The 57,671-nt window shown below is 43.1% G+C and carries 52 protein-coding genes, 1 pseudogene and 1 other annotated feature (1 of these 54 only partly in view); of the genes and pseudogenes, 47 read left to right on the forward strand and 6 right to left on the reverse strand.

Features of this window, described 5'->3' with window-relative positions:
• Positions 1-37 precede the first annotated feature (37 nt).
• The 42 genes from IEW82_RS09705 (at position 38) to IEW82_RS09910 (ending at position 46,258) form a co-directional block, all read left to right on the forward strand.
• A complete protein-coding gene (locus IEW82_RS09705) occupies positions 38-250 on the forward strand; it encodes a biotin/lipoyl-containing protein (RefSeq protein WP_188692986.1) in 213 nt (70 codons plus the stop codon).
• A gap of 263 nt (positions 251-513) precedes the next feature.
• Positions 514-897: a DUF3397 domain-containing protein gene (locus IEW82_RS09710; RefSeq protein ID WP_188692989.1), complete on the forward strand. Its 384-nt coding sequence runs from the start codon at positions 514-516 to the stop codon at positions 895-897.
• A gap of 254 nt (positions 898-1,151) precedes the next feature.
• Positions 1,152-2,777, forward strand: a complete 1,626-nt coding sequence (gene bshC / locus IEW82_RS09715; RefSeq protein ID WP_188692993.1) for a bacillithiol biosynthesis cysteine-adding enzyme BshC — start codon at positions 1,152-1,154, stop codon at positions 2,775-2,777.
• A 139-nt stretch (positions 2,778-2,916) separates the two neighbouring features.
• Positions 2,917-3,348 carry a division/cell wall cluster transcriptional repressor MraZ gene (gene mraZ / locus IEW82_RS09720; RefSeq protein ID WP_188692996.1) on the forward strand — a complete coding sequence of 144 codons (432 nt, stop codon included), beginning with the start codon at positions 2,917-2,919 and terminating at the stop codon, positions 3,346-3,348.
• A gap of 20 nt (positions 3,349-3,368) precedes the next feature.
• Entirely contained in the window at positions 3,369-4,316 is a 948-nt protein-coding gene (gene rsmH / locus IEW82_RS09725) for a 16S rRNA (cytosine(1402)-N(4))-methyltransferase RsmH (RefSeq protein ID WP_188692999.1), read from the forward strand.
• 2 nt (positions 4,317-4,318) lie between these two features.
• Positions 4,319-4,684: a cell division protein FtsL gene (ftsL, locus tag IEW82_RS09730; protein ID WP_188693002.1), complete on the forward strand. Its 366-nt coding sequence runs from the start codon at positions 4,319-4,321 to the stop codon at positions 4,682-4,684.
• A 13-nt stretch (positions 4,685-4,697) separates the two neighbouring features.
• Positions 4,698-6,833: a peptidoglycan D,D-transpeptidase FtsI family protein gene (locus IEW82_RS09735; protein WP_188693005.1), complete on the forward strand. Its 2,136-nt coding sequence runs from the start codon at positions 4,698-4,700 to the stop codon at positions 6,831-6,833.
• A 578-nt stretch (positions 6,834-7,411) separates the two neighbouring features.
• Entirely contained in the window at positions 7,412-9,349 is a 1,938-nt protein-coding gene (locus IEW82_RS09740) for a stage V sporulation protein D (RefSeq protein ID WP_188693009.1), read from the forward strand.
• A 120-nt stretch (positions 9,350-9,469) separates the two neighbouring features.
• A complete protein-coding gene (locus IEW82_RS09745; RefSeq protein WP_188693012.1) occupies positions 9,470-10,945 on the forward strand; it encodes a UDP-N-acetylmuramoyl-L-alanyl-D-glutamate--2,6-diaminopimelate ligase in 1,476 nt (491 codons plus the stop codon).
• A complete protein-coding gene (locus IEW82_RS09750; RefSeq protein WP_188693015.1) occupies positions 10,935-12,317 on the forward strand; it encodes a UDP-N-acetylmuramoyl-tripeptide--D-alanyl-D-alanine ligase in 1,383 nt (460 codons plus the stop codon). The genes IEW82_RS09745 and IEW82_RS09750 overlap by 11 nt, the downstream gene beginning before the upstream one ends.
• Positions 12,314-13,288, forward strand: coding sequence for a phospho-N-acetylmuramoyl-pentapeptide-transferase (mraY, locus tag IEW82_RS09755; RefSeq protein WP_188693018.1), 975 nt, complete (start codon positions 12,314-12,316; stop codon positions 13,286-13,288). The genes IEW82_RS09750 and mraY overlap by 4 nt, the downstream gene beginning before the upstream one ends.
• A 1-nt stretch (position 13,289) precedes the next feature.
• On the forward strand, positions 13,290-14,642 hold the full coding sequence (gene murD / locus IEW82_RS09760; RefSeq protein ID WP_188693020.1) for a UDP-N-acetylmuramoyl-L-alanine--D-glutamate ligase: 1,353 nt from the start codon (positions 13,290-13,292) through the stop codon (positions 14,640-14,642).
• 68 nt (positions 14,643-14,710) lie between these two features.
• Positions 14,711-15,811, forward strand: coding sequence for a stage V sporulation protein E (gene spoVE / locus IEW82_RS09765; RefSeq protein WP_188693023.1), 1,101 nt, complete (start codon positions 14,711-14,713; stop codon positions 15,809-15,811).
• Between the two features lie 385 nt (positions 15,812-16,196).
• Complete coding sequence (gene murG / locus IEW82_RS09770; protein WP_188693026.1) at positions 16,197-17,285, forward strand: undecaprenyldiphospho-muramoylpentapeptide beta-N-acetylglucosaminyltransferase; 1,089 nt, start codon at positions 16,197-16,199, stop codon at positions 17,283-17,285.
• 328 nt (positions 17,286-17,613) lie between these two features.
• Positions 17,614-18,396 carry a cell division protein FtsQ/DivIB gene (locus IEW82_RS09775; protein ID WP_188693029.1) on the forward strand — a complete coding sequence of 261 codons (783 nt, stop codon included), beginning with the start codon at positions 17,614-17,616 and terminating at the stop codon, positions 18,394-18,396.
• A gap of 449 nt (positions 18,397-18,845) precedes the next feature.
• Positions 18,846-20,126, forward strand: a complete 1,281-nt coding sequence (ftsA, locus tag IEW82_RS09780) for a cell division protein FtsA (RefSeq protein ID WP_188693032.1) — start codon at positions 18,846-18,848, stop codon at positions 20,124-20,126.
• Between the two features lie 36 nt (positions 20,127-20,162).
• Positions 20,163-21,290, forward strand: coding sequence for a cell division protein FtsZ (gene ftsZ, locus IEW82_RS09785; protein WP_188693035.1), 1,128 nt, complete (start codon positions 20,163-20,165; stop codon positions 21,288-21,290).
• Positions 21,291-21,884: 594 nt separating this feature from the next.
• Entirely contained in the window at positions 21,885-22,802 is a 918-nt protein-coding gene (gene spoIIGA / locus IEW82_RS09790; protein WP_188693037.1) for a sigma-E processing peptidase SpoIIGA, read from the forward strand.
• 21 nt (positions 22,803-22,823) lie between these two features.
• Positions 22,824-23,543, forward strand: coding sequence for an RNA polymerase sporulation sigma factor SigE (sigE, locus tag IEW82_RS09795; protein WP_188693040.1), 720 nt, complete (start codon positions 22,824-22,826; stop codon positions 23,541-23,543).
• A 142-nt stretch (positions 23,544-23,685) separates the two neighbouring features.
• Positions 23,686-24,465: an RNA polymerase sporulation sigma factor SigG gene (sigG, locus tag IEW82_RS09800; RefSeq protein WP_188693043.1), complete on the forward strand. Its 780-nt coding sequence runs from the start codon at positions 23,686-23,688 to the stop codon at positions 24,463-24,465.
• A gap of 376 nt (positions 24,466-24,841) precedes the next feature.
• Entirely contained in the window at positions 24,842-25,111 is a 270-nt protein-coding gene (locus IEW82_RS09805) for a YlmC/YmxH family sporulation protein (protein WP_188693356.1), read from the forward strand.
• 99 nt (positions 25,112-25,210) lie between these two features.
• Positions 25,211-26,047 (forward strand): peptidoglycan editing factor PgeF, encoded by an 837-nt coding sequence (gene pgeF, locus IEW82_RS09810; protein ID WP_188693045.1) that lies wholly within the window; start codon positions 25,211-25,213, stop codon positions 26,045-26,047.
• The gene (locus IEW82_RS09815) at positions 26,044-26,724 is read left to right on the forward strand and encodes a YggS family pyridoxal phosphate-dependent enzyme (protein ID WP_188693048.1); all 681 of its coding nucleotides are present in this window, start codon (positions 26,044-26,046) and stop codon (positions 26,722-26,724) included. The genes pgeF and IEW82_RS09815 overlap by 4 nt, the downstream gene beginning before the upstream one ends.
• A gap of 13 nt (positions 26,725-26,737) precedes the next feature.
• Positions 26,738-27,184, forward strand: coding sequence for a cell division protein SepF (locus tag IEW82_RS09820; protein ID WP_188693051.1), 447 nt, complete (start codon positions 26,738-26,740; stop codon positions 27,182-27,184).
• A 14-nt stretch (positions 27,185-27,198) separates the two neighbouring features.
• Positions 27,199-27,459: a YggT family protein gene (locus IEW82_RS09825; RefSeq protein ID WP_188693055.1), complete on the forward strand. Its 261-nt coding sequence runs from the start codon at positions 27,199-27,201 to the stop codon at positions 27,457-27,459.
• Between the two features lie 11 nt (positions 27,460-27,470).
• The gene (locus IEW82_RS09830) at positions 27,471-28,238 is read left to right on the forward strand and encodes a YlmH family RNA-binding protein (RefSeq protein ID WP_188693058.1); all 768 of its coding nucleotides are present in this window, start codon (positions 27,471-27,473) and stop codon (positions 28,236-28,238) included.
• 131 nt (positions 28,239-28,369) lie between these two features.
• The gene (locus IEW82_RS09835) at positions 28,370-28,873 is read left to right on the forward strand and encodes a DivIVA domain-containing protein (RefSeq protein ID WP_188693061.1); all 504 of its coding nucleotides are present in this window, start codon (positions 28,370-28,372) and stop codon (positions 28,871-28,873) included.
• Between the two features lie 57 nt (positions 28,874-28,930).
• Positions 28,931-29,154, forward strand: a binding site (T-box leader).
• Between the two features lie 120 nt (positions 29,155-29,274).
• Positions 29,275-32,034: an isoleucine--tRNA ligase gene (gene ileS, locus IEW82_RS09840; RefSeq protein WP_188693063.1), complete on the forward strand. Its 2,760-nt coding sequence runs from the start codon at positions 29,275-29,277 to the stop codon at positions 32,032-32,034.
• A gap of 73 nt (positions 32,035-32,107) precedes the next feature.
• Entirely contained in the window at positions 32,108-32,266 is a 159-nt protein-coding gene (locus IEW82_RS09845; protein WP_188693066.1) for a hypothetical protein, read from the forward strand.
• A gap of 525 nt (positions 32,267-32,791) precedes the next feature.
• Positions 32,792-33,481, forward strand: a complete 690-nt coding sequence (locus IEW82_RS09850; RefSeq protein ID WP_188693069.1) for a TraR/DksA C4-type zinc finger protein — start codon at positions 32,792-32,794, stop codon at positions 33,479-33,481.
• A 118-nt stretch (positions 33,482-33,599) separates the two neighbouring features.
• Positions 33,600-34,070, forward strand: coding sequence for a signal peptidase II (gene lspA, locus IEW82_RS09855; protein WP_188693071.1), 471 nt, complete (start codon positions 33,600-33,602; stop codon positions 34,068-34,070).
• Positions 34,057-34,971 carry an RluA family pseudouridine synthase gene (locus tag IEW82_RS09860; protein ID WP_188693075.1) on the forward strand — a complete coding sequence of 305 codons (915 nt, stop codon included), beginning with the start codon at positions 34,057-34,059 and terminating at the stop codon, positions 34,969-34,971. The genes lspA and IEW82_RS09860 overlap by 14 nt, the downstream gene beginning before the upstream one ends.
• Positions 34,972-35,158: 187 nt before the next feature.
• The gene (pyrR, locus tag IEW82_RS09865) at positions 35,159-35,701 is read left to right on the forward strand and encodes a bifunctional pyr operon transcriptional regulator/uracil phosphoribosyltransferase PyrR (protein WP_188693079.1); all 543 of its coding nucleotides are present in this window, start codon (positions 35,159-35,161) and stop codon (positions 35,699-35,701) included.
• 341 nt (positions 35,702-36,042) lie between these two features.
• Entirely contained in the window at positions 36,043-36,963 is a 921-nt protein-coding gene (locus IEW82_RS09870; RefSeq protein WP_188693082.1) for an aspartate carbamoyltransferase catalytic subunit, read from the forward strand.
• 37 nt (positions 36,964-37,000) lie between these two features.
• A complete protein-coding gene (gene pyrC, locus IEW82_RS09875; protein ID WP_188693087.1) occupies positions 37,001-38,287 on the forward strand; it encodes a dihydroorotase in 1,287 nt (428 codons plus the stop codon).
• A complete protein-coding gene (locus IEW82_RS09880; protein ID WP_188693090.1) occupies positions 38,284-39,375 on the forward strand; it encodes a carbamoyl phosphate synthase small subunit in 1,092 nt (363 codons plus the stop codon). Before pyrC ends, IEW82_RS09880 begins: the two co-directional genes overlap by 4 nt.
• Positions 39,368-42,577, forward strand: a complete 3,210-nt coding sequence (gene carB / locus IEW82_RS09885; RefSeq protein WP_188693094.1) for a carbamoyl-phosphate synthase large subunit — start codon at positions 39,368-39,370, stop codon at positions 42,575-42,577. The genes IEW82_RS09880 and carB overlap by 8 nt, the downstream gene beginning before the upstream one ends.
• A complete protein-coding gene (locus IEW82_RS09890; protein ID WP_188693097.1) occupies positions 42,574-43,362 on the forward strand; it encodes a dihydroorotate dehydrogenase electron transfer subunit in 789 nt (262 codons plus the stop codon). The genes carB and IEW82_RS09890 overlap by 4 nt, the downstream gene beginning before the upstream one ends.
• Complete coding sequence (locus IEW82_RS09895; RefSeq protein ID WP_188693100.1) at positions 43,359-44,303, forward strand: dihydroorotate dehydrogenase; 945 nt, start codon at positions 43,359-43,361, stop codon at positions 44,301-44,303. Before IEW82_RS09890 ends, IEW82_RS09895 begins: the two co-directional genes overlap by 4 nt.
• Positions 44,288-45,010 carry an orotidine-5'-phosphate decarboxylase gene (gene pyrF, locus IEW82_RS09900; RefSeq protein ID WP_188693104.1) on the forward strand — a complete coding sequence of 241 codons (723 nt, stop codon included), beginning with the start codon at positions 44,288-44,290 and terminating at the stop codon, positions 45,008-45,010. The genes IEW82_RS09895 and pyrF overlap by 16 nt, the downstream gene beginning before the upstream one ends.
• Complete coding sequence (pyrE, locus tag IEW82_RS09905) at positions 44,997-45,665, forward strand: orotate phosphoribosyltransferase (RefSeq protein ID WP_188693107.1); 669 nt, start codon at positions 44,997-44,999, stop codon at positions 45,663-45,665. Before pyrF ends, pyrE begins: the two co-directional genes overlap by 14 nt.
• Positions 45,666-45,958: 293 nt before the next feature.
• Positions 45,959-46,258, forward strand: coding sequence for a TIGR04104 family putative zinc finger protein (locus IEW82_RS09910; RefSeq protein ID WP_188693111.1), 300 nt, complete (start codon positions 45,959-45,961; stop codon positions 46,256-46,258).
• Positions 46,259-47,217: 959 nt separating this feature from the next.
• Here IEW82_RS09910 and IEW82_RS09915 read toward each other — a convergent pair.
• From IEW82_RS09915 to IEW82_RS09935, 5 genes are all read right to left on the reverse strand, one after another.
• Positions 47,218-47,916 carry a WbqC family protein gene (locus IEW82_RS09915; protein WP_188693114.1) on the reverse strand — a complete coding sequence of 233 codons (699 nt, stop codon included), beginning with the start codon at positions 47,914-47,916 and terminating at the stop codon, positions 47,218-47,220.
• Positions 47,913-48,377 (reverse strand): GNAT family N-acetyltransferase, encoded by a 465-nt coding sequence (locus tag IEW82_RS09920; RefSeq protein ID WP_188693116.1) that lies wholly within the window; start codon positions 48,375-48,377, stop codon positions 47,913-47,915. The genes IEW82_RS09915 and IEW82_RS09920 overlap by 4 nt, the downstream gene beginning before the upstream one ends.
• Before the next feature lie 48 nt (positions 48,378-48,425).
• Complete coding sequence (locus IEW82_RS09925) at positions 48,426-49,784, reverse strand: glycosyltransferase (protein ID WP_188693119.1); 1,359 nt, start codon at positions 49,782-49,784, stop codon at positions 48,426-48,428.
• Positions 49,781-50,554 carry a polysaccharide deacetylase family protein gene (locus IEW82_RS09930; RefSeq protein ID WP_188693121.1) on the reverse strand — a complete coding sequence of 258 codons (774 nt, stop codon included), beginning with the start codon at positions 50,552-50,554 and terminating at the stop codon, positions 49,781-49,783. Before IEW82_RS09930 ends, IEW82_RS09925 begins: the two co-directional genes overlap by 4 nt.
• Before the next feature lie 129 nt (positions 50,555-50,683).
• Positions 50,684-51,832 (reverse strand): NAD-dependent epimerase/dehydratase family protein, encoded by a 1,149-nt coding sequence (locus tag IEW82_RS09935; RefSeq protein ID WP_188693124.1) that lies wholly within the window; start codon positions 51,830-51,832, stop codon positions 50,684-50,686.
• A gap of 168 nt (positions 51,833-52,000) precedes the next feature.
• Here IEW82_RS09935 and IEW82_RS09940 point away from each other — a divergent pair, with 168 nt between their 5' ends.
• The gene (locus IEW82_RS09940) at positions 52,001-52,921 is read left to right on the forward strand and encodes an NAD-dependent epimerase/dehydratase family protein (protein WP_188693127.1); all 921 of its coding nucleotides are present in this window, start codon (positions 52,001-52,003) and stop codon (positions 52,919-52,921) included.
• Here the strand turns inward: IEW82_RS09940 and IEW82_RS09945 are convergent.
• Positions 52,909-53,906 (reverse strand): annotated as a pseudogene (locus IEW82_RS09945) (Gfo/Idh/MocA family protein). The gene IEW82_RS09940 and the pseudogene IEW82_RS09945 overlap by 13 nt on opposite strands.
• 47 nt (positions 53,907-53,953) lie before the next feature.
• On the opposite strand from IEW82_RS09945, the gene IEW82_RS09955 reads away from it, so the two are divergent.
• From IEW82_RS09955 to IEW82_RS09970, 4 genes are all read left to right on the forward strand, one after another.
• Positions 53,954-55,060, forward strand: a complete 1,107-nt coding sequence (locus IEW82_RS09955; RefSeq protein ID WP_188693136.1) for a DegT/DnrJ/EryC1/StrS family aminotransferase — start codon at positions 53,954-53,956, stop codon at positions 55,058-55,060.
• Between the two features lie 51 nt (positions 55,061-55,111).
• Positions 55,112-55,837 carry an N-acetyltransferase gene (locus IEW82_RS20210; protein WP_188693139.1) on the forward strand — a complete coding sequence of 242 codons (726 nt, stop codon included), beginning with the start codon at positions 55,112-55,114 and terminating at the stop codon, positions 55,835-55,837.
• A 74-nt stretch (positions 55,838-55,911) separates the two neighbouring features.
• Positions 55,912-57,525: a glycosyltransferase family protein gene (locus IEW82_RS09965; protein WP_188693142.1), complete on the forward strand. Its 1,614-nt coding sequence runs from the start codon at positions 55,912-55,914 to the stop codon at positions 57,523-57,525.
• Positions 57,526-57,546: 21 nt separating this feature from the next.
• On the forward strand, positions 57,547-57,671 hold the beginning of the coding sequence (locus IEW82_RS09970) for a glycosyltransferase (RefSeq protein ID WP_188693145.1). Its footprint extends 805 nt past the window's final position; 125 of the gene's 930 nt are visible here — the first part of the coding sequence; its start codon is at positions 57,547-57,549; its stop codon lies beyond the right edge, outside the window.

Consider the following 57,671-nt stretch of genomic DNA (forward strand, 5'->3'; position numbering starts at 1 on the left):
AATAGATGTTTTTAAAATCACAGAGGGGATTAGAGCGATGAAAAAAATTACAGTGACCACAGCTGGGAAACTTGTAAAAGTCTTAGTTATAGAAGGACAAGCGATCAAAAAGGGGGACCCGGTCGCGGGTTTAGTTTCTAAGGAAGGAGAGATTTCTATTACAAGTGAGGTTGATGGGATTGTCAATGCGATAGCAGTGAGCAATGGTGATTTTATAAATGCAGGTGAAGTGGTGATGTTTGTTCGTTAATTTTAAACTTAATAGTGAGTGAATGGTTGATGTAGCAAGGACTGTTTGAGCCTGCTGTATACATGGTTCGTTCTTTTGTTTAACAACTGAGGAAGTTCTCTTATCATACAGGTAGAGCAGCGAATGCTCCCATCGACATAGGATAAAAAGCTTACGATATCATTTTCATGTCTATTTGTTGTGGAAAGAGATTGATTGCATGCTAGGAATTGGTTAAACTTTAAATAGTTAAAAAGGCAATGGCAGGAGAGGGGAAGAGAAACTTGACTCTATTTATCTATTTATTTGCCTTTATCATTACGGCTCCCATCGCTGCTTTGATCGCTTTATATTGGCTATTTAAAGGTGTGCTTGGAAATGCCAAAAGAGCCTTGCATTGGTCGGTTGATATCACCACTTTTATTCTTATGCTTTCTGTAGATGCGGTGATGCATGAGATATGGCATCAGCATTTTTTTGGTACACTCTTTTTTGCGTTTTTGTTCATTTCAATTCTGTTTATATTAGTTTCGGTGCTTTTGCGAGAAGAAGTTGTTATGACAAAGCTGATCAAAGGGATTTGGCGCTTTAATTTTCTCCTATTCTTAAGCGGCTATTTTGTGCTTATCGTCTATGGATTAATTGTCAATATAAAATATCAAGTCTAATGAAGCGTGTTTTTTGTGCTTTGCGCCAACTTTAGTTAAAATAACATAAGCTAAGTTTTTTATGGACAAGAAAAAGTTACATATAAGCGAAGGCGATGGAGCGAAAAGGGTTTATAGAAGATCACAACACGTGTTTTTCGACCTAAGATTAACAGGGTAAAAAAGTTGACGGACTATAAGCATTACTTTTTTCCTGGATGAATAATTTTGCTATACTCAAAAAGCATAGACGGTCTAGAGAGGAAGGCGTTTGCATGGAAATTGAAAAGATACATCTCACCGAACCGTCCAACCTGACGGAGGATTACATAAGCGGAAAAGCCTCGATTCAATCCTTTTTTGATTATGATATCAGTGATCCTGAATGTTATAAGAAACGATTGAATTATTTAAATGAAATGAGCTATGATCGTGAAGGGTTAACAGATTATTTGCACCATTTTAATCAACCGTTTCAGCCACATGATAAAGTGCTTAACAACATTGAAAGATTAAAGGATCCGCGTGCGGTTGTGGTGGTCGGCGGCCAACAAGCAGGCTTATTAACAGGACCAGTGTATACCATACATAAATGTTTATCCATTATCCAATTGGCACAGGAACAAGAACAGGCGTTGGGTGTCCCTGTTATTCCTGTGTTTTGGATTGCTGGAGAAGATCATGATTATGATGAGGTTAATCATGTGTTTACTTATCAAAATGAAACGATAAAAAAGCATTCCTACCGCATACCTGGTGCGGGCCTGACTTCTGTTTCGGCACTCGATATGGATCATGATCAGCTAAATAACTGGTTAGAGCGGGTTTTTCAAGCCTATGGAGAAACAGCTTATACGAAGGACTTGCTGGAACAAGTGAAGCTAGCAGCCAACAATTCACGCACATTGGTCGATTTTTTTGCACGGCTCATTCATCAGCTATTCGGAAAGCATGGCCTTGTATTGTTAGACTCTGGGGACGATCGACTCAGACAATTAGAAGCAAGGCACTTTACAGCAATCATTGATCACAATCGGGAAATTGCTGCTGGGGTGGTGAACCAGCTAGAAAAGCTAGCGGCGAATGGCTACCATGTTCAGCTCGATCAATCACTAGACAGCATGAACTTGTTCATTAACAATAAAGACGAGCGTGTTCTTCTCTATCAGATGGATGGAGAGACCTATGGGAATGAAGCAAAAGCTGTGATGATCACGAAAGATGAGCTTTATGCGACGGTGGAGCATAAACCAGAAAGGCTAAGCAATAATGTTGTGACCCGTCCGCTAATGCAAGAAATGGTTCTCCCTACGCTGGCGTTTATTGGAGGACCAGGAGAAATCGCCTATTGGTCGGCATTGTCTCCGGCGTTTCACGAGCTCGGCCTAGAAATGCCTCCTGTTCTTTTGCGCCATCGACTGATTATGGCGGACCGCAAAACCACACGCTGGTTGGAGCAAAAGGGCTTAGATGTCGCCGTCGCACTCTCTGAGGACTTTTATAGAAAAAAAGCCGCTTGGCTTGAGGCGCAGCATGAGTGGGATGTTGAGGCGACCTTTAATACGGTTAAAGCAAACATATTAAAAGCATACGCCCCGGTTTCAGAGCTTGCTGGTGCGGTTGATCCCCATTTAGAAGGTCTTTCGCAGAAAAATCGTGACTTGATAACCAAGCAATTAGACTATATGAAGCGAGCAATAGAACGAAATATTGAACAAAAACATGCCGTGGAACTCAGCAAATTTGAACGTGTGAAGGCGAGTTTATTACCTAATGGCAGTCCTCAGGAACGCGTATGGAGTGCTTATTATTTTATGAATTATTGGGGGTTTGATGTCGTCGATCGGTTATTAGAGGCTCCTTTCCAATTTGACGGAAGGCCTTATATTGTCTATCTCTAATGAAAAAAATAAATAAATTTATGAAAAAATCCTGCTGATATAGCAGGATTTTTTTTAGTTTCAACGAATATTTTTAATAGATAGTGGTGAAAAGTGGGGAGATGTGGTAAAGTAGGGGTAGAAAGCGGGGACTGGAACCATGTTCATGGGTGAATACCAACATTCAATCGATGAAAAAGGTAGATTAATTGTTCCATCCAAGTTCAGAGATGATCTTGGCACGACCTTCGTTTTAACGAGAGGTTTGGATCAATGTGTGTTTGGTTACCCTATGGACGAATGGAAGCAGCTTGAACAAAAATTGAAGGCATTGCCATTTACTAAAAAGGATGCGCGTGCTTTTACCCGTTTTTTCTTTTCTGGTGCTGCTGAATCCCAACTCGATAAACAAGGTCGAGTCAATATATCACAACCACTAAGAAAATACGCCAACCTTGAAAAAGAGTGTGTGGTTATTGGCGTTTCCAATCGCATTGAAATTTGGAATAAGGCGATTTGGGAAAGCTACTATGAAGAATCAGAAGCGTCATTTGGAGAAATCTCTGAAAGCCTGCTTGATTTTGATTTATAAGATTGGAAGGATCTACATCCATGTTTGATCATATTACTGTGTTAAAAAAAGAAGCGGTTGATGGACTTCATATCAAACCTGGCGGCACTTATGTCGATTGCACATTAGGTGGCGGAGGTCATAGCGAAGCTATTTTATCGCAATTAACCACTGGACACCTTTTCGCGTTTGAACAAGATCCCTATGCACGCATGGAAACCGAGCAACGTTTATCCACTTATCATGACAAACTCACTATCATACCAGAAAATTTCCGTCATTTAAAAAAGGAATTGCAGGCAAGAGGTGTGAGTAGTGTAGATGGAGTGCTTTATGATCTAGGCGTATCATCGCCACAGTTCGATCAAGCTGAAAGAGGGTTTAGCTATCAGCATGAGGGACCGCTAGATATGCGCATGAATCCTGAACAGGACCTATCTGCAAAAACCCTCGTTAACGAGTGGCCTTATGAGCAGCTTGTATCCATATTTTTTAAATACGGTGAAGAAAAGTTTTCCAAGCCAATTGCAAGAAGGATTGAAAAAGCAAGGCAAGAAAAAGTCATAGAAACGACAGGTCAGCTTGTTGAACTGATTAAAGAAGCGATTCCGGCACCCGCGCGGCGAAAAGGTGGACATCCTGCCAAACGTGTCTTTCAAGCTTTGCGCATCGCTGTGAATGATGAATTACGGGTGTTTGAGGATTCGTTAGAACAAGCCATTGATATGGTGACTATAGGAGGAAGGATTTCAGTCATTACCTTTCACTCTTTAGAGGATCGGTTATGTAAGCAAACCTTTTTAATACATAGTCGTCTCCCGGATCTTCCACCAGGGTTGCCTGTTATCCCTGAAGATAAACAGCCGTTACTCAGATTAGTCAACAAGAAACCACTCATACCTTCAGAAGAAGAAATAGCAAATAATCGTCGCTCACGTTCTGCCAAGCTTAGGATTGCAGAAAAATTGAGAATGAAAGAGGAGGATTAGGGATGGCACAACCTGCACATCAATTTACTCAAAGAGAACAAGTTAGAAGGCAAAAACATGTGACGTCTGATTCACGCGCCATCGCGCTGCCTCGTAGGCGGATTACAAAAGGTGAAAAAGTGCTGTGGACAGCTGCTGTCATCGCAATATTCGTGTTTGCGATCGTTATCATCTCAAGACAAGCCCAAATCTACACGGCCTCTGTCTCAGCGACACACATGCAAAATACGATTGATACTGTTCAAAAAAACAATGATGAACTGAATGAACAAGTGCAAAAGCTTAAGCAACCTGATCGTATTCTAGAATTTGCCAAAAAACATGGACTGAACTTAAATATAAATAATGTTAAAATGGTTAATAAATAGGTAGGTGTCATCCATGTTTCCAAGAAAAAATAAATCCATTAATCGGTGGGCAGCAATCGTCGCTTTATTTTTCTTGCTGCTCTTTTTTGTGATCACAGGTCGATTTGTTTATTTGGCGCAAGCAAAAGAAGTCGATGGGCAGAACTTGATTCATGTCGCAAAAAATCAGTGGACAGAAGTTAAAGCCGTTGATTCGCAGCGCGGAGAAATCCTTGATCATAACGGTGATGTTCTTGCTCAAGATATCCCAGCGTATACAGTGACAGCTGTACTAAGCCACAAAGCAGATTCCTATGTAAAAGATAAAGCAAAGACAGCTGAGGAGCTGGCACCGATTATTAATATGTCTGCAAGTAAAATTGAATCGCTTTTAAATAGGGATGCTTATTGGGTAGAGCTCGGACCTGGCGGGCGTAAAATCAGCTATGCCAAAAAGCAACAGATTGAAAAGCTTAAGCTCCCAGGGATCATCTTTCAGACGGAATCCAAGCGCAACTATCCGAATGGTCAATTTGCTCCTTATGTTGTCGGCTTTACGACGTTAGACGACAAGCTTGGAAAACAAAAAGGAGTATTAGGTATTGAGCAATCCTTGAATGATGAGCTGACCGAACAGGATGGTAGTCTATCATTCTATCGAGACCATCAAGGCGTCAAGCTTCCCGATAGTGATAAATTGATTAAAAAGCCTAAGAATGGTGATAATGTTTATTTAACCCTTGACAATAAGATCCAAACCGTCCTTGAAGGGGCGATGAATGATGTTAATAAGAAATACAAGCCGCATAGCATGTTAGCGGTGGTTGCTGATCCAAAAACGGGTGCGATTTTAGCTATGTCCAATCGCCCTAGCTTCGATCCTAACAAGCGCAATATCACCAATTATACAAATGACGTCATTTCTGATCCTTATGAACCGGGTTCGGTCATGAAAACCTTCACATTAGCCGCAGCAATTAATGAAGGGGTATGGAACAGCAAGGCTACTTATCAGTCAGGGCAATATAAGATTAAGGGGTCAGAGCCTGTTCACGACTGGGATCAGGATTGGGGCCGTATTTCATTTGAACAAGGCTTTGTCCGTTCATCGAACGTTGCCTTTTCGATTGTTGAAGACAAATTATTAGGGCCTAAGCGTTTTTATAACTACTTACAACGCTTCGGCTTTACGAAAAAAACGGGAATTGATTTGCCTAATGAAAGCAATAGTAGGGTGAATTTTAAATGGCATCCCGATCAGGTGCAGGCGAGTTTTGGCCAAGGCTCAGCTTTTACCGCTATTCAAATCGTTCAAGCTGCAACTGCCATTGCTAATGATGGCAAAATGATGCAGCCCTATATTGTTCAGAAGGTCGTTAATCCTGATACAGGTAAAGTTGTCCAGGAGCATCAACCTAAACAGGTGGGCACGCCGATTACCAAGGAAACGTCAGAAAAAGTGCGCAGCCTCATGCGTAAGGTCGTGACGGATAAGGAGAATGGAACCGGGAAAGGCTATGCGATCAAAAATTATGATGTGATTGGTAAAACTGGGACGGCGCAAATCTCTGGAGGGCCTAATGGGTATTTAACAGGAAAAGATAACTATATTTTTTCATTTCTAGGCATGGCGCCAGAAAAGGATCCGAAGCTCATTGTCTACGTGGCGGTGGATCGTCCTCATTTAGCTGCTACAGAAACAGGCTCTGAGCCGGGTGAGCAGATTTTCAAACCTGTTATGGAAAATGCCCTTCAGTATATGAAGGTCCAACCTACGGGTAAAAAAATCGATGAAAACGCCGTGGCAGCCCAGGCGGTCACTGTTGATAATTGGGTGGGCAAGTCTATCAATCAAGCAAAAACAGCTCTTGAAAAGCAAGGACTGGATGTCGTCACAACCGCTTCACAGGGAACGGTTCAAAAGCAATCGATCGCCTCGGGAACCAAGGTATTTAAAGGGAGTAAAATCATTTTGGTCGGTGAAGGAACACCAGTCATGCCTGATTTAACAGGTTGGTCATTGACCGATGTCTTACGGTTTATCAAGGTTTTAGGTATTGAGCCTAAGCTAACAGGTGATGGCTATGTTGTAAGCCAAGAACCGAAAAAAGGAACGGCAATTAAAGATAAAAAATCCATCAACATTCAATTACAGCTGATAGATAAATAGGTGAGAGGCACTCCATTGCGATGGGGTGCTTTTCTTTAAATAATAAGGAAGTAAAACATTTTAGGTGCAAACGGAGTGGATAGTGCGCGCTTTCCGCTCCAGGCAGCTCGCTTTCTGCGGGGGAGTGGTAAGCCTCCTCGCGCTGCACGCTGCGGGGTCTTACCGATCTCCCACTTCCCGCAGGAGTCTCGCGCCTTGCGTTCCAATCCGCTTAATCATGTACTGAAGCCTCTTTCATATTGGATGATGCTCTATACTAAGGACAAGGACCGGGTATGCTTTTCGCCCGGTTTTTCTCATACACCAGAATGTATAACTTTGCTGGCGCTCTCAAAGGAAGAGAGTATAAGTCGGGCTTCGACTTTCGCCACCAGAGGCTTGCGGGCACCCTAAGTATGTGATTTGCAAAAATCATGTCAGGAGTATCCGCGAAGCGGTGCAACCAAGTTTTCTTAGGAACACATGGCATATCGCCACAGACGCGTAGGGAGACTCCAATATTAACGGCTGTTCTAACTTGTCCTGCTGCTGCATATTTTGATACAAGCCTATGTTTTTTAAAGTGGGAGGGGCAGGATGTGCGTGTATCTAATGTCACCGTACGCAAGCGTTTATTATTTATATTGTTTATAGGTCTCTTCATTTTTGGTGTTTTTGTTGTTCGTTTAGGTTATGTCCAGCTATTTTTGAATGATTGGTTGAAAAATAAAGCGATGGATTCATGGAGCAGGGAAATTCGGTATGAGGCAGAACGAGGAGATATACTAGATCGCAATGGTGTTAAGCTGGCTACAAATATCAGCCGACCGACTGTATTGGTTGTCCCCAAACAAGTGCGAAATCCCGCGAAAACAGCGGAGGAATTAGCAAAGGTTTTGGATGCAGATAAGGAAAAGGTTTATCGGGCGATTACCAAAAGGTCAAGTTCCTCATATATAAAGCCTGAAGGTATAAAGATCAGTAACAAGAAAGCAGCTGAAGTAAAGAAGCTCAAGCTGCCAGGTGTCTTCATTTCTGAGGACTTCAAACGACATTATCCTTTTGGAAGCTATCTATCGCATGTACTTGGATTTGCTGGGATTGATAATCAAGGCCTTATAGGGCTTGAATCGTATTACGATGATATGCTCAAAGGGAAACCTGGACACGTGGATTTTTATTCTGATGCACAAGGGAATCGCATGTCATCGCTTAGAGATGAATATGTGCCCCCTAAAGATGGATTGAATTTAGAGCTTACCATCGATTCTAAGGTACAATCCATTATAGAGCGCGAGCTGGATAATGCGAACCAGAAATATCATCCAGACAGTGCGTTAGCCATTGCTATGAATCCGAATACGGGTGAAATCCTTGGGATGTCCTCACGTCCGGATTTCAATCCTGAAGATTATAAAACGGTTTCTTCTGAAGTTTACAATCATAATTTGCCGATATGGCGGACTTATGAGCCAGGTTCAACCTTTAAGGTGATCACGCTCGCAGCTGCTTTAAATGAGAAGCTGGTGAATTTACACACAGATACATTCAATGATCCAGGGTACATCGATGTGAATGGAACAGATTTACATTGCTGGAAGCGCGGGGGACACGGTCATGAAACATTTATGGAGGTCGTGGAAAATTCCTGCAACCCGGGTTTTGTTAAATTAGGAGAAATGCTCGGTAAAGATCGCTTGTTTAAATACGTCGATAACTTTGGATTTGGTGCGAAAACAGGCATTGATCTGCAGGGGGAGGCAAAAGGCATTTTATTTGACCCTGATAAAATTGGCCCACTTGAAGCAGCGACAACAGCCTTTGGTCAAGGGGTGGCCGTGACGCCCATTCAACAGGTTGCGGCTGTATCTGCTGCGGTGAACGGTGGCTATCTCTACACCCCTTATATTGCAAAGGAATGGATTGATCCGGATACAGGGGAAGTGGTGAGTAAAAATACGCCTCAACTCAAGAAACGTGTCATTTCTAAGCAAACGTCAAAAGAAGTTAGAAATGCTCTGGAAAGTGTGGTTGCCAAGGGAACAGGACGCAATGCCTATGTTAACGGCTGGAGAATTGGTGGAAAAACAGGAACAGCCCAGAAGATCGCCAAAGGTGGAGGTTATCTTGAAAATAACTATATCCTCTCTTTTATGGGGTTTGCCCCTGCGGATGATCCACAAATCGTTGTGTATGTCGCGATTGATAACCCGAAAAATACCATCCAATTTGGTGGACAGGTAGCCGCCCCGATCGCTGGGAAAATCATCAGTGACAGCTTGCAGGCAATGGGTGTCCAAAAAAGAACCAATGGCTTAGAAAAAGAGTATCGTTGGGGTGACCAAAAAAATGTTGAGGTACCGAACCTTATAGGGGAAAACAAAGAAGATATCCTTTCAAGCTATTATGACTTAAAGATTGATGCGGATGGAGACGGCAATGTTGTTACTGCCCAAGCCCCCAAAGCAGGGACAAAACTTCCCGAAGGTTCAACAATTCGCATATATCTAGGTGACAAATCCGGTAATGGAGATTAAAATAATCATTGAGTGCAAAATTAGCCAAGTGCATGAACGCTTGGCTAATTTATTGAGTTTGAAAGGACTCCGACTCCAAGTTAGAATTGAGAGGGTTGTTTTACAGAGGATGTGTATACAATGAAATTAAAACAGTTATTAACTGCGCTCGAATCCTATAGACTGGAGAATGCAGGCGATCCAGATATCGTTTCAGTCGAAATGGATTCAAGACAAATTCAATCAGGGAGTCTTTTTGTCTGTGTTCCCGGTGAACGCTTCGATGGGCATGATTTTGTTAGCGAAGTGATTTCACAAGGCGCACAAGCAATTGTCGCCGAACGTCCAGTTTCTGCTGAGATCCCAGTGATTTATGTAAGTGAGGCCAGGCGGGCGCTTTCCCAGCTAGCTGATATGTTTTATAACCAGCCTACCCATCACCTTGATTTGATCGGTGTTACGGGAACAAATGGAAAAACGACGATCACACATTTGGTTAAACAAATCCAAGAACATGCTGGAATGAAAACAGGACTTATTGGTACGATGGGAATTAAATATGGTGAAAAAAACATTTCTGTGAACAATACAACACCGGAGTCTCCGGTTCTACAAAAGGCATTCCGAGATATGGTTGATGATAATGTGCAATCCGCAGTCATGGAAGTATCCTCTCATGCTCTTGTTCAGGGAAGAGTAAGAGGTCTTGATTTTAATATCGCCATTTTTACTAATCTGACACAAGATCATTTAGATTACCATGGCACCATGAAGGATTATCTGCATGCCAAATCACTTCTATTTTCACAGTTGGGTAATATTTATGATACGACGAGAAAAAAAGCAGCTGTGATCAATAATGACGATTCGGCAGCGGCAGTGCTTAAAGAAGCGACAGCTGCCTCATTGATCACGTATGCCATCGATGCCTCAGCTGATGTAAGAGCAGAAAATATTGTGATTTCAGCTAAAGGGACGACATTTGACCTCATTACGCCAGAAGGCCGTTTTCAGGTCGTGATGAAGCTTGTTGGTAAATTCAGTGTATACAACGTGCTGGCTGCCGCTTGTGCCTGCTGGCTGAATGGAGTGACTTGGGAAACCATTATTGAAGCCATCGCCAACATAGAAGGTGTTTCTGGACGCTTCGAGACAGTCAATGCCGGGCAATCCTTTAGTGTCATCGTTGACTATTCTCATACTCCGGATAGTTTAGAGAATGCGCTACTTACCATTAAAGAGTTTGCGAAGGGGCGCATCCTTACTGTTGTAGGGTGTGGGGGTGACCGCGATCGCACGAAGCGCCCACTCATGGCTGATATCGCTGTGAGACATAGTGATCAGGCCATTTTCACGTCTGATAATCCTAGAACAGAAGATCCTGAACGCATACTGAAGGATATGGAGGCAGGCGTGGAAAAAGGTAGCTATACGACAATTGTTGGCCGCCGCGACGCCATAAAGCACGCCGTAGCTCTTGCTGAAGAAAATGATATTATCCTCATAGCGGGAAAGGGTCATGAGACCTATCAAATCATTGGCACAGAGGTATTGGATTTTGATGACCGATTGGAAGCACGACAAGCGATAAAGGAGCGTTTAAAGAATGGGAATTAACAGAAGTCTAATTGAACAAATCAGCTACGCTTCTCAAAATAGTGAAGCCATTGCCGCTTCACATCGCTTGACTGTGACAACCGATAGTCGACGTGGGGAACAGAATAGCCTCTTTGTTCCATTAGTGGGGGAGCGCTTTGATGGACACGATCATCTGCTTTCCGCCATCGATAATGGTGCTGTAGCAACGTTGTGGCAACGGGATAAGGCGCTTTCTAAGGAAGTCCCTGCTGATTTTCCGATTTTTTACGTTGAAGACACACTGCAGGCTCTGCAGGAATTAGCACATCTTTATCGGAAAGCTATTGATCCCACAGTCATTGCGATCACAGGAAGCAATGGGAAGACAACAACCAAAGATATGGTTGCTTCCACATTGGAGGCCACTTTTAAACTGCATAAAACAGAAGGCAACTTGAATAATCATATTGGTGTGCCATTAACATTACTCGCGATGCCAGAGGATTGTGAGGTCTGTGTGTTGGAAATGGGCATGAACCATTTCGGTGAAATTGCATTACTAAGTCGAATTGCCGAACCCGATATCGGACTGATCACCAATATAGGCGAGTCACATATCGAGTTTTTAGGGAGTAGAGAGGGGATTGCGAAAGCAAAGAGCGAGATCATTGAAGGGATGTCGCCTGATGGCTTGCTCATTGTTGACGGAGATGAACCCCTATTAGACGCTTTACGACATGAGCGGGTCAATGCTGTTTTGTGCGGCTATGGTGAAGCGAATGATTTTGTGATTTCTGATGCTAAAGGAAATCAAGAGGGAAGTGCATTTAAAGTAAATGGTAAAAGCTACACCATTCCACTTTTAGGCGCTCATAATGTAAAAAATGCGGCATATGCGATAGCTGTTGCCAATCATCTCAAGCTGAGTGGTGAACGGATATTTGCGAGACTTAAGGCGCTGAAACATACAGCGATGCGCCTCGAATGTGTCGCTGGAAAAGCAGGCACGCTCATCATTAATGATGCATATAATGCCAGTCCGACCTCGATGAAAGCAGCCATAGAAACGATAAAGGCCTTGAGTGATTTTCCAAATAAGGTCATTGTTCTTGGTGATATGTATGAGCTAGGCCCAGATGAAGAAGCGCTGCATCGTGAAGTGGCATCGGTGATTAGCGCACCTATTACACATGTTGTCACCCTCGGTGAGCGGGCTCAATGGATTTTCGAGGCGTGCCAACAGGAGCAGCATCCATCCATAACGCTTAAGCACTTTTCGAGCAAGGACAAAGTACTGGCTTATTTACAAACATTTTTATCTGAAGATACGGTGATGCTGTTTAAAGCGTCGCGGTTGGCTGGACTTGAGGCGCTAGTAGAACGTCTTAAAAACGAGGAGGACCAAAGATGACAACCATACTTTTAACCACATTAATAATCGCCTTCCTTGTTGCCATAATATTTGCTCCTATCTTCATTCCTTTATTGAGAATGCTGAAATTTGGGCAATACATACGTGATGAAGGCCCAAAGGAACACCAAAAAAAGGCAGGGACTCCGACAATGGGCGGTGTCATCATTATCCTCGCGATTATTGTCGCCTCTATTTATTCCGGAGTAAAAAACGGATTTATGACAAATCACCTTTGGCTGCTCTTATTTGTTACCATCGCCTTCAGCGCCATTGGGTTTTTGGATGATTTTATTAAAGTTGTCATGAAGCGTAATCTCGGCTTAACATCAAAGCAAAAATTATTGGGACAGCTGATTGTCGCTATTATTTTTTATATCGTGCTTGTACAAACGCATGTTTCTACAGTGGTTACGGTCCCAGGAACAGATTGGTCCATCAATTTTTATTGGGCTTACTTTATCCTGTCTCTGGTGATGCTGCTAGGGACTTCTAACGGTACAAATCTCACAGATGGTCTTGATGGCTTGCTATCTGGTACGGCAGCGATTGCTTTTGCAGCCTATGCGATTATTGCTTACAATGATTCGATACATGATGTGGCCATTTTTTCGACGGCGGTTTGTGGTGCATTGCTCGGCTTTTTAGTGTTCAATGCGCATCCGGCGAAGGTGTTCATGGGAGATACTGGTTCATTAGCGCTTGGGGGTGCCCTTGCTGGCGTGGCTATGCTGACCAAATCAGAAATTTTATTGGTGATCATTGGCGGTATCTTTGTGATTGAGACGCTTTCAGTCATTATCCAAGTTGCTTATTTTAAAGCAACAGGTGGGAAACGAATATTTAAAATGAGTCCATTGCACAATCACTACGTGCTTTCAGGGTGGAATGAGTGGCGTATTGTCTCTACATTTTGGTTTGTAGGCATATTATTAAGTGTGATTGGCATTTATTTGAAGGTGTGGCTATAAAATGAGACAACTATCAGAGTATCAACAGAAGGAAATTCTCGTCCTTGGTATGGCTAAAAGTGGTTTTGTGGCCGCCAAGCTTTTACATCGTTTAGGAGCAAAGGTTACTGTCAATGATCGCTCATCTCTCAGCGGCAATCCCCATGTCTTGGAGCTCAGTGCGCTCGGGATAGACATTGTTGATAACGGGCATCCTTTAGAGCTTGTAACGGAGGCGACGTATCTGGTCGTCAAAAATCCGGGAATACCGTATACGAATCCGTTGCTTCAAAAAGCTGAACGCTTGGGCGTTCCCGTCATTACTGAAGTGGAGCTGGCGGCAAAAATTTCTGAAGCACCGTTTGTGGCGATTACAGGATCCAATGGCAAAACAACGACGACTACGCTTATTGGTGAAATGCTAAAGGGGAGTCCTCAGCAACCCCTTGTTGCTGGGAATATCGGCACGGTCCTAAGCGAGGTCGCTCAAGAGGCTACTCATGATCATGTCATTGTTGCAGAACTGTCCAGTTTTCAATTGATGGGTGTACAAACCTTCCATCCTAGGGTAGCGGTTTTTCTTAACTTATTTGATGCTCACCTAGATTATCACGGGACGTTCGAAGCGTATGGACAAGCTAAAGCGAAAATAACACAACAGCAAACGGTGACAGATTGGCTTGTGACCAATGCGGATGATGCAAGGGTTCAAGGATTTACTGCTGAATCCAAAGCACAGCGTCTCTATTTTTCTGTGAATAAAAAAGTAGACGGCGCTTATCTGGAGCACGAAGCACTTTGCTTTAATGGTGACGTTATTATCGCTCAAGAGGAGCTGGCGATGCCAAAGGGAGAGCATAATATCGCCAATGCTTTGGCCGCTATTGCTGTAGCGAAGCTCATGGACGTTCCAAACGCTTTTATTAAAGACGTGTTACAATCCTTTACTGGTGTACCACATCGCTTGCAATATGTGGGGACGATTCATGATAGAGCTTTTTACAATGACTCCAAAGCAACGAATATTCTTGCGACTTCTAAGGCGTTGAGCGCCTTTCAAAAGCCGGTGATATTACTCGCTGGTGGATTAGATCGGGGCAATGATTTTGACGCCTTAAAGCCTTTCTTAAAAGCGGTCAAGGCCGTATTTGCATTTGGAGAAACAAAGCAAAAGATTCAGGCAACGGCAAAAGAAGCAGGTGTGAAAACGGTGGAATTGGTCGATACTGTTGTGGAAGCAGTACAAGCTGCTTACAACCTGTCTGATGCTGGAGATGTCATTTTGTTGTCCCCTGCTTGTGCAAGCTGGGATCAGTTTAAAAGTTTTGAAGAGCGGGGAGACATGTTTGTTAAAACGGTGCATACGCTAAAGTAGACAGGTTATTTTCCTATAAAGATGCTTTATGAGAAGGGAAAGCATCTGATGTGAATGAGGTGGAGAACATGCCACAAAAAAAAGCGGCACCTGATTTCTTTCTTATTGTTGTTACCTTGTCTCTTTTAACGATTGGCTTGATTATGGTTTATAGCGCCAGTGCAGTCTGGGCTTCCTATCGCTTTGATGATGCCTTTTATTTCGCCAAAAGGCAGCTCATCTTTGCCATCATAGGGATCATTGCAATGTTTTTTGTCATGAACATCAATTATTGGACGTGGCGGTCATGGTCTAAAATAGCTCTGCTTGTATGCTTTATCCTGTTGATCCTTGTTCTCATTCCTGGGGTTGGGAAGGTGAGAGGTGGAGCAAGCAGTTGGCTCGGACCGAGTGCATTTTCCATTCAGCCATCAGAATTCATGAAAATTGCTTTGATCATTTTCTTGGCCAAGTTCCTTTCAGAAAACCAGAAGTACGTGACGACGATCAAAAAAGGGCTTGTCCCTTCTTTAGCCTTAGTCTTTTTAGCCTTTGGTCTGATCATGCTGCAGCCGGATCTTGGTTCAGGGACTGTACTAGTTGCGACATGCTTAACCATGCTATTTGTGGCTGGAGCGCGGATTAAACATTTTGTCTTTTTAGGCTCAATCGGCGCTCTTGGTTTTGTTGGACTGATCATTTCAGCACCCTATCGCATACAGAGAATCACATCGTTTATGGACCCGTGGAAGGATGCTCTTGGGAGTGGCTTTCAAATCATCCAATCGCTGTATGCGATCGGCCCTGGGGGGTTATTAGGATTCGGACTGGGACAAAGCAGGCAAAAGTTTCAGTATTTGCCAGAGCCACAAACGGATTTTATCTTTTCGATTATTTCAGAGGAGCTTGGTTTTATCGGCGCGACCTTCGTGCTTTTGCTCTTTTGCTTATTGCTTTGGAGAGGGATTAGAATCGCCTTGAGTGCGCCTGATCTCTATGGCAGCTTGCTATCTGTAGGTATTATCGGCATGATTGCGATTCAAGTGATGATTAATATCGCTGTTGTTACAGGATTAATGCCAGTTACTGGTATCACATTGCCATTTTTGAGCTATGGAGGTTCCTCGCTGACCCTGATGCTTGTAGCTGTTGGCATATTATTGAATATCAGCCGTTATGCACGCTTATAAAAAAGGGGATAGTAGTAGCAAGATGTTAGAGATTCGATACATTGCTAAAATTGGGTGTTCCTTTAGACTCCAAAAAGTCAGGGCACCCGATGTGCGTCGAAGGGTGTGCGAGTCCAAAGCGAATGGGTACTATCCGTTCCGATAACACGTGAAAATTTCATGCGTTTTTATCATTAAAAAACTCGTCATCGGCGAGTTTTTTTCTACTTTAGGCTATGTCTGATCTATATTTTAGAACGTGCACAAAAGGATAGACATCAACGAATATTTAACAGACCATGCCACACAAAATCAGCTGTTGTGATATGATATAAAAATCTAATACAATATAAAAGAGATGTTTTTGCTTAGAAAACGTCGAAGTCATTTAAAAGGGTGAAAAGGAATGAGAGTTTTAGTGAGTGGCGGTGGTACAGGCGGTCATATTTATCCTGCCATTGCCTTGATTCATGAAATACAACGTCAAGAGCCGGATGCGGCATTTATGTACATAGGGACGACCAACGGATTGGAAAAGGATATTGTTGAACGAGAGCATATCCCTTTCCATGCACTGAATATAACTGGATTTAAAAGAAAGCTTTCTTTTGACAACGTCATGACAGTGGCGCGGTTTTTAAAAGGCGTGAGTAAAAGCAAGAGTCTCATTCATAAATTTGCACCAGATGTCGTCATCGGTACGGGTGGATATGTGTGTGGTCCTGTGGTCTATGCAGCTTCCAAATTACAAGTGCCAACCATTATCCATGAGCAAAATAGTGTGCCAGGACTTACCAACAAATTTTTAAGTCGTTATGTTGATCGTGTAGCTCTATCGATGGAAGAGGCTGAGAGCTTCTTTAAGAATGGGCAATTAGTATTAACGGGCAATCCAAGGGCGTCAGAAATGCTTAATGGTGACGGTGAGGCAGGCTTGCTGTCCGTCGATTTACAACCTGATAAAAAGACGGTATTAATTTTTGGGGGCAGTCGTGGAGCGAGACCGATCAATGAAGCTACTCTTGAGCTTTTGCCACAATTAGCGGAAAGGGATTATCAAGTTCTATACGTCACAGGACAAGTGCATTTTGAGCAGGTCATGGCAGAGGTCAATAAAATGGGGAAACCGTCTAATTTGTCGGTGCAGCCCTTCCTCCATAACATGAAGGATGTTTTAGCAGGTGTAGACCTTGTTGTTTCAAGAGCAGGGGCAACCACGCTCGCTGAAGTCACGGCTATTGGCTTACCAACCATATTGATTCCAAGCCCATATGTGACAAATAATCATCAAGAAAAAAATGCGCGTGCCTTAGAGAAACATGGAGCAGCCATTGTGATGACTGAAAGTGAATTGAATGCAGCGACATTGCTTAAACAAATCGATGGGATTATGTCGGATACAAGTAAAAGAGTGATTATGAAGGAACGGGCATTAGATTTAGGGATACCTGATGCAGCTCATCGATTATATAAGCTTATTTTAGAGCTGAGGTAGAGCCTTTTGATAAAAGAGTAACAGGTTTGGCGCGATGTGCAGGGCATAAAGTAGGAGAGGCGAAGTGTATGCATCTCTTACAATAACAATGAATGCTCAGCTTTAGCGCGACAATGTGAAAATCCTTTAAAAAGGCATCTATTCAAAGTAGGTTTATGCTATAATAACTTTTAACGATGAAGCGGCATTTCTGTGAATGTCGCTTCTCGTCTCCAGTAGATAACCACACTTGAGCTCTACTTCCATTTTGTCTCTTCACAGGTTACAATCATCTACTGTACATAATACATTTGTGACATAGTTTATAAAGAAGTGTTGGGTGAAGCATATGCCAGAAAAAAAGGTCATTCAACTTGAAGACCGTATTCCAAAGCTTAAGGCACAAAGAAAGCAAAAAGCGAATCGTCGTATGATCTTTTATCTTACAATATTATTTATATTAATCTTAGCGGTTGTCTATTTTGAATCCCCACTAAGCAATGTGCATACCTTATCGATAAAAGGGAACGATTATGTGTCGAAACAACAAATCGCCCGGCAAAGTGGGGTGACTAAGCATAGTAAGATTTGGGATATTGATGAACAGAAGATTGAACGCTCTTTGAAGAAACTGCCGATGATAAAACATGCTGATGTTCAGAGTCATTTTCCAGGGACAGTAACGATTGCCATTACGGAATATACTAAAGTCGCCTATTTGCAGAAAGATGATCGCTATTATCCGGTGCTATCAAGTGGTAAGATCATGAATGATGTGTCAGGAAAAGCACTGCCAAGTTCAGCGCCTATTATAAAAGGTGTCGAACAAGGGAAGCCATTAAAAGCAGTGACCAAGCAAATCATGGCGTTGAATCCTGCGATCAAGCACGGTATTTCTGAAATTGTTAGTGCGCCTTCCAAATATTATGATGATGAATTGCATCTTTATATGAATGATGGCAATGAAGTGATTGTGACAACGAGTCGTTTAGCCAGCAAGCTCAATCATTTCTACCCAAGCGTGACTTCAACACTTAAGGATAATGAGCGAGGAATTTTAGACCTTACCGTTGGTCAAGTATTTACACCTTATGAGAAGTCAAAAAAGAGCTCCGATAAAAGTTCAGAATAGCATGCTGTGAGATTTTGATCGTGACTTATTTTTTAGTTTCAAATTCAGCACAGGTTCCCTAGGGGAAAAGAGTACACATGGAGGTATTTGCAAATGGCCAAGCCTTCTATAGCACTAAGCGGCTATAGAGTAGATCAGAATAAGCTGAACAAATTTGCATACTTAAAAAGTGCTTCGAGAAGATGTGAGGATACAAAAAGGGATAAGTCGTTACGAAAAATCTAATATGTAACAATAATTTTATCATTATAAAAAAGGATAAATGTGTCTATATGTTGAATACCATTCTTATGGTAGAATAATATTTCAGAGGATATCACGAATATCATATTTTTTTTCTATTAGTTAGCGACATATACTTGTCAACATGGTACACTTGTAATTATAAAAGTTAAATCAATAATAAATGAGATACTGATAGATGGAGTAGATTAAGGAGGTGCCGGAGATTGAACAACAATGACATATATGTAAGCTTAGACATCGGTACATCCACGGTCAAAGTTTTGATTGGCGAAATGACAGGGGACTCATTAAATGTCATTGGCATCGGTAAAGCGGACTCTAATGGACTAAAAAAAGGGTCAATTGTTGATATAGATGAAACGGTGCGCTCAATTCGAAACGCGGTGGAGCAGGCCGAAAGAATGGTAGGATCAAAAGTACAGAGCGTCATCGTAGGCGTGACAGGAAATCACATCCAATTACATCCTTGTCACGGTGTGGTTGCTGTCTCAAGTGATAACCGAGAAATCGGTGATGATGATATCACGCGGGTGATGGAGGCTGCGCAGGTCATGCCTATTGCGCCTGAACGAGAAATCATCGATGTCATTCATCATGAGTTTATCGTAGATGGACTAGAAGGGATTAATGACCCAAGAGGCATGGTTGGCGTTCGTCTGGAAATGAAGGGTATTGTGATTACTGGCTCTAAAACCATTTTACATAATCTTGAGCGCTGTGTTGAAAAGGCGGGCTTAGAGATTGCCGATATTTGTTTAACACCTTTGGCACTAGGCTCTGTTGCGCTTACAAGTGATGAAAAAAATCTTGGTGTGGCACTTGTTGATATTGGTGGTGGCACAACGAAGGTGGCCGTTTTTGACCAAGGGATTTTAATCGATACGTTCGTCCTTCCCATAGGTGGGAATCATATTACGAAGGACATTTCCATTGGTCTTCGGACGACAACGGATCATGCCGAATCTATTAAATTAAAATATGGACATGCTTTTATCGACCATGCATCCAATGAAGAAGGCTTTCTCGTACAGAAGATGAATGGTTCAGGAGATGAAACGATCAGTCAGCAGGATCTTGCTTACATAATAGAGCCACGTATCGCTGAAATTTTAGAGCTGATCAATGAGGAGATCCGCCGAAATGGATTTTTAGAGCTACCAGGCGGTTATATCTTAACCGGTGGCGTTGCGGCAATGGAAGGCATATTAGATCTTGCACAGCATGAGCTTAACAATAATGTCAGGGTCGCAATCCCGGATTATATTGGTGTGAGAGAACCCCAATATACCACATGTGTGGGGTTGATCAAATTTGCCTATCGCAATGTCAGAATTCAAGGCAGAGACTTTGGAGTAGCAATTGCCCCCGAGATGTCTAATGGACAAGGACACCAAAAGAAGAATAAAGTCAAAGCAGAAAAAAATCCTAACCGTGGCGGTGTCACAAAAAAAGTAAAGCAATTGTTTGATTCATTCTTTGATTGATCGACTTGGGCAATTAATAAATGGGAGGCACATAGAATGTTAGACTATATGGAGATGGAACAGCTGGCACAAATAAAAGTCATCGGCGTTGGAGGCGGCGGTTCAAACGCGGTTAATCGCATGATTGAGAGCGGCATTCAAGGCGTTGAATTCATTTGTGTGAATACAGATGGACAAGCATTAAAACTTTCAAAAGCTGAAATAAAATTACAGCTCGGTGAAAAGTTAACAAGAGGGCTAGGCGCAGGAGCGAATCCTGATATTGGTAAAAAGGCTGCAGAAGAAAGCAGAGAACAAATTGAAGAAGTGCTCAAAGGGGCCGATATGGTCTTTGTCACTGCTGGAATGGGTGGCGGAACTGGAACGGGTGCTGCACCAGTGATTGCAGAAATCGCCAAGGACTTAGGGGCACTTACTGTAGGAGTCGTCACTCGCCCGTTTACATTTGAAGGGCGAAAACGCTCGACACAAGCGGCTGGTGGTATCAATCACCTCAAAGAAAAAGTAGATACATTAATTGTGATTCCCAATGACCGTCTTTTGGAAATTGTTGATCGCAATACGCCAATGCTTGAAGCATTTCGTGAGGCAGATAACGTTTTGCGCCAAGGCGTCCAGGGCATTTCCGATTTAATTGCGATGCCAGGGCTCATTAATTTGGACTTTGCTGATGTTAAAACGATTATGACAGATGGTGGTACAGCGCTAATGGCTATTGGTGTGGCTACAGGAGAAAATCGTGCAGCTGAAGCGGCTAAAAAGGCAATTTCAAGTCCATTGTTAGAAAAATCGATTGATGGAGCCAAAGGGGTATTAATGAATATTACAGGCGGCTCTAACCTTAGTCTTTATGAGGTGAATGAAGCAGCAGATATCGTCGCATCCGCGGCGGATCAAGAGGTGAATATGATCTTTGGTTCAGTTATCAGTGAGGAACTCGAAGATGAAATCATTGTGACTGTCATTGCGACTGGATTTGAGGAAGGGGAAAGCCGTAATCCGTCCATCCGTCGAGGAGAACGAATGAACCCAATGCCATCACAAAACAAACCGATGCATCGCGAAGAGCCAGAAGCTCCGCGTCCTTCACATCCATCTGTGGAAGAGGAGGAAGATACTCTCGATATTCCAACCTTTTTAAGAAATAGAAACCGTCGCCGTTAATTCGGTGGCGGTTTTTCCTATCAAGCGATACGAGTAGACACAGGGACAGCGGAGTTTTAGTCATAAAACCCTTAAAGAGCGTTGTCTAAGGGCCTTACATTCTTCAAGAAACTTCAAGCTAAGTAGTCACATCCATCAAGGAACCTCGGCTAAAACCGTTATATCCTGTGCATCGAACGCCGAAACTCGTAGATCTCTGCCACCCAAAAAGTAAAGCACATTTTTTAGGGACCCCGCTGATGTGCCGAAGGATGTTCCCATGGAAAGCGTGCGAAATCTACGCAATAGTATTCGGACTCCCCCTTTCTATGATGAAATGGATGTATTGGCTAAGCTTTTCCGCATTCCTCTTAATAGCACAGTATTTCATAATCTTTTGCTTACTTTAAGTAAGCACTATTATTTCAGTTGATTCTTCTCGATGATTTATTCCACTTCCCCTCTTCATTTTCTCTTATTTCTATTCGACAAAATAAAGTATAGATAGGCAGTGAAATACAAAATAACAAGTTTTGCACACCATTAACTGACAGACATTCTATAAAAAAGCCCGTATACTTTGGATAAACAACCTTCCGACAGGTGGGGTCTTCTATGACCATCTATTTGGATGTCGTCTGGCTTCTGAATGTATTGATTGATTTTATGATTTTAAAATTGACTGCGGGGGTGCTGAAAAGACCAATCCGCCGTTGGCGGTTAATAGTGGGGACGCTTTTTGCCTCTCTAATCATCTTATTGCTTTTTACACCACTTTCACCTATTTTTTATAATCCAATAGGGAAATTGTTTTATTCGCTCTTAATCGTCTATATTGTGTTTGGGTTTCGCAGGTTTTCACTGTTTTTCCAAAGCTTTTTTATGTTTTATTTTATCACCTTTATGATGGGTGGTAGTCTATTTGCTATTCACTATTTTCTTCAGTCAAGTCCATCATATGATCACATGTTATCTTTCAGTACAATGGAGTATGGCGATCCAATCAGCTGGTTGTTTGTCGTCGTGGCTTTTCCTTGTATTTGGTTGTTTTCAAAAAAACGGCTCGACCAAGTGGTGGTACGAAAATGGAGAACGGATCAAGAAATGGCGGTTGATATCTACTTTGGAAAGGTGATCATCCATGCAAGGGGAATGGTTGATACAGGAAATCAGCTCAATCATCCATTCAATGATGCTCCTGTCATGTTTATCAATCATGAGGTTGCGCATGGACAATTGCCTGAAACCTTTTTTCACGAAGATCCTGTTCAGGTTTTCAATGCAACCACTATTGATCGTGAATGGCTGACGCGCCTAAGCCTTGTTCCATATAGAGGCGTGAGTGGGGAAGAAAAAATGGTGCTAGCAATCAAGCCTGATCAAGTCATTTTGAAATCAGACGATGGTATCTTGATGTGCAAGAAAGTGTTTGTGGCCTTAACTGAGCATCGCTTATCTGAGGATGATGCTTTTAATTGTATTGTGCACCCGGAGATGATTCAAAAAGGAACGCGTCAACTACCAGCTTCATAAGCGTAAAGGTGGGGGAGATAAATGAAAAGATTGCGGATGAAATTGCTGTCAAAATGGTATGCCTTTCTTCAAAAGCTAGGCATTAAACCGAAGGAAATTTATTACATAGGCGGAAGCGAGGCTCTTCCACCACCCTTATCAAAAGATGAAGAGCAGGAGCTTCTTGGTAAGCTTGTGAAAGGCGATCAAGAGGCGCGCTCTACTTTGATTGAAAGAAATCTCAGACTTGTCGTTTATATTGCACGTAAATTTGAAAATACCAAAATCAATATAGAGGACCTCATTAGCATTGGAACAATTGGATTGATCAAGGCGGTCAATACCTTTAATCCTGAAAAAAAGATCAAGCTGGCAACCTACGCTTCGCGGTGTATCGAAAATGAAATCCTGATGTACCTTCGTCGAAACAATAAGCGCAAAACAGAAGTATCATTTGATGAACCACTTAATGTCGATTGGGATGGCAATGAGCTTTTACTATCAGACGTTCTTGGAACCGATAATGATATTATTACGAGAGATATGGAAAAGAAAATCGATCGCTCATTGCTAAAAAAAGCGATTTTGCTTCTGAATGATCGCGAAAAGGAAATCATGGAATTGCGTTTTGGTTTGGGAGGGGGCAAAGAGAAGACTCAGAAGGATGTCGCCGATCAGCTGGGCATTTCACAATCCTATATTTCTCGTCTGGAAAAGAGAATTATTAAACGCCTGCAGAAAGAGTTTAATAAAATGGTGTGAGCCTAAGTAGGGTGCTTAGCATTAACAGTTTTTGAGGAATAACGACTATTTGGAATAAAATAACAGGCATACCTCAATGCATATTTTTCCCTTTCAAGGAGATACTTTACGTTGTACAAAGCTCCGGCAAGGAGGGAATCATATGGCACGAAATAAAGTAGAGATTTGTGGTGTGGATACCGCAACGTTGCCTGTTCTCAAAAACGAAGAAATGCGCAAACTATTTGTGCAAATGCAGAATGGTGATCTATCGGCAAGGGAAGAACTCGTCAATGGAAACCTCAGGCTTGTTTTAAGTGTCATTCAAAGATTTAACAACCGTGGTGAATACGTCGATGATTTGTTCCAGGTCGGATGTATTGGACTTATGAAATCCATTGATAATTTCGATCTTAGCCAGAATGTAAAATTTTCAACGTATGCTGTACCAATGATTATTGGGGAAATCAGGCGTTATTTACGGGATAATAATCCCATTCGCGTCTCACGTTCACTTCGAGATATTGCTTACAAGGCTTTACAGGTCAAAGAAAAGCTGATTTCTAAGCACTCTCGTGAACCCACAGCAGAAGAAATCGCAAAGCAATTAGATGTCCCCATGGAAGATGTCGTCTTTGCGCTTGATGCCATCCAAGATCCAGTGTCATTGTTTGAACCCATATACAACGATGGCGGTGACCCCATCTATGTTATGGATCAAATTGGTGATGAGAAGAATAAGGATATTCAATGGATTGAAGAGATTGCTCTCCGTGAAGCGATGACGCAATTAAATGATAGAGAAAAAAATATTCTCTCCATGCGCTTTTTTCAAGGCAAAACACAAATGGAAGTTGCCGAAGAAATCGGAATCTCACAAGCTCAAGTTTCACGACTTGAAAAGGCGGCAATTAAGGAGATGAACAAGAATATTCAAAGCTAAAGGTTAAAAAAGAATAGATAGAATAGTCGAAGGTGTCCGAAAAAAGCATGGCTTTTAGGGACACCTTTTATGCTGTGACTTAGAAAGAAAGTTTGTCGTACTAAAGCCAGAGCTCCAAATGCTTATGAGTGCGTCCTTCAACCAATCTTTATGCTTCTTTTTTATTCTGTTTCCCCATATAGTAAAATACAAGCCTTTTATTATACTGTGAGAAAGTATACCTTTTTCTAATGCGGTTGGAAAAGTAGAGCAAAACTTGGGCTTTCCTCATCTGAGACTCTGGCATAGCATGAATGCCTGATATGGAGAAATCACATCAGGAGTGCTAAGCGCAACGGTGTAAGTCTGGTTTTGCTCATGTATGGGAGGTTGGATGATGGCGAGAATATCTGAATTTCAAGTGAAGGAAGTTGTGAATGTTGAAAATGGTAAGCTGCTTGGACATATCGGTGATCTTGATGTGAATATGACAACAGGAAAGATTGAACATATTGTCATTCCTGGCGCTGGTAAAATGCTCGGCCTTTTCGGTAGAGAAAATGATGTGGTTATTCCATGGAGAAACATTGTTAGAGTGGGGGATGATGTCATTCTTGTCAGATTTGGTGATGGCTTCACTGGAAATGAAGGAAATAGCGAATCTTGATGATTTAACCCTTCCGATGAGTGATTGTGATATGATAAGATGTGAGAAAGCTCTTGAATATCACTGAGAGTGTGTCGATTAATAAGGAGTGAGCGTATATTGGCAACCGAACCTTTCATACAACAATCAATAGAAGCACTTGAACTCGCTCCCATTCCTTTTTCTAATGGGCAGATTAGATTAGGCTTTACCTCAAGAAATGGTGGGTATAGCCCTGACCCTTACGCTTCTTTTAATATGGGGTATCATGTGGGAGATGCGGCAGAAGCCGTTACAAATAATCGTCTAAAATTAGGAGAATGTTTACATATATCTACGGATCAATGGGTGACTCCAGAGCAAGTGCATGGCAACACCGTTTTAAGAGTGACTAAGGAACAAGGGGGACAAGGGGCTCTGGACCTTGAATCAGCGATTTCTTCATGTGATGGCCTCTATACGACCGATCGTGATCTGCTTTTGACTGCCTGCTTTGCGGACTGTGTTCCAGTGTTTTTCTACTCCAAGAAGACCCCTGTGGTCGGGATTGCTCATGCGGGCTGGAAAGGGACAGCTGGAGAAATCGTTGGCCAAATGGTCAAGGCCTGGCAGCGTGATTTTGTGCTAGATCCAAAGGAAATGATGGCAGTTATCGGTCCTTCTATTGGGAAGTGCTGTTACGAGGTTGACGCGCGCGTGATCGAGGCTATTCATGCTCTTTCAGCAATAGATACGTCCAGTGCTATTGAGGACAAAACCGCCGGGAAGTATATGCTGGATTTAAAGCTTGTCAACAAGCTCATTTTACAAAAGTATGGGCTTTTAGAGGAAAATATCAGCCTGTCCCACTATTGTACAGGCTGTCGAACAGATTTGTTTTATTCTCATCGCATGGAAAACGGAAGGACTGGTCGCATGTTAGGCTATATCGCTTTGTTAAGTGGGGATGTCCAATGACTGTCGCCGACCAATTAACAACCATTCAAGCAACGATCGAAAAATCCTGTGAAAAAGTAGACCGTGATCCTTCTGAAGTCAAGGTCATCGCTGTAACAAAATATGTGACACCCGAAAGGGCCTTGGAAGCTGTCCAAGCAGGCGTTCATCACTTGGCCGAAAATCGCATGGAAGGAATTGAGCAGAAGCAAAGCGTCATCACTTCTGAAAACATTGCTTGGCATTTCATTGGTACCTTACAGTCTAGAAAAGCTAAGCATGTGGTGAATCGCATACAGTATCTCCATTCCTTAGATCGCCTCTCATTAGCTGAACAAATTGAAAAGTATAGAGAGAACGTGTTAGATTGTTTTATTCAGGTAAATATTTCTGGTGAAGAGAGTAAGCATGGGCTGAGTGAATCTGAACTATTGCCATTTATCGATGCTCTTAAGGCCTATCAAAAAATTCGCGTGATCGGTCTGATGACAATGGCCCCACATACCGATAATGAAATGCTCATACGAAAGGTTTTTCAGCGATTAAAACAGTGGCAGCTTCGCATACGAGATCTTGGGTATTCCCATGCGCCGTGTCAGGAGCTTTCTATGGGCATGTCCAACGACTATGCTCTTGCGATTGAAGAAGGCGCAACTTTTGTTCGTATTGGAACGGCCCTGGTAGGTAATGACAAGTAAAGGAGCAGGGGTAATGGGTTTTAAAGATTCTTTTAAGCAATTTTTTAATCTTGATGAAGATTTGGAAGAACAGATGGCAAAAATGGAAGCGAGCGAAGAGCAAGAGCGTTCAGCGAGAAGCCGGCTCAGCCGGCGCAATCATCGGAGCTTAGAGGAGCAAGAAACAGCCGGTGTTCAAGAACAGTTGGAGCATCCTGCTGAGGTTGCTCACGTCAATCCTTATAACTTTGATGATGTCCAAATGATTATTGATGAAGCCAAACACCATAAAATTGTCATCTTTAATTTGAGCAAGGTTACAAGGGTAGAAGCAAAGCGCATGCTCGACTTTATAAGTGGAGCGGTCTATGCCCTTGATGCTCAGATTGCGAAGGTACACAACCATACATTTGTTTTTGCGCTTGATACACTTGATATTGAGCCTGTCTTATCTGATTATAATGTAAACCAAACATCGTGAAATGAGGTGAGTAAGTGGGCTATGTTTTCAGTTTCTTATCAACACTTTTGCAACTTTACAGCTTTGCGTTAATCATTTATATTTTGATGTCATGGGTACCTAATATTCGCGAGTCCGCCTTTGGAAGGTTTTTAGGAAGAATTTGCGAACCCTATTTGCAGCCGTTCAGGCGTATTATTCCCCCGATCGGTATGATGGATGTATCGCCCATTGTGGCTTTCCTTGTCCTTAACTTTGCTCGAATGGGGCTCCAGCAGCTTTATTGGTATCTATAAGGAGAGAGAAGATGGCATTGTATGATCATTTTCGCCCGGAAGAAAAGACATTTATTGATCTTATTCTTGAATGGAAGGCGTATGTTAATGAACGCTATATAGTAAAGCGAACGGATTTTCTCGATCCAAGGCAGCTGGATATCATCAAGGCCGTCATTGGAAATCATCAGGATATGACGTTGAAATTTTCCGGTGGTTATGAGGGAGCGGAGCGGGTGAGAGCGTTACTTATTCCTCCCTATGTTGAAGAAAATCTCTTCGACATCAGTTTATTTGAGCTCCATTATCCAGTGAAATTTGCAACGATTGATCATAGACAGCTCTTAGGTGCCTTGATGGGCCTTGGTATAAAAAGAGAAAAGTTTGGTGATCTATTATTTTCACAGGAGAGAATTCAATTTATCACCGCCAGTGAGATCGCCGATTTTGTTCGTCTTAACTTGACCGAAGTGGGGAGGCATCATGTTCAGTGTGAAGCTGTCCCTTTTTCGGACATTCTGCCAGTCGAAGCCCATTGGGAACATCATGAGGGTTCAGTAGCTTCCTTGCGCTTAGATGTGGTCTGTGCTGAGATTTATCGTTTGTCACGCAGCAGGATCTCTGAACTTATTGAAGGAGGTCTCGTGAAGGTAAACTGGAGGACTGTTGAAAAAACCTCCTTTGAACTGAATGCGGGGGACTATCTTTCACTGCGCGGCTTTGGACGGAGTCGGTTATTGACCATAGAAGGGCTGACCAAGCGAGGCAATCGCTGGATTACATATGGCATTTTAAAATAATGAAATGGATCTTTGAAAAGGACTTGTAAGCAGGGCGTTGAACCTGTAAAATTAATTTATAGAATTTGCAGGAAATACGTCACTGATTGTCGAATTGCATTGTAATATATAAGAAGTTGGAGGTGGCGTTAATGCCGTTAACACCATTAGATATCCACAATAAAGAATTTTCACGAGGTTTTCGCGGATATGATGAAGATGAAGTGAATGATTTTTTGGATCAAGTGATTAAGGATTATGAAACCCTTATACATGATAAAAAAGTATTAGAAGAGAAGGTCCACAAATTAGAGGAGCGCTTAGGACATTTTTCTAATATTGAAGAGACGCTTAATAAATCGATTTTAGTCGCTCAGGAAACTGCTGAAGACGTCAAACAAAATGCGACAAAAGAAGCTAAGTTGATTGTTAAAGAAGCCGAAAAAAATGCCGATCGCATTATCAATGAGTCTTTAAGTAAATCGAGAAAAATCGCTCTTGATATTGAGGAATTAAAAAAACAAGCCAGCGTCTATCGTACGCGTTTCAGAATGCTCATTGAAGCTCAGCTTGAATTATTAAAAAATGATGAGTGGGATAAGTTATCTGAAACGATGGAAGACGGTGAGTTAGAGGCCGCTTCTTCAGGTGAATGAGCATAGACTTGACGTTGTTCACCCTTTTTTCATATACTTAATATTATCATGCATAAATGACTGACGTTGATAGGGAGAGTAACTATTTGGCTGTATTGCTCAGCGAGTTGGGAAAGGTGAGAGCCCAATGAATGGCCCGTAGTGAAGATCACCCTGGAGTTTCATCCCGAATGTTTAAGTAGGCGATGACGTTTTCTTCGCGTTAAGGAGAGTAAAGTCGGCAAAATGTGTAGACGTGATTTTGTCGAGAAGGGTGGTACCGCGGGCCTCTCGTCCCTTTTTGGATGAGGGCTTTTTTTATTTTTCCGACGTCAAGATGTATAACTTTGCGGAGAACCTTTAAGTTCAGGGCGATCAGCGAGTCATGAAATTTACAGTGGATTGAAGTGGAGGAAGAAATAATGGATTATAAAGACACGTTACTAATGCCGAAAACGGCGTTTCCGATGCGCGGAAACTTGCCAAATAAAGAGCCTGATATGCAGAAAGAATGGGAAGATGAGCACCTTTATGAAAAACAGCTTGACCGCACAAAGGATCGTCCGCTTTTTGTACTTCATGACGGCCCTCCATATGCGAACGGGGACATTCATATTGGACATGCTGAAAATAAAATCCTTAAGGATATGATCGTCCGCTTTAAGTCAATGTCAGGCTATCAAGCGCCCTATGTGCCTGGTTGGGATACACATGGATTGCCTATCGAACAAGCGCTGACAAAAAAAGGCGTAAAGAGAAAAAGCTTGTCCATCGCTGAATTCCGAAAGCTTTGTGAAGAATATGCTTTAGAACAAATCGATCGTCAAAGAACACAATTTAAACGCTTAGGTGTCCGCGGGGATTGGGATCATCCTTACGTCACGTTGCATAAGGACTATGAAGCTGAGCAAATTAAGGTTTTTGGTGAGATGGCTAAAAAAGGCTACATTTACAAGGATAAGAAAACCGTTTATTGGTCCCCATCCTCTGAATCAGCACTAGCTGAAGCGGAGATTGAATACCAAGACAAGCGCTCGCCGTCCATTTATGTTGCTTTTAATGTGAAAGATGGAAAAGGCGTGTTAGCAGGGGACGAAGCGTTTGTTATTTGGACCACAACCCCATGGACGATTCCGGCCAATATGGCGATCGCTGTTAACCCTGCTTTTGAATACAGTGTGGTTGATGTCAATCAGAAGCGATATATTGTGGCCTCTGAATTGCTTGAAGGGCTCAAGAGCACTTTGAATTGGGAAGGTGCACAAGTGCTCAAAACCGTAAAAGGTAGGGATTTGGAGTTTGTCGTCGCTTCACATCCGTTCTATGATCGCGACTCTTTAGTTATCCTAGGCGATCATGTTACACTGGAGGCCGGTACGGGATGTGTCCATACGGCACCAGGTCATGGTGAAGACGACTATTATGTAGGAAAAAAATACAATTTAGAGGTGCTCTGTCCAGTGGATGAAAAAGGTGTCTTAACCGCTGAAGCACCTGGATTTGAAGGCCTGTTCTATGATGCGGCTAATAAACCAATCACAGAAAAGCTTGAAGAAGTAGGAGCATTGCTTAAGCTTGACTTCTTTACCCATTCCTATCCACACGATTGGCGCACGAAAAAACCGATTATCTTTAGAGCGACAGAACAGTGGTTTGCTTCGATTAAGGATTTTAGATCGGATATTTTGGAGGCCATTAAACACGTTAAATGGGTGCCAAACTGGGGAGAAACGCGTCTTCATAATATGGTACGTGATCGCGAAGACTGGTGTATTTCCCGTCAGCGCGTCTGGGGTGTACCGATCCCTGTTTTTTACGGTGAAGACGGTGAGCCCATTATTACAGATGAAACCATTCAGCATATTTCTGATTTGTTTAGAGAACACGGCTCCAATATCTGGTTTGAACGTGAGGCCCAGGATCTGCTTCCAGATGGCTTTACATCAGAGCATAGTCCTAACGGCATTTTTACAAAAGAAACAGATATCATGGATGTATGGTTTGATTCAGGCTCCTCTCATCAAGCAGTTCTTGAACAACGAGAAGACTTACGCCGTCCAGCTGATTTATATCTTGAAGGCTCTGATCAATATCGTGGCTGGTTCAATTCTTCTTTATCCACAAGTGTGGCCGTAACGGGGAAGGCTCCTTATAAAGGTGTACTCAGCCATGGCTTTGTACTTGACGGTAAAGGACATAAAATGAGTAAGTCACTGGGCAATGTCATTGATCCAACCAAGGTGATGAAACAGCTTGGTGCCGATATCATTAGACTGTGGGTATCTTCAGTGGATTATACTGCTGATGCGCGGGTATCTCAGGATATTCTTAAACAAGTGGCTGAGGTTTATCGAAAAATCCGCAATACCCTCAGATTTTTACTTGGCAATTTACATGGATTTGATCCTGCCAAGCATTTTGTTAAGCCTGAGGCGCGCAGCGAATTAGATCGTTATATGACTGTTAAGCTTAATCGCTTGATTTCGAAAGTAATGCAAGCTTATAACGATTATCAATTTTTGAGTGTCTATAATGCGATTCATAATTATTGCACAATCGAGCTGAGTGCTTTTTATATGGATATCGCCAAAGATACGCTATATGTTGACCCTGAAAACAGTCATAGCCGTCGCTCCATTCAATCTGTTCTCTATCAACACGTTACGGCGCTAACCAAAATGCTTACACCGATTATTCCCCACACCACTGAAGAAGTGTGGCAATACATCCCAGGTGAAAAAGCGGAGTATGTGCAATTAACAGACATGCCAGAAGAAGAAGTGATTCAGAATGGTGAAGTCTTAGTTGAGAAATGGGACCAGCTTATGGCTGTCAGAGATGATGTGCTGAAGGCTTTAGAGACAGCAAGAAATGAAAAAATCATTGGTAAATCCCTTGAGGCGGCGATTGTTCTCTACCCAACAAAAGCCAATCGAGAAAAGCTTGAAAGTGTTGAACAGCTCAACAAATTCTTTATTGTTTCTCAAGCCAGTATTGCGGGTGAGATAAATGAAGCGCCTGCTGATGCGCAGACTTATCGAGAAACTGCGGTAATCGTCAAGGCAGCAGAAGGTGAAAAATGTGAACGCTGCTGGGTGGTGTCAACAGATGTAGGCACGGATAGTGACCATCCCACTCTTTGTGCATCCTGTGCAGAAACTGTAAAAAACCATTATGCTTAAATCGCTTATCAAGCTGTCCCTATTGGGACGGCTTTTTTTAAGAAAAGAAAGTATAAAATTTCTGGTCATGAGGATGGTGCACGATTCCACTCCAGGTGCTCGCTTTCCTCATGCCCACACGATGTGGGTAGGCTCGGCGTTGTCACAGGACGTGACGTTTTTAGCCGATCGTCCTGAGTGGCCTCAGCTCATTTTGGAATGGATGACTGGTGTTCCAAGTATTTATGAATAAAAACCTCTGTTCCTGCGTCTACAAGTATGGCTTCGAAGTCAGCTTTCTCGGAACAACTCGAAGTGTATTCGTGAAGTAACGCTGGCCCCGTTCTCGAAGGAGCCAGAGCGCCTTCCATTCCGATCAACTGGGTTGCTGACGTTGCCTTTTGGGATTAAGATCTTATTCCGTGTTTTAATAAGGACCGGGCATGCTCTTCGCCCGGTTTTTCTTATGCGAAGAAAAAACATACATGAAAGCTATTGTACTCTACAATTGGGTATTTGGTCAGGAAACAGTGATTGGCTTAAGTTTCGAGTCCGAAGTGGATCAAAGAGAGTACCGAAACAAAAAATGCCTTTTAAAACAACACCCTTCAACGCGCATTTAAATTGCGACTTCCCAAGTGTTTTGGCAAAAGTGGAAAAGGGGATATGAATTAACAAATGTTATGGCGGCTAATAATAAGGGCCCGCGCAAACACTATAAAGGAAAATCATCATTTATTATTCTTAGCAGAGAGGGAATTCATACAGGAGGAGAACGATGGTTAAATATAATGGCATAAAAAAACAGCTGTTAAAGCGAAAAGAAGCCTTGGAGAGAGAATTAGACGTTACCAATGAATTTGGCATCGAAGTGCCATTTGCTTCGGATCGTTCATCTGGAGAGCTGTCCCAATATGACAATCACCCTGCAGACTCAGGAACAGAACTGTTTGAACGCGAAAAGGACCTTGTTTTACAAAAAATGAAGCATGAAGAGCTGAATGATATTATTGTCGCTTTAGCTAAAATAGAAAAAGGTACGTATGGTATTGATGAAAAAACAGGCGAAAAGATTCCTTATAAAAGACTCAAAGCGCTGCCCACGGCTTCAACAACTGTAAAAAATTCACCAAATCAAAGCATGAATGATGATCGTCCTGTTGAAGAAGCAGTGATAAGAAATATGGAAAAAGAGTATTATACAGGTGATGAAGAAACAGAATTCAATGAACAAAATGCCTATGATCTCGTCGCCGCCTACAATCAAATCGATATGACTTATGACGATTCATCGAACATGGATAGCTATGATGGCATGGGGTATGTAGAAATGGTTGAAGCGATCGGTGCTACAGATATTTACGGGTATCGAGGAGAGGACCAAGTGCAATTTTTGCGTAACACTCAATATGACCAATGGATGAATCAAGAACAGTATACAGATGATGAAGAGAAGGAATGGGATTAAAGGTGAAGAAGTGACTGCTTCTTCCCTCTTTCCTTTTCGATAAAATTCAATCTCCTTCTCGCCAAGCCTATTCGGCATATGCTAAAATAGCAAAGAGTACGGGATTGGAGGAATAAATGTGTACTATTACTTACTCGCAGCAATCATGCTTTTTCTCGATCAATGTAGCAAATATGCGATATCGCATAATATGACTGTTGGTGAACAAGTAACATTAATACCAAATGTGTTATATATTACATCATCAAGAAATACAGGAGCAGCTTGGAATATTTTAGAAGGGAAAATGTGGTTTTTCTATATCATATCGATCGTAGTTCTTGCCGCTGTCGTTTATTATATGCAGAAGGTAGGGCGACATCGTCCACTGCTCGGCGTCTCTCTTGGGTTTATCCTTGGTGGGACACTTGGCAATTTTCTTGATCGGATATTCCGTGGAGAAGTTGTCGATTTTATTCATGTATACATAGGCTCTTACAGCTATCCTGTTTTCAATATTGCCGACTCATCCTTAGTCGTCGGGGTAATTCTTATTTTGATATTTACATTATTAGATGGGAAAAAGGAAAAAAAACATGGAAGAAACTAATCAATGGGTTATTGCTGATAAATTTGTGGGACAACGGATTGATAAGTATCTCAATGAGCAATATCCTGAGTTCTCACGGACACAAATTCAAGAGATGATCAAAAATCAAGAGATTCTTGTCAACGGATCATCTGTCAAACAAAATTATAAGTTAAGTAAAGAAGATACACTACAGGTCACAATTAAGGAGCCGGAGCCATTGGATGTGAAGCCGGAGCCCATGGCACTTGATATCATTTATGAGGACGAGGATGTTATCGTGGTGAATAAGCCGAGAGGAATGGTTGTCCATCCCGCACCCGGCCATGAATCAGGGACCCTTGTGAATGGGCTAGTGGCGCATTGCCATGACTTGTCAGGTATAAACGGAGTCTTAAGACCAGGAATTGTTCACCGCATCGACAAGGATACCTCGGGATTGATTATGGTTGCCAAAAATGATGGGGCTCATCGTTCGCTTGTTGAACAATTAAAGGCAAAAACAACCCACCGCGTTTATAAAGCGATCGTTCATGGTGTTATTCCACATCACAATGGGACCATTGATGCACCAATCGGTCGTGATGAAAAAGATCGTAAGAAGATGGCGGTGAATACGAGAAATGGCAAATCGGCTGTTACCCACTTTACAGTAAACACCCATTTTCATGCTTTTACGTATGTGGATTGCCGTTTGGAGACGGGGAGGACGCACCAAATTCGGGTGCATATGGCCTATATTGGTCATCCAGTTGCAGGAGATCCAAAATATGGTCCAAGAAAGACGTTGAATATTGCGGGTCAGGCCTTGCATGCTTCTGAGTTAGGTTTTACTCATCCTCGAACGGGAGAGCCTCTTCACTTTGAGGCACCACTTCCTGAAGATATGCGAGAGCTTTTGGATGAATTACATCGCGAATAACGGTTGACAACATGGTTTTACTTTGACATAATAATGAAGACAAATGAAGATCCTTTAAAACAGTCCTGTGAGGCTGGAAAGGGTAACGGTAAAAGTATCTATAGTTTCTATGGATGTCTTTAGGAAACCTCTCCACCGCTGACGGTAGAGAGGTTTTTTTGCACCTGCCCTGAAGGAGTGACACTGCATGGACAAAATTATATTAGATGAGCAGGCCATTCGTCGTACGCTGACTCGGCTTTCTCATGAAGTGATTGAGAAGAACAAAGGCATTGACAACATCATTCTAGTTGGCATTAAAACACGTGGGATCTATTTGGCTCAGCGTATGGCCGACAAAATCTATGCTATCGAAGGAAAGAAGGTTGCTGTCGGTGAGGTGGACATCACATTATATCGTGATGATCTTAAAGAAAAAAGCAGCGACGGTCAGCCAGAGCTTCATGGTTCGAACATTCCGGTAGATGTCAAAGAGCGCAAGGTCATCCTTGTTGATGATGTGTTATACACAGGGAGAACCGCGAGGGCCGCAATTGACGCGATTATGGATATAGGGCGTCCTGCGGTGATTCAGTTATCGGTGCTCATTGACCGAGGGCATAGAGAGTTGCCAATTCGACCCGATTTTGTAGGAAAAAATGTTCCAACTTCCAATGAGGAAATTGTTGCAGTGAAGCTGCAGGAAACCGATGGAGTGGATGAAGTTAGTTTGAGAAAAAGACACGCTTAAAAATAAAATAGTAAAGCCCTTTTAAAGGCAGTCCTGTGAGGCTGACAAGGGAGTTGTATGGCAAGGCGTAAAGAAACGATGCGAGAGCTTTCATTTATCCGCATGGGGTGTTTATCTGTACGTCGCGCCTGCTTATCCAACCCTTCCGTTGTCAGCGGAGGGGTTATTTTATGTGAAAAATCCTTCCACTTGCCTTTAAGGTCAAATATTTAGGCTTTAATTTTTTAATGTGTCCTGTGATTGAAAACATCACATCAGGCGTGGAACGTAGATTTTGGCGCCTTTCTTAATCGTGTCCATCGCATGATCTCGAATAAAAATGGTTTGGGAGGAGAAATGAAGTGACCCATTTATTAGCCTTGTCGGAGCTATCCGTTCAACAAATTGAGGGACTTTTAGAACGTGCGCAAGCCATACAAGATCACGGCGTTGCACCTCGTATTACCGAGCCAGCTTTTGTTGCCAATCTCTTTTTTGAGCCAAGTACAAGGACGCGCTTTAGTTTTGAAGTTGCAGAAAAGCGCTTGGGCTTTAATGTGTTAAATGTGGAAGAAGCGACATCCAGTGTGCAAAAAGGTGAGACCCTTTACGACACACTCAGGCTTCTTGAGGAAATCGGGGTAAGAGCAGCGGTGATTCGCCATTTTGAAGCAGGCTTTTATAAAGACCTGAGGGATCGATTGACTTTGTCCATCATCAATGCTGGAGATGGGGATGGCCACCACCCCTCACAGACACTGCTGGACCTTCTTACCATGCGTCAAGAATTTCAGCAATTTCAAGGTCTGACTGTAGCGATGATTGGGGATCTCAGGCACAGCCGAGTGGCCCGCTCAAATGCTGAGGTGTTGCATCGATTAGGAGTAAAAGTGATTTTGACAGGTCCGAAGGCCTGGCAAGATCCCAGCTTTCCAGGCTCATATGTCAGCATTGATGAAGCGGTGGAAACCGCAGACGTTGTGAACTTATTGCGGATTCAAAAAGAACGTCATAGAGAAATGGATGGTTTTACGCCGGAGGCTTACCATCAAGCGTACGGCTTAACTTTAAAACGTGCGCAAGCCATGAAACCAGAGGCCATCATCATGCATCCAGCCCCCTTTAATCGCGATGTGGAAATTGCAAGTGAACTCGTGGAAAGTAAGCAATCCCGCATCTTTAAACAAATGCACAATGGCGTATTTATGAGGATGGCGATTATGGAATGGGCTTGTCAAGGACGGCCGAATGCGAATAATCAGCGAATCGAGCTTACGGTTTAAAAATTAAGCCATGTTCAAACAGGAGAGGAGTCCAATCATGGGTCTATTAATTAAAAACGGCAGACTTTATCATCAAGGTGCGTTCAGCGCTCAGGATCTATTAATTGCGGGAGAACAGGTTGTAAAAATTGCACCAAAAATTAATAGTGAAGGTCATCATGTCATTGACGCCACAGGCAAGCTTGTTACACCAGGCTTTGTCGATCTTCATGTACATCTTCGTGAGCCAGGCGGAGAGCACAAGGAAACCATTGCAACGGGGACCTTAGCTGCTGCACGAGGGGGCTTTACCACGATTGCGGCCATGCCCAATACCCGTCCAGTGCCTGATCGTATCGATACTTTAGGCGTTGTCAATGAACGTATCGCAAAAACAGCAAAGGTACGCGTCCTACCTTATGCTTCCATTACCGAGCAGCAAAAAGGGGAAACCCTCGCCGATTTTAAAGCATTAAAGGCCAAAGGCGCCTTTGCTTTCTCAGATGATGGTGTCGGTGTACAATCCGCGGGGATGATGCTAGAGGCGATGAAACGGGCACAAGCCATCGATGCGACCATCGTCGCCCATTGTGAAGAAAACAGCTTGATTAACGACGGAGCTGTTCATGACGGAGCCTTTGCAGCCAAGCATGGTCTTAAAGGGATTCCTAATGTTTGTGAAGCCGTACAAATTGCTCGAGATGTCCTCTTAGCTGAGCATGCAGGCTGTCATTATCACGTCTGCCATGTCAGCACGAAGGAATCCGTTCGCACGATTCGTGATGCCAAGCGAGCTGGCATTCGTGTGACAGCTGAAGTGACACCACACCATCTTCTACTGACGGATCATGATATCCCTAGTCTTGATACCAATTATAAAATGAATCCCCCTTTAAGAGGACCTGAAGATCAAGAAGCCTTAATCGAGGGACTCCTTGATGGGACGATTGATTTTATCGCAACGGATCATGCCCCACATGCCCATGAAGAAAAGGCCAGATCTATAAGTGAAGCACCTTTTGGCATCGTCGGCCTGGAAACAGCCTTTCCTCTCCTTTATACAGCATTGGTAAAACATAAGGGACTCCTCTCTCTTGAACAACTTATAGATATGTTGACGATTAAACCCGCACATGCTTTTCGCCTGCCTTATGGTGAATTAGCGGTTGGACAATCAGCAGATGTGACACTCATTGATTTAGAGGCGACTGCAGCCATTGATAGTGCCACTTTTGCCTCTAAAGGAAAGAATACGCCATTTGATGGCTGGCAGTGTCAGGGGTGGCCAGTGTGTACGATTTCAAAAGGTCAAGTCGCATGGGAAAAAGGAAGTGTTCGGGTATGAAAAGACAGTTAGTGTTGGAAAATGGTGAAATTTTTGTTGGGGAAGGCTTTGGTGCGAACACAGTGCGTGATGGTGAGGTTGTTTTTAACACAGGGATGACCGGCTATCAAGAGATTTTATCGGACCCTTCCTATTGTGACCAAATCGTCACCATGACTTATCCGCTTATTGGGAATTATGGCATTAACCGTGATGATTTTGAATCCATCTTTCCAGCTGTTAGTGGATTGATTGTTAAAGAGGCTACAGACATGCCGAGTCATTGGCGTTCAGAATCGACGCTCCATGACATGTTAAGAGAAAAGGGGATTGCGGGATTAGCTGGAATTGATACACGACGCTTGACAAAAATAATCCGAGAACATGGCACATTAAAAGGCCGCCTTTGCGATGCAGATGAAGCTCCTGTTGAAGTGGTTGCGGAACTGAGGAATACACAATGGGCCTGTGATCAAGTAAGCCGCGTATCAACTAAAATGCCTTATGAAATTCCTGGGAATGGTCCGAGAGTGGTGCTCATGGACTTCGGTATGAAAAAGGGTATTCTCCGCGAAATCAATCGCTTGGGCTGCGACGTACGTGTTGTTCCTTATAACACAACAGAAAAAGAAATTTTGCAGCTTCATCCTGATGGTATTGTGTTATCCAATGGTCCAGGAGATCCTAAGGATGTACCTGAAGCCGTAGAGACGGTGAATAAACTCCTTGGGAAGGTGCCGCTATTCGGCATTTGTCTGGGGCACCAGCTGCTGGCACTTGCGAGTGGCGCTGATACAGTGAAGATGCGCTTTGGTCATCGTGGAGCCAATCATCCTGTTAAGGATTTGCAAACGGGACGCTTTTACATGACCTCGCAAAACCATGGCTATGCGGTCAATCCAGAATCGCTCGCCCAAACAGAGCTTGAGGTTACCCATATCGCCATCAATGATCAGAGCATTGAAGGATTGAGACATAAGCGCTATCCGGCATTTAGTGTGCAATTTCATCCTGAAGCAACACCAGGACCAGAAGATAGCCAGCAATTGTTTTCTCGCTTTTTACAAGATGTTGAGCAGTTTCGAAAGGTAGGGGTTCAATATGCCTAAACGTACAGATATACAAAAGATCCTTGTTATTGGATCTGGCCCTATTGTGATTGGGCAAGCGGCGGAGTTTGATTATTCAGGGACGCAAGCATGTACAGCTTTGAAAGAGGAAGGCTATGAAGTCATTTTAATGAATTCGAATCCCGCTACTATTATGACCGATCCCGATATGGCGGATCGTGTCTACATGGAACCCTTGACACTTGAATTTGTTAGTAAAATTATTCGAAAAGAACGACCAGATGGGCTATTGGCTACACTAGGTGGACAAACGGGCCTAAATTTAGCGATGGAGCTGGATCGCAGCGGCTTGCTTCAGGAGCTCAATATTGAACTCCTTGGCACAAAGCTTTCCTCTATTGAGCAGGCTGAGGACCGTGAGGCGTTTAGAGCGCTGATGTATCAAATTAATGAGCCTGTGCCAGAAAGTGAGATTATCAATACATTGGATGAAGCGAGACGCTTTGTTGAAACCATTGGTTTCCCAGTCATCATACGCCCTGCCTATACACTAGGTGGAACAGGCGGTGGCATCGCAGAAAATCAAGAACAGTTAGAGACGATTGCGGCCAATGGGTTAAAGCTTAGTCCGGTTCATCAAGTGCTTATCGAAAAGAGCATTGCTGGTTTTAAAGAAATCGAATTCGAAGTGATGCGTGATGCCAACGATGGAGCGATTACCATCTGTCCAATGGAAAATCTTGATCCTGTCGGCATTCATACGGGAGATTCTATTGTCACTGCCCCGACTCAAACTCTAAGTGACCGGGACCTGCAAATGCTCCGCAGTGTATCATTAAAGATCGTCCGAGCCTTGAAAATCGAGGGCGGCTGTAATGTTCAGCTGGCACTTGATCCGATGAGCTCTAATTACTATATTATTGAAGTTAATCCGCGAGTCAGCCGTTCTTCAGCGTTAGCTTCCAAAGCAACAGGTTATCCGATTGCCAAGGTAGCAGCCAAAATTGCCGTGGGCTACCATCTGGATGAGATAAAAAATGCTGTAACCGGTACAACGTATGCCAGCTTTGAACCGACGATTGATTATGTTGTCACAAAAATTCCGCGGTGGCCATTTGATAAATTTGATGCCGCTAATCGCACACTTGGAACACAGATGAAAGCCACTGGAGAAGTCCTGGCGATGGGAAGAACATTTGAAGAATCACTATTAAAAGCCATTCGCTCTTTAGAGGCGGGCTACTCTCACTTAGCTTCAGCGGATATCGCTCAAATGAAGGATGAGGAGCTGTGGGAAGGCATGCGTCAAAAGGATGATCGCCGAATCTTTTACATTGCTGAAACATTGCGCCGAGGTGATACCCTTGAACAGGTATGGGAGATAACGAAAATTGACCGCTATTTCTTACAGAAACTCCGCAACATTGTGCAAATGGAACAGCTGGTTAAGCGCGCCCCTTGGGATGAAGCAGTTACCCTTGAAGCAAAGCGCCTAGGCTTTTCAGACTTGATTCTCTCAGAGCTGTGGGAGGCGACAGAGCGGGAGGTCTATCAGTTTCGGAAAACACACAACGTGCTTCCCGTATATAAAATGGTAGACACATGCGCTGCAGAGTTTGCCTCCGAAACCCCCTATTATTACAGCACATATGAGGAAGAAAACGAATCACTTCGAAGTGATCGTGAAAGTGTTCTTGTACTAGGTTCGGGTCCGATTCGGATTGGTCAAGGTGTGGAATTTGATTATGCGACCATCCATACGGTTTGGGCTATCAAGGAAGCAGGCTATGAAGCGATCATCATTAATAATAATCCAGAAACAGTGTCAACGGATTTTAGTGTTTCAGATAAGCTCTATGTTGAACCCCTTACTGCTGAAGATGTCATGCATGTGATAAATCTTGAACAGCCAAAGGGTGTCATCGTGCAATTTGGTGGACAGACCGCATTAAACCTTGCAAGTGAGCTCCAAGCACGTGGGGTGACTATTCTAGGAACATCACTGGCTGCGATGGACGAAGCGGAAGATCGTGATAAATTTGAACAGCTTATGGCGCGGCTTTCGATCAGACAGCCCGAAGGCAAAACAGCACTGTCTACAGAAGAAGCGCTCAGCATCGCTCAGGATATCAGCTATCCAGTCCTTGTGCGTCCTTCTTATGTCTTAGGGGGCCGGGCGATGGAAATTGTCTATAATGAAACGGAATTACAGCATTACATGACTAATGCTGTGAAGGTCAATCCTCAGCACCCTGTTTTAATCGACCGTTATTTATTAGGAACAGAAGTGGAGGTCGATGCAATGAGCGATGGTAAGACGGTCTATATCCCAGGGATTATGGAGCATATTGAGCGGGCGGGTGTTCACTCAGGGGACTCGATTGCTGTTTATCCCCCACAGAATCTTCAGGCTCGTTTAAAAGAAGAGATTGTTAAAACGACCATAGCGATTGCCCGCGGACTCAAAATTGTCGGATTGCTGAACATTCAGTTTGTCATTCATCAAGACAAAGTATATGTCTTAGAGGTTAATCCACGTTCAAGCCGCACCGTGCCATTTTTAAGCAAGATCACAGGTGTTCCAATGGCCAATCTTGCAACAAAGGTCATTCTTGGTCATCCTTTGCCTACACTTGGTTATGAAACAGGCTATCATGCTGAGCCGAATGATGTATTTGTCAAAGCACCGGTTTTCTCCTTCGCAAAGCTGCGCAGTGTGGACATTACACTTGGACCGGAAATGAAATCAACGGGTGAAGTGATGGGGCGTGATGCCACGGTAGAAAAAGCTTTATATAAAGCCTTGCTTGCCAGCGGCATGTCCATTCCGACTGAAGGCTCTGTGCTCTTTACCATTGCTGATAAAGATAAAGAAGAGGCACTGCCATTAATCAAACGCTTTTCCAACATTGGGTATAACATTCTGGCGACTGAGGGAACGGCGAATTACATCGCGCGTCAGCACATTCCAGTGACTGTCGTTGGTAAGATTGCAGGGAAACAGCCTAATCTGCTAGAGGTGATTCGCGGGGGAGGCGCGCAGTTTGTTATCAATACCTTGACAAAGGGGAAAAAACCAGCACGTGATGGCTTCAGGATTCGCCGAGAATCTGTGGAAAATGGTGTTGTCTGCCTTACATCACTTGATACTGCTGAAGCCCTATTACAAGTATTAGAATCTTTGTCCTTTACGACACATAGTATGCCAGCGATGAGCAAACAGTTACAGGTGACCGTATGATGCAAGCAGAAAGAATGAGAATTGTGAGTCACAAGGTTCTTGCCCAGAATATTTATGAAATGACGCTAGAAGGTGAACTCGTGCAGCACATGAGTGACCCTGGTCAGTTTGTGCATCTTCGCGTGGATGAGCATGGCGATACATTGCTGCGCCGACCGATTAGTCTAGCAGACTATGATAAAGAAATGCGTCAGTGCACGCTTATCTATCGAGCGGAGGGTCAAGGGACAGCGAAGCTGGCCGCTAAGAGAAGCGGTGAGGGGGTCGACGTCCTTGGGCCTTTGGGCAATGGTTTTCCTATACCACAGGATTTAGCTGGAGAGCAGGCATTAGTAATTGGTGGTGGTGTAGGGGTTCCACCGTTATATAATCTTTCCAAGCAATTGCAAGCGTGTGGCGCGATCGTTACCCATGTTCTAGGCTTCGCCAGTGCGGATGTCGCCTTTTATGAGGACCGCTTTAAGCAATTAGGCGCCACTTATGTAGCCACTGTAGATGGCTCACAGGGAAAGCAGGGCTTTGTCACAGATATCTTGTCTGAACGGGCAATAGCAGCGGATCGTGTTTATGCTTGTGGCCCGTTGCCTATGCTTCGCGCTCTGGAAGAGCGTTATGTGGGGAGCACTATTCCTTTGTATATTTCCTTAGAACAGCGCATGGCCTGCGGAATTGGTGCTTGTATGGCCTGTGTCTGTCACCTTCAAGAGGATCCTACTGGATTGCGCTATAAAAAGATCTGCAGAGATGGTCCCGTTTTTAAAGCAGGAGAGGTGGTACTGACATGACAGATGGAAATGAAGCAGTGGATTTAAGTGTGGATTTACCAGGCTTACCGATGAAAAATCCAATCATGCCAGCATCCGGCTGCTTTGCTTTTGGGCAAGAATTTGCCGAGCTTTATGATCTGGATGTTCTTGGTGCAATTGCCATTAAAGCAGCGACAAGAGAACCACGGTTTGGCAACCCCACCCCTCGGGTTGCTGAGACTGCTGCAGGAATGCTCAATGCGATTGGGCTGCAAAATCCAGGTGTTGAGCATATCATGAAAGAAGAATTACGATGGCTAGAGCATTATCAAACGCCTGTTTTAGCTAACATTGCTGGCTCTACCGTTGATGATTATCTATTTGTCGCCGAACAGCTTTCTTTGGACCCTCGCGTAGGGGCTTTAGAGCTTAATATATCCTGTCCTAATGTAAAGGAAGGCGGCATTGCCTTTGGCACGGTACCTGATGTCGCGGCTGAACTGACCGGAAAGGTCAAGGCTGTGTCTCATTTGCCTGTCTATGTTAAGCTGTCACCGAATGTCAGTGATATTGTGGAGATGGCGCAAGCGGTTGAACACGCTGGAGCTGATGGCTTATCCATGGTTAATACCTTGCTTGGCATGCGCATGGATCTCAAAACGCTGACGCCTATTTTAGCGAATAAAATGGGTGGGCTTAGCGGTGCGGCGATTAAGCCCGTCGCCATTCGGATGATCTATGAGGTCAGTCAAGCAGTCAGTATTCCAATTATTGGGATGGGTGGTATTCAGAGTGTGGATGATTGTATTGAATTTCTCCTAGCAGGAGCAAGTGCGGTTGCTATTGGCACTGCTAATTTTACAGATCCATGGGTGTGTCCTAATCTCATTCAAGCGCTGCCACAGCGTCTGAAAGCCATGCATGTGACACATATTCAGGAACTAGTCGGAAGGAGCTGGAAAGCATGGGTCACTCAGTAATTGTCGCCCTTGATGTGTCAACAACCGAAGAATTACAAAGTCTGTTAAATCCTCTAAAAAAAGCACAGCCCTATGTAAAAATCGGGATGGAGCTCTATTATCAGCACGGCCCAGAACTCGTGCGCCAACTTAAGGCAGACGGTTTTCGCATCTTCCTTGATTTAAAGCTCCATGACATCCCGTCGACCGTTTATAAAGCGATGCGGGGTCTTGCGAAGCTTCATGTCGATATGGTTAATGTCCATGCTGCTGGAGGGAAAGACATGATGTGTGCAGCTATTCAAGGGTTAGAAGAGGGAATGGCTCCCGGAGCTTCTCGCCCGTTATGTTTAGCCGTCACTCAATTAACAAGTACGGACCAGCAGATGCTAGAAAAGGAGCTCCATATTAAAATGCCGATGGAACAGGTAGTTAACGCCTATGGTCTGTTGGCTTACAGAAGCGGATGTGATGGCGTGGTTTGTTCTCCTCAAGAGGCGAGAGCGATTAAGCATGTCACCTCTCAACAGTTTGTAACGGTGACGCCGGGGATTCGCTTGGCTGGTGACGCTAAGAATGATCAAAAACGCGTGGCGACACCTCAAGAGGCGAGACAATTGGGCAGTGATTTCATCGTTGTAGGTCGCAGTATTACGCAGGCAGAGGATCCATTTGCTGCTTACGAGCGTGTATTAAATGAATGGAGTGAAGCATATGTCAACGCTTAGTCAGGAAACTGCACAGCATCTCTTAGCAATTCAGGCAGTCGTGCTCAGCCCCGACGCCCCTTTTACATGGTCATCAGGATTAAAATCCCCTATATATTGTGATAATCGTCTAACGATGAACTATCCTGAGGTTCGTCGGTTTATTGCTGGCGGATTATCCCAAATGATTCAAGCACATTATCCTGAGGCAGAGGTCATTGCGGGAACGGCAACAGCAGGTATTCCTCATGCCGCATGGGTGAGTGATCTACTGGCATTACCTATGGCTTATATTCGGGGGTCCGCTAAAAGTCACGGTAAGAAAAAACAGATTGAAGGTCTGGTCAAGCCCGGGCAAAAGGTGGTTATCATCGAAGATCTCATCTCGACAGGTGGCAGTGTGCTAACGGCTGTAGAAGCGCTTCGAGAGGAAGGGGCCGATGTGCTTGGCGTTTTAGCTATTATGACCTATAGTCTTCCTGTAGCCAAGCAGCAGTTTGCTGAAGCCGGTCTTGATTATCATACATTAACAAATTTCTCAACACTCATTCACCTTGCTGAGGAACAACAGATTATTAGTGCTGTCCAAAAGCAAATGCTTGAACGCTGGTATCAAGATCCTACTGATGAAGCATGGATGAATGAAGGCCAGAAAATCACTGTTTCAAAAAAATGACAGCTTCTGTTGTCGTCATAAAGCAAAGGGCTACGATTTAACTGTAAATCCACGTGATTTACAGTTTTTTAATACTGTTAGAATGTATAACTTCTTCGATGCCCTCTAAGGAAGCGCGTATTTTTACAAAAGTGCGCTTATTTAAATTAACAGCAAACAAGGTGTCGTTTCTCGGCCAAATTCTAGTAATCATACCAACACGGGTTAAAAAGGGATGCACGGATTGATAAGAATGTTAAAATGGAGATAAATGGAGTGCTTTATAAAATTTTTATAAGAGGGAGGAATTTACCATGCCCACCTGTCAGCATTGTCACCGCCAATGGACAAGATGGCAAACGTATAAAAGCATGGGGAAATTCAAGAGAAAAGTGATCTGTCCATATTGTGGAAAACATAATTACATTGCTTTTAAAACCTATCAAAGATCCTCTTGGATTGGGCTAGTCATCCTCATAATGGAAGTGATTATGATCCCCTTTCATGTTCCGAGCGTTTACCAATTCTGGGCATTATTCATTGTTCTTGCCATAGGGTTCATGCTTTTGCCTGCTTACTATGAATTAACGAGTGAAGAAGACGGACCATCTTGAGAGCGCTTTTGTCTGAATTGTCCTTTCAAGCGTGAGAGCATTGCCAACACTGCCATACTAGACAAGGCTAAGTTGGAACATTAAGTTATGAAGCTGAGAGATTATTAAGCCTTTTTATTCCTCAGTTTTGTTTATGGGCAAAATTGTGGGGCCCACTCGGCCAGCTTTCATAGGTACGTGTCACATCAACTTCATCCTTTCAAAATGCTTCAGATCTCATTGAAAAATACCAATTATCTAGCACATCAATGGGTTCATTTGATATTTTGTCAGTTTAGAAAACATGGCTTGCACCACTTCGCTGGTACTCCTGATGTGATTTTTGCAAATCACACACTTAGGTTGTCGTCAAGGTTTAGTGGCGAAAGTCAAAGCCCGCCTTATACTCTCTTCCTTAATGAGCGCCAGCGAAGCTATAAATTTTGATAGTCTAAAAACAGGCTGGGACAGAAGTCTTCAGCTCATAGAGAAGCCGAACGCATTCACCATTTTGAAGGGATGCGTTCGGCTTTTTGAGTGAGTTGTGAAGCGCTTCGTCGAAACACTTCGCTTTCCACGAGCACGACCTCAGGTGTAAATCAGGGGTCCTTGAAAAGTGGGCTTTACTTTTTGGGAGGGGGGTGATGTGCCAGCTTCGGCGTTCGATACATTTAGCCAAAGTTCTTTAAGGATTCCCAAGTATTTATGCCCAAGCATCCCTTGTTGCTGTGTCTGCTAGCCTTGCTTCGTCGTCAGCTTCCTCGGAACTACGCGTCTTTTTACTCTAGAAGTTACCCTCGTCCTGTTCCGTAGCCGTCTCCACGTTTTGACTAGCTTTTCCGGGTTCCTTGGCCACTTTTAACCTCTTATCGCCTGGTATTAGGGCGATCTCTTTTCGTTGTGTCTCACCCTCAAAAAAGCTTATGCCGCTCTATCGTGAAGAGGTCGGACGTTCATCTGATAGTGACTAAAACGTGTTATTAATTGGAATGGACTATCTGCTGGGTAGCTTTTAACCCAATATTGAAACAGCTGTCAAGAAGACTCAAGCCAGGGACAAATTGTTTGTTTCGATATTGTGGATAGGCTGGACTGGTAAAGTTTTGATAGGCTAAAATAAGGCCACTTGAAGTAAAACGCTCTGGGTTTTGATAGTTGGCACCGCCCATGCCGCTTAAATAACGGTGACCCCCTACTTTTTTGACTAGATCGATTAGTAGCTCCGTTGATTCTTTAGTGCTGCCAATTTGAGATTGAAAACGAATGTCGCAAGAGATTTCTAGCAATTCCGCAATGGCTTGAATCGCATGGCTGTTCAATTCACTTAAATGTTCTGTGGGGAAAAATAACAGCGGCTCGAGCCATTCCATTGTTTCCTCAAAAAATGGTGTTTTTTTATAATTCAGTGTCAAGGTATTGGCCAGCTTTTGTCGCCATTTTTTACGTTCGTCAATCTTCACGGCGTTGATGCGCCCCTTCGTTTCCCGGACGACTGGGCAGGTCATCCATTGAGGTGAGCCTTGCACTAACATTTTTACACGATTGACGTAACTGCCACCAGTTTTGGGGATCGCGACATCATCCAAGAGTATAAACGTATCTGATGCCGCCATTTTGTGAAAATACCCAAGCCAAGGAAAGAAGTTCGGTTGATGAATACCTACAGTTTTTTCAGTCATGGCTGATCCGTGCCTTGCCCCATTGATTGGTGCTCGCGTTTCATAAAATGGTATTCAGAGCGATCATCAAGAGTGATAAAGCCAAGACGTTCATATAAATGCTTTGCACGATTGCTTTCGTGTACTTTTAACGAAATATCTCGATAGGGTGCCGAGCTGAGGCGACGGAGAAAGGCCCTAAATAGCTGAGTTCCGTAGCCTTTCCCACGCACCTCGGGAGCCATCATGAATTTATGAATATGAACGGTTAGCTGTGAATGATCAACGGAAGCGATGATGTAGCCTCTTAATTGTCCTTGCTCCTCTAAAGCGAGGGAATACGCCCACTTGCCTTCACGATCCTGAAGAAAATGACTCTCTTCCCAATAATCAAGCGCCTGGTCATTCTTAATGCGTATAAAGTCCGCAAGATGCTGTTTTAAATACTCCTGATCGATGGGAATAAATTTGAATACGGGCATGGTTTTATCACCTCAAATTTCAGTTGATATTAACGCTTTAAACTCTGTTCACTTATTTTTATTTCTAAATTGTTGATTTTCCCGTTTTAGCTGTTGATTCTCTTTCCTTAAGCGTTCAAGTTCTTGGATATAGCGAAAGTTTTTTTCTGCCTTAAGTTGATTGATGATCGCCAGCATCTCGTTATATTGTTCATTCTCACCCTGATTTCGCTTAGGATTAAGGAGTCTATTTTTAATGACCTGAAATTGTCTTGCCCGTTGAATGATCGTGTTCATATTCCTGGTTAATTGGTCATACTTAAAGGCTTTGTCCGTAAGCTCGGTAAAATGATGCTGAAAATAATTGATGTCATCAAAATTATTAGGCGGCGTTTTTTCTGGGCTTTTCAAAACCTGTTCATAGAGAGAAATCAGCTGAGCCGTTACTTTTTTGATATCATGGACCTCTTCAACAAACGCTCTCCCTTGTATAGATAATGCCTTTCTTTTCTTGAAATCCTTGACGAGTTCTTCGATCTTATCTTCTAAGGTATTTAAATTAACCTTTTCAAAAGGCAGTTGTGGCGTGAAGGCATCATAAAGATCTTCACGAATATAGACGAGTACGGGCTTACCTAATGCCATACATTCAACGGAAAGCACGCCATACCATCCAGCTACCATTCCATCGATGATCAAATCCGCTCGTCTGTATAGCTCTGTTGCTTCCTCGTGGGAGATCCCACTGATTTCTTTATAGTCAAATTGTACTCCCTTTTTCTTTAAGCGGTTGAGAGCCTGTCTGATAAATTCCGTGCCCTTAGCTGTAGGAATGGATGGAGCGTGGACGATGAGCGGGCGTTTAGTAGGTTTGACGCCAATGAACGGCCATTCCTCAAGTCTGATCACGCGTGGAATAATTTGTGCCTCTGGCATATAGGTCTGCATTTCAGGATCTTGGACGATGAATTGATCGACATAATGCTTTAAGAAATTGATATATTTTTTTTGCACCTGTTCATCGATGACATTTTTAAAGCCGTAACGAAACATACTGAATGGATCATGCTGCAAATGTTCAGATTCAAAGCGCAGATCATTTCCCGTGAAGCGATAAATGACTTTCTTGCCACGATTTTTAATAAAGGGTAGATCAAAACCCGTAAATCTTTCATAAAGCCGGTGAAAAAAAAGCGTACGAAACCAAAAATGGTAAATATCATAATCATCTTCCAAACAATCTCGCAGGGTCTTTAGTTGCACCGCGGTTTTATCTGCACTTGTGAGCTGAATGACCTGATCAGTGTCGTAGTGATAGTTATGGTTGTTATACTGAATTAAATGGGCGTCAACCCCTTGATTGCGGAGCTCTTTTATCAGCTCAATCGGTTGACCGGAAATGTTGACGGGGCTCATCAGGACTTTCATGATTGTGCCTCCTTTCGTGGTATTGTCAGACCAAAGGGTTCCATGACTTCCAGTGGAAACTTGGCTAGAACAGCTTCAAAATCACTCCGCATGTCTTTGAGTTGTTCTTGAACGATTTCCGTCAGTGATTCTTCGAAGGTTAATGGCTCATCGCTCCACCATATAGGATGAATCAATACCTGTAGTCTTTGCGGTGCCTCTTGTTCAATCAATTGTTCAAGACTCATTTGCCGCCATCTTTTGCGAGAATCAGAGATATAGGAGATATCCTTAAAGAACGGTTGACTGTAGGCATTGATTAATGGCGTGACATCTAAATTCGCTTGTAAAAGTCTTTCTGAAGGCCGATGAAATGAAAAATAATGAATCGGTGTTTTTAGAATAGCGGCAAGAAACTCAGCATCGTGAATAATTTGGGCTTTGAGCTCCTCTTCACTAGTGCCTTCGGTGAGGGAGTCATCGAAATGTAAGCCAAATTGGTGTCCATAGGAATGGATGGTACGAAGCAAGCTCTGTGACTTTAGGCTTAAAGGATTATAGAATCCAGAATGAATCAAGATAAAGAATGTAGACGTGATGCCCAATTCATGCTCGAGTTTAGCCATTTTGACGGCCTTTTCTAAAGAAAAATCAATATCATGACGAAGGATGACCGCTTTATCCTGGGGCTGCACTTGATTCATTTTAAGAAAATCAATAAAATGATAGCCTTGCTTTTTCATCCGCTTTAGGATGCTTCGATACTGCTCATAGGTAAAAGGGATACTCAAATATAAAGCCTCCTTTCTAAAAATAGGAAAGTGAAATAAAAGTTTGAGAGAAGCGATCTTTTAAAGAGGAGGTGAGTCATTCTCATTTGCTAGAATGACTCACCTTTCCTTTTTATAACTTGTAAATATCTAGTGATTGAGCATAGCGTGCTGATAGTTTTTAATCGTTTCTTTATATGGAGCAAGGGTTTTGATGGTTTGATCAATCGTTTCCTGAAGGGATTGTGGCTCCTTTTTTAATAGCTGTTTAGAAAAGCCACTTAACTCCATTTTCATCTGATGCTCTTCTTTTTCTACACGTGGATTGGGAATATGAGAGAGCTGTACGGATAGCCCTCTATCGCTACATGCCTTTTGAACGGCTTGACCTAAATCCACTGGACTTACCAGCAGTGATGCTTGATTAAAGACTTCAAAGGCTTTGGCTTTGTTCAATTTTACGGCATTCACAATAGAAATAACGGCATCCTCTAAAGGGATCATTGGTTTCTTTTGTTCCCCTTTTCCATAGATAGTAATGGGGACGTTAGCCAAGGCTTGGGCACAAAAGCGATTGGGCACGACACCAAAATAAAAATCAAAATCAAAGCGATTGGCTAGGGCTTCATCCTGCTTCGTCTCTTCTGTATCTGTACCAAAGATAATCGAAGTGCGAATATCAGTGATGGGAAGTTTCCATAAATGATGCGCGACGTATAAATTATTAATATCGTTGGCACGGCTCATGTGATACCACGATGTTGCCATACCAGGATAGGGAATTCTTTCTAAGCCGTTGTCACCTTGAAGTGTTAAAAAGCCTTCAGGAATAGTAAATTCAGGAGTACCATAGACCCCAGTGGTTGTCGTAACGATCAAATGAGTGTCTTCAAGGCCGATTTCATGCATCCCCCACAATAAATTTCTCAGCATGCTGTTGTTGTTTTCTTGTGTGAAAGCTGCTGTCTTACCATTAATGTGGGAATAAGGAGCCGATGGTTGCGCGGCAAGATGAATGATTGTATCTGGCTTGAATTGTTGTAAAAGTTGATAAACAAAATCTTGATCAGCCAAATCTCCTTCAATAAAATGCAAATGATGAAGACCAAGGCGTTTTACAGCTTCCATGCGTTTTTCCATGGTTTCTACTGGAATAGCACTGACACTTCCTACTGTATCCACCCATTGTCTTCGGCTGAAATTATCTACGCCAATAATCTGTTCTTCTGGAAATGCTTTTCCTAATTTTAAGAATGCTGGCCATCCTAAATAGCCATCAGCGCCTGTGAGTAAAATCATAAGTCAACCACCTTTATAAAAATAATGCAGAACCATTGTTGGTAATATATGAAGCCTCATTTAAGTTTGCTACTTCCTTCCCCCGGAATAGTCACTCAACCAAATTTCTCTTCTTGCCCATTCATTTAATGATGCTGTGAATAGGTTACTAGAGAGGAGGGGTTAGAAATGATCTTAGTGACTGGTGCAGCTGGCTATATTGGCTCCTTCTTCATCCATTATTTGAAGAAGAAAAATAAGCATATCCAGCTAAGAGCAGTTGATAGCTTTGAAGGGGGTCAACTGCAAAGGGTAGGTGACGTTCCGGTAGAAAAGGTGGATTTGACAAATCGAGAGGAAGTAGAGCCTCTCATGAAAGATATTACAGTCGTCGTCCATTGTGCGGCGATGAGTGCCATACCGGATTGTGAAACTTATAGTCAGCGCGCAATATTAACCAATGTGTTAACGGTATACAACCTTTTAGAAGAGGGATCGAAGCACAAGCTAAAGAAAATCATCTTTCCATCATCCTTTGCAGTATATGCCCCAAATCAAGCACACATTTCAGAGCAGTCCCAGGTCTCCCCTTATAATTTTTATGGTCACTTGAAGCAATGGGGAGAACAACTGATCTTGGCCTATCACAAACAGGCAAATATAGATTATGTTATTTTTCGGCAAACCAACGTATGTGGCAAGGGGTTGGTGGAAAAGGGAACGGTACTGCAGCTGATGTGTCAAGCCATCAAAAAGGACAAACCACTGACTGTTTTTGGCAGTGGTAAGCAGATGCGCAATTTTATTCATATTAATGATGTTGTGCGCTATTATGAGGAGGCTTTAACTTCTCATACAGGAATCTACAATCTTGGTGGGCCGGAATCCCTTTCAATCAAGGATTTGGCTCATCGTATGACTTGGGTTGCCAAAAAACAGTTAAATAAGGAGGTGGAGGTCGTCTTTCAGCCTTCAGATCGAGAAGGAAAAGAGTTAACGACCCCCAACTTTTTTTGTGATATTTCCAAGCTAACAAAGGATTTCAGAAGAGCGCCATCCTATGGTGTAAATGAGATGATTGGCGATATGCTTTTGGATCAAAAGCGTTGAGTCCGAATGGCTTTCATAATGGTGTCAATGAGTGCCATAACCTCACGGCCATCTTTTTCGTTAATTTCAGGGCGTTCTCCCGATTGAATCGCCTTGATAAAACCTTGCATTTCTTCTCTTAATGCGTTGTTTTGATCGATTTTTATGATTTGGCGATCAACAGCATAAGTATTTTTATTTTGGCGCGATAAGATTTCTATTTCATTATTTAAAAGATCTGCATTTAAGGTCCGCTCTTTCTCAATGATTTGGATACGTCGCTCGTGATGAGCACCTGAGCGATTACTTGAGAGTTGAGCTAAGATGCCATTACTCAGGGTCGACATGACACAGACGTTATCCAATAATGGTGGAATGAGCAGATGTCGGTCTGTGACAGCATTGGCAGTCAGCGTTTTAATGGAAGTGCTGAGCTGTTGGCTGATATGAAGAAGCAGATCGAGATCATGCACCATGACGGCGAGAATGATGTCAACGTCGACCTTTTTCCTTAATGGGATATGCCTCTTAAAGGCAATAGAAACAATGTCTTCCCATTGCACCTGCTGGATGAGTGCTTGATAGACGGGATTAAAACGCTCGACATGACCGATTTGAACTTGCACTGGGTGCTGCTTCACAAGCGCCTCAATTTCAAGCGCCTCTTCCAAGCTGTGTGTAAAAGGTTTTTCAACAAATACATGGGTATCAGCCAATATCACCTTTTTGGTCAATTCAAAATGCTGGGTGGTTGGACAGTCACAACAATCATATCCACGTGATCAATCAAGTCTTCAGCTGATGTAAAGAAGGGCACATGATAGTCCTGACTGATTTTCATGCCGTGTTCCTGGATGACATCGTGAATGCCTACCATTTCTACGTGATCCATGGCGACTAAATGTCTGAGATGATTTTGGCCCATAAATCCTGTACCAATAAGGCCAACTTTTATAGGGGAAGCTGTCATCACATTCACTCCTGTATGCGTTAAAATACTGGGCATTATACTCTTCTATATGTATATAAAAAAATGAGAAAGGGGTGCGCTTTTTGGGAATATTGATTCCTTTGATGGATATCAAGCGACAACAAGAGAAGTTAAAAAATGAATTAGACGAGGCGATCAAGCGTGTTATGATGTGTGGAGAATTTATTGCAGGTCAAGAAAATCAGCGTTTTGAGGAGAAGATGCAGCAGGCGACATCCACCAAATATGCAATAGGTGTTAATAGTGGTACTGATGCCTTAATTCTCTCTTTAAAAGCTGCCGGCATTGGCCCAGGAGATGAAGTGATAACGACGCCTTACACATTTTTTGCTACAGTAGAAGCCATTCTCCAAGTAGGGGCTCGGCCTGTTTTTGTCGATATCGATCCATCGTCTTATTTAATGGAAGTCAGCCAGCTTGAAGCGGCAGTGACCTCAAAGACAAAAGCCATCATTCCCGTCCATCTCTTTGGTTTACCCGTGAACTTGGCCGAGATTCGCCGGCTGAGTGAGCTATATGACCTTGTGGTGATTCAAGATAGTTGTCAAGCGGCTGGTGCGACCTTTCAAGGGCGTCCTGTTGAGACATGGGGAGATTTAAGCTGCTTATCGTTCTATCCAACGAAAAATTTAGGAGGCTGTGGGGATGGTGGCATGATTTTGACCAATAATGCGGCTTACGCCAAAACCATTCGCTTATTGAAAACACATGGGACTTATAAAAAATATCATCATTCAGCGGTGGGCTATAATAGTCGTTTAGATGAAATACAAGCAGCTATTCTTTCGGTAAAATTGGATCATTTAAAGACATGGAATGCTGAAAGACAGCGTAATGCTCAGCAGTTTATCCGTGAATTAGCAGGACTGCCTCTACAGCTTCCTCCACAATTTAATGACCGAGAGCATGTGTATCATTTATTTGTTGTCAAAACGGAGCGGGCGGAAGCACTTAAAGCCTACTTACAAAAATATGGGATAGGGACAGGAATTTATTATCCACTGGCACTTCACCAACAAAAGGCTTTAGAAAATCAACAGAGTCATATCGTCTTACCTCAGGCTGAGGCTGTGGCAGGACAGACGATTGCATTTCCGATCTTTCCCGAGCTTACCGATAATGAAAAAGCCTACATTGTAGATAAGGTCAGAGAATTTTTTTCTCATTAAAGAGAAGAAGCATGAGTTGATTAAAAAAGCTTTGTAGGGAGGGAATACGTGATGGGCCATTCAGAGCAAACACCAGCTCAAAAGGCAAAAATATGCCAAAGCAATACCGGTTTGCAGGTAGGTAAGAATGTCAGAGTGGGTAAGCGTGTCAAAATTGGGCACCATGTCGTGATAAAGGATGATGTCGTTATTGAAGATGATGTAGAAATTGGTGATTTTGCAGTCATCGGCAGGCTTCCTTATAAGCGAGAGACAACAGAACTTGCTCCAACTGTCATTGGAGCAGGCTCTCGGGTAGGAACGCATGCGATCATCTATAAAGGCGTAACGATCCATCCACAATCTTATGTTGCAGACATGGTGACTGTTCGAGAGCATGTCACGATTGGGGAGCAGTCGATCATTGGGAGAGGGGTGGCAATTGAGGAACATACGACAATCGGAGCTCATGTCAAGATTGAAACAAATGCTTATATTACAGCTTTTTCTATCCTTGAGGATCGCGCCTTCATTGCACCAGGTGTCATCACTTCTAATGATCCATTTGCGGCACGGGCAAAGGTGCGCCCAGCTTTCAAAGGCGTCACGGTAAAATATGGTGGTAGAATTGGGGCAGGGAGCGTCATTCTCCCGGGAATTACGATAGAAAGAGAGGCGTTTGTTGGAGCGGGAAGTGTGGTTACAAAAGATGTTCCTGCTAAAACGATTGTTGTTGGCAACCCTGCACGCTATTTACGCGATGTTCCTAAAGTGCAATGGTTAGAAGAATCTATTTGATTCATTTCATAAGGTTGAGGCATATGAGAATAGGCTTGGCGCGATCTAAATTTGGTGAAAAAGGAGGGCCTAGCTTGCGCTGGTTTTATTTAGAAACCTTTACGTTTTTTTCTGAAACATTAACTAGAACGTTTCATGATATGGGCATACCCTGTGAGACCCCTCAGTTCTCTCCGGAACAAGGGACAAGCGAACAGTTAATGCAAGCCTTAGAGGCGTTTAAGCCAGATATTATTTTAACGAGTGGCTGGACATCCTGGCATAAAAGAAAATATTTGGATGTCGTGAAGCGCTATTGTCAGGAACAAGAGGCTTTTCATGTTTTTTGGTCACTTGAAGATCCTGTTCATACTGAATTATGGAGTAAATATATGATTGAACAGGCCACCCCAGATTATGTGGTGACCCATGAGTATGGTTTTGAAGCATTTTATCATCAGTTAGGCATTCCAGCAGGATATTTACCCTTAGCATGTTATCCCACACTCCATCATAGCCGCCCGCTAGAAGCCAACTACCAAGCAGATATTGCCTTAGTAGGCAATTACAGTCCAATCTTGCCGGAGCTTTGTCCTTTTCGTTATGCAGGCTTGAAGCGGTTAGTTGACCCTTTATTAAAGCAGCAGGAGTATTCCTTCCATATATACGGAGCAGGATGGCGAGATTATATAAAAAACATATCCTCTCTGAGCTCAAAACTTGTTGTTCATGGAACCATTCCTTATCAAGAGATCCCGAGTGTCTACAGCTCTTCAAAGCTAACCATAGGGATTCAAAATTCTCCACAGCTTTTAACACGGCGCACATTTGAAGCCATGGGGAGTGGGACGTGTCTCTTGACATTAAATACGCCTGCCGTTTCTCGGCATTTTATCTCAGATCAGCATCTTGTAACGATCGACGAAGACGAGAGCGTCTTAGATAAGGTCGGAAAATATCTTCGCGATTCAGCAGCGCGAGAGCGAATAAAAGCTCAAGGGCAGCGGTTTGTTCATCAACAGCATACGTATCAGGAGCGGCTGTTGGATTTAATTGAGCAGATTAAACCTCATGTGCAAGCGAAAAGAAATGGAAAAAAGCTATTTGCATTACCCCAGGAGCTGTACAGAGAAGTCAGACGTGCAAAGCAGGTGACGGTAAATCAGCGGCATCACGTGCGACCAGAGATCATACAATTAAAGACCAGCTCCCAAAGACCACTTGAAGAAGTTTTTCTTAAATTCGCAATGGAACCTGTAAAAGGATATCGTATAAAGCAAGCGAGATGTACCTTGTTTGCTAACAAGCGGATGAGTGGGCAAGCAGAAGTAGAATGCTATCAAGTACTGTCGGATTGGGATAACAACAGCTTGAAGACTGGAAAACGCCCCAAATTGTCAGCGGAACCGATTGGTGTTGTTCCGCTAAAGCATATGTTTAGTTCCAAGTATCCTTGGGTCTCCAATTGGTATCGCTTTGATATGACCAAGGTAGGTCGAGACTGGGAGGAGCACCCTGATCAAAATTATGGACTATACTTCGTGCTTCGCTCGGATAAAAGTGATAAAGTGAGTTTCGTATCTTCGGGCTCAAAGGATGGGTTTAATAGAATGATATACGGGGAGCGTTTTCTTCCAAGATTAGAGTGTACCTATCAAAAGATTAGCAATGCTGTGGAAGAAGAAGCATGGTGTCCCTTTATTGATTAATAGAGTAATGAGGAGGTCGCTATGGCGCGAAGAATCACGCTTTTATTTATTACTAAGGATTTTACGCACCGAACAGAACGAAGCACTTATTATTTAATACAGGCACTAAAAAAACATGCCGAGCTGTTGGTTTGGCATGAGCATGG

The sequence above is a fragment of the Pullulanibacillus camelliae genome (assembly GCF_014642655.1).
GTDB classification, from domain to species: Bacteria; Bacillota; Bacilli; order Bacillales; family Sporolactobacillaceae; genus Pullulanibacillus; species Pullulanibacillus camelliae.

Bases quoted from the DNA above. Each gene is read 5' to 3' on its own strand.
- IEW82_RS09705 (WP_188692986.1), top strand. From the start codon at position 38: ATGAAAAAAATTACAGTGACCACAGCTGGGAAACTTGTAAAAGTCTTA.
- mraZ (WP_188692996.1), top strand. From the start codon at position 2,917: ATGTTCATGGGTGAATACCAACATTCAATCGATGAAAAAGGTAGATTA.
- IEW82_RS09890 (WP_188693097.1), top strand. From the start codon at position 42,574: ATGATGCAAGCAGAAAGAATGAGAATTGTGAGTCACAAGGTTCTTGCC.
- carB (WP_188693094.1), top strand. From the start codon at position 39,368: ATGCCTAAACGTACAGATATACAAAAGATCCTTGTTATTGGATCTGGC.
- IEW82_RS09850 (WP_188693069.1), top strand. From the start codon at position 32,792: ATGGTTAAATATAATGGCATAAAAAAACAGCTGTTAAAGCGAAAAGAA.
- spoVE (WP_188693023.1), top strand. From the start codon at position 14,711: ATGCCACAAAAAAAAGCGGCACCTGATTTCTTTCTTATTGTTGTTACC.
- IEW82_RS09830 (WP_188693058.1), top strand. From the start codon at position 27,471: ATGGCATTGTATGATCATTTTCGCCCGGAAGAAAAGACATTTATTGAT.
- IEW82_RS09805 (WP_188693356.1), top strand. From the start codon at position 24,842: ATGGCGAGAATATCTGAATTTCAAGTGAAGGAAGTTGTGAATGTTGAA.
- pyrF (WP_188693104.1), top strand. From the start codon at position 44,288: ATGGGTCACTCAGTAATTGTCGCCCTTGATGTGTCAACAACCGAAGAA.
- IEW82_RS09845 (WP_188693066.1), top strand. From the start codon at position 32,108: ATGGTGCACGATTCCACTCCAGGTGCTCGCTTTCCTCATGCCCACACG.
- IEW82_RS09925 (WP_188693119.1), bottom strand. From the start codon at position 49,784: ATGAAAGTCCTGATGAGCCCCGTCAACATTTCCGGTCAACCGATTGAG.
- IEW82_RS09745 (WP_188693012.1), top strand. From the start codon at position 9,470: ATGAAATTAAAACAGTTATTAACTGCGCTCGAATCCTATAGACTGGAG.
- sigE (WP_188693040.1), top strand. From the start codon at position 22,824: ATGAAAAGATTGCGGATGAAATTGCTGTCAAAATGGTATGCCTTTCTT.
- IEW82_RS09895 (WP_188693100.1), top strand. From the start codon at position 43,359: ATGACAGATGGAAATGAAGCAGTGGATTTAAGTGTGGATTTACCAGGC.
- IEW82_RS09835 (WP_188693061.1), top strand. From the start codon at position 28,370: ATGCCGTTAACACCATTAGATATCCACAATAAAGAATTTTCACGAGGT.
- IEW82_RS09860 (WP_188693075.1), top strand. From the start codon at position 34,057: ATGGAAGAAACTAATCAATGGGTTATTGCTGATAAATTTGTGGGACAA.
- IEW82_RS09820 (WP_188693051.1), top strand. From the start codon at position 26,738: ATGGGTTTTAAAGATTCTTTTAAGCAATTTTTTAATCTTGATGAAGAT.
- ileS (WP_188693063.1), top strand. From the start codon at position 29,275: ATGGATTATAAAGACACGTTACTAATGCCGAAAACGGCGTTTCCGATG.
- pyrE (WP_188693107.1), top strand. From the start codon at position 44,997: ATGTCAACGCTTAGTCAGGAAACTGCACAGCATCTCTTAGCAATTCAG.
- IEW82_RS09735 (WP_188693005.1), top strand. From the start codon at position 4,698: ATGTTTCCAAGAAAAAATAAATCCATTAATCGGTGGGCAGCAATCGTC.
- IEW82_RS09880 (WP_188693090.1), top strand. From the start codon at position 38,284: ATGAAAAGACAGTTAGTGTTGGAAAATGGTGAAATTTTTGTTGGGGAA.
- rsmH (WP_188692999.1), top strand. From the start codon at position 3,369: ATGTTTGATCATATTACTGTGTTAAAAAAAGAAGCGGTTGATGGACTT.
- IEW82_RS09920 (WP_188693116.1), bottom strand. From the start codon at position 48,377: ATGCCCGTATTCAAATTTATTCCCATCGATCAGGAGTATTTAAAACAG.
- pyrR (WP_188693079.1), top strand. From the start codon at position 35,159: ATGGACAAAATTATATTAGATGAGCAGGCCATTCGTCGTACGCTGACT.
- spoIIGA (WP_188693037.1), top strand. From the start codon at position 21,885: ATGACCATCTATTTGGATGTCGTCTGGCTTCTGAATGTATTGATTGAT.
- IEW82_RS09915 (WP_188693114.1), bottom strand. From the start codon at position 47,916: ATGACTGAAAAAACTGTAGGTATTCATCAACCGAACTTCTTTCCTTGG.
- IEW82_RS09815 (WP_188693048.1), top strand. From the start codon at position 26,044: ATGACTGTCGCCGACCAATTAACAACCATTCAAGCAACGATCGAAAAA.
- IEW82_RS09750 (WP_188693015.1), top strand. From the start codon at position 10,935: ATGGGAATTAACAGAAGTCTAATTGAACAAATCAGCTACGCTTCTCAA.
- pyrC (WP_188693087.1), top strand. From the start codon at position 37,001: ATGGGTCTATTAATTAAAAACGGCAGACTTTATCATCAAGGTGCGTTC.
- murD (WP_188693020.1), top strand. From the start codon at position 13,290: ATGAGACAACTATCAGAGTATCAACAGAAGGAAATTCTCGTCCTTGGT.
- ftsZ (WP_188693035.1), top strand. From the start codon at position 20,163: ATGTTAGACTATATGGAGATGGAACAGCTGGCACAAATAAAAGTCATC.
- IEW82_RS20210 (WP_188693139.1), top strand. From the start codon at position 55,112: ATGGGCCATTCAGAGCAAACACCAGCTCAAAAGGCAAAAATATGCCAA.
- bshC (WP_188692993.1), top strand. From the start codon at position 1,152: ATGGAAATTGAAAAGATACATCTCACCGAACCGTCCAACCTGACGGAG.
- IEW82_RS09910 (WP_188693111.1), top strand. From the start codon at position 45,959: ATGCCCACCTGTCAGCATTGTCACCGCCAATGGACAAGATGGCAAACG.
- sigG (WP_188693043.1), top strand. From the start codon at position 23,686: ATGGCACGAAATAAAGTAGAGATTTGTGGTGTGGATACCGCAACGTTG.
- mraY (WP_188693018.1), top strand. From the start codon at position 12,314: ATGACAACCATACTTTTAACCACATTAATAATCGCCTTCCTTGTTGCC.
- murG (WP_188693026.1), top strand. From the start codon at position 16,197: ATGAGAGTTTTAGTGAGTGGCGGTGGTACAGGCGGTCATATTTATCCT.
- IEW82_RS09935 (WP_188693124.1), bottom strand. From the start codon at position 51,832: ATGATTTTACTCACAGGCGCTGATGGCTATTTAGGATGGCCAGCATTC.
- IEW82_RS09940 (WP_188693127.1), top strand. From the start codon at position 52,001: ATGATCTTAGTGACTGGTGCAGCTGGCTATATTGGCTCCTTCTTCATC.
- IEW82_RS09775 (WP_188693029.1), top strand. From the start codon at position 17,614: ATGCCAGAAAAAAAGGTCATTCAACTTGAAGACCGTATTCCAAAGCTT.
- ftsL (WP_188693002.1), top strand. From the start codon at position 4,319: ATGGCACAACCTGCACATCAATTTACTCAAAGAGAACAAGTTAGAAGG.